The 57187-nt window shown below is 73.8% G+C and carries 49 protein-coding genes (2 of these 49 running past the window's edge); 31 read left to right on the plus strand and 18 right to left on the minus strand.

Going from position 1 to position 57187, the window contains the following annotated elements:
• Nucleotides 1-482, minus strand: partial view of an isocitrate lyase/phosphoenolpyruvate mutase family protein gene (locus AB0D93_RS21135; RefSeq protein ID WP_362121400.1) — the 5' portion only. Its footprint begins 355 nt before the window's first position; the window shows 482 of its 837 coding nt (coding positions 1-482); its start codon is at nt 480-482; its stop codon lies off the left edge, out of view.
• A 368-nt stretch (nt 483-850) separates the two neighbouring features.
• Here AB0D93_RS21135 and AB0D93_RS21140 point away from each other — a divergent pair, with 368 nt between their 5' ends.
• From AB0D93_RS21140 to AB0D93_RS21150, 3 genes are all read left to right on the plus strand, one after another.
• Nucleotides 851-2476: an ABC-F family ATP-binding cassette domain-containing protein gene (locus tag AB0D93_RS21140; protein ID WP_362121401.1), complete on the plus strand. Its 1626-nt coding sequence runs from the start codon at nt 851-853 to the stop codon at nt 2474-2476.
• A 141-nt stretch (nt 2477-2617) separates the two neighbouring features.
• Complete coding sequence (ddaH, locus tag AB0D93_RS21145) at nt 2618-3394, plus strand: dimethylargininase (protein ID WP_362121403.1); 777 nt, start codon at nt 2618-2620, stop codon at nt 3392-3394.
• A gap of 157 nt (nt 3395-3551) precedes the next feature.
• Entirely contained in the window at nt 3552-4526 is a 975-nt protein-coding gene (locus AB0D93_RS21150; RefSeq protein ID WP_362121405.1) for an acyl-ACP desaturase, read from the plus strand.
• Between the two features lie 80 nt (nt 4527-4606).
• Here AB0D93_RS21150 and AB0D93_RS21155 read toward each other — a convergent pair whose 3' ends face one another.
• Nucleotides 4607-4852: a WhiB family transcriptional regulator gene (locus AB0D93_RS21155; RefSeq protein ID WP_362121407.1), complete on the minus strand. Its 246-nt coding sequence runs from the start codon at nt 4850-4852 to the stop codon at nt 4607-4609.
• A 272-nt stretch (nt 4853-5124) separates the two neighbouring features.
• On the opposite strand from AB0D93_RS21155, the gene AB0D93_RS21160 reads away from it, so the two are divergent.
• Nucleotides 5125-5916 carry a VOC family protein gene (locus AB0D93_RS21160; protein ID WP_362121409.1) on the plus strand — a complete coding sequence of 264 codons (792 nt, stop codon included), beginning with the start codon at nt 5125-5127 and terminating at the stop codon, nt 5914-5916.
• 25 nt (nt 5917-5941) lie between these two features.
• Here AB0D93_RS21160 and AB0D93_RS21165 read toward each other — a convergent pair whose 3' ends face one another.
• Nucleotides 5942-7033, minus strand: coding sequence for a LacI family DNA-binding transcriptional regulator (locus AB0D93_RS21165; protein WP_362121411.1), 1092 nt, complete (start codon nt 7031-7033; stop codon nt 5942-5944).
• A gap of 215 nt (nt 7034-7248) precedes the next feature.
• Between AB0D93_RS21165 and AB0D93_RS21170 the strand changes: the two genes are divergently transcribed.
• Nucleotides 7249-8139, plus strand: a complete 891-nt coding sequence (locus AB0D93_RS21170) for a hypothetical protein (RefSeq protein ID WP_362121412.1) — start codon at nt 7249-7251, stop codon at nt 8137-8139.
• An 802-nt stretch (nt 8140-8941) separates the two neighbouring features.
• On the opposite strand, the gene ligD is transcribed toward AB0D93_RS21170, so the two are convergent.
• Entirely contained in the window at nt 8942-9961 is a 1020-nt protein-coding gene (gene ligD / locus AB0D93_RS21175) for a non-homologous end-joining DNA ligase (protein ID WP_362121414.1), read from the minus strand.
• Nucleotides 9962-10035: 74 nt separating this feature from the next.
• Here ligD and AB0D93_RS21180 point away from each other — a divergent pair, with 74 nt between their 5' ends.
• Nucleotides 10036-11112, plus strand: a complete 1077-nt coding sequence (locus tag AB0D93_RS21180; protein ID WP_362121416.1) for an ATP-dependent DNA ligase — start codon at nt 10036-10038, stop codon at nt 11110-11112.
• Nucleotides 11113-11129: 17 nt separating this feature from the next.
• On the opposite strand, the gene AB0D93_RS21185 is transcribed toward AB0D93_RS21180, so the two are convergent.
• Nucleotides 11130-12320 carry a zinc-dependent alcohol dehydrogenase gene (locus AB0D93_RS21185; protein WP_362121418.1) on the minus strand — a complete coding sequence of 397 codons (1191 nt, stop codon included), beginning with the start codon at nt 12318-12320 and terminating at the stop codon, nt 11130-11132.
• Nucleotides 12321-12960: 640 nt separating this feature from the next.
• On the opposite strand from AB0D93_RS21185, the gene AB0D93_RS21190 reads away from it, so the two are divergent.
• On the plus strand, nt 12961-13950 hold the full coding sequence (locus tag AB0D93_RS21190) for a DUF3048 domain-containing protein (RefSeq protein ID WP_362121420.1): 990 nt from the start codon (nt 12961-12963) through the stop codon (nt 13948-13950).
• A gap of 19 nt (nt 13951-13969) precedes the next feature.
• Here AB0D93_RS21190 and AB0D93_RS21195 read toward each other — a convergent pair whose 3' ends face one another.
• Nucleotides 13970-14434 (minus strand): MarR family transcriptional regulator, encoded by a 465-nt coding sequence (locus tag AB0D93_RS21195; protein ID WP_362121422.1) that lies wholly within the window; start codon nt 14432-14434, stop codon nt 13970-13972.
• Between the two features lie 181 nt (nt 14435-14615).
• Here AB0D93_RS21195 and AB0D93_RS21200 point away from each other — a divergent pair, with 181 nt between their 5' ends.
• The 7 genes from AB0D93_RS21200 to AB0D93_RS21230 all read left to right on the plus strand — a co-directional run bounded on the left by AB0D93_RS21200 (nt 14616) and on the right by AB0D93_RS21230 (nt 20903).
• A complete protein-coding gene (locus AB0D93_RS21200) occupies nt 14616-15371 on the plus strand; it encodes a CoA transferase subunit A (protein WP_362121424.1) in 756 nt (251 codons plus the stop codon).
• Complete coding sequence (locus AB0D93_RS21205) at nt 15371-16015, plus strand: 3-oxoacid CoA-transferase subunit B (protein ID WP_362121425.1); 645 nt, start codon at nt 15371-15373, stop codon at nt 16013-16015. The genes AB0D93_RS21200 and AB0D93_RS21205 overlap by 1 nt, the downstream gene beginning before the upstream one ends.
• Before the next feature lie 156 nt (nt 16016-16171).
• Nucleotides 16172-16945: a protocatechuate 3,4-dioxygenase subunit beta gene (pcaH, locus tag AB0D93_RS21210; protein ID WP_362121427.1), complete on the plus strand. Its 774-nt coding sequence runs from the start codon at nt 16172-16174 to the stop codon at nt 16943-16945.
• Nucleotides 16946-16950: 5 nt separating this feature from the next.
• Nucleotides 16951-17553 carry a protocatechuate 3,4-dioxygenase subunit alpha gene (gene pcaG / locus AB0D93_RS21215; protein WP_362121429.1) on the plus strand — a complete coding sequence of 201 codons (603 nt, stop codon included), beginning with the start codon at nt 16951-16953 and terminating at the stop codon, nt 17551-17553.
• Nucleotides 17550-18914 (plus strand): 3-carboxy-cis,cis-muconate cycloisomerase, encoded by a 1365-nt coding sequence (gene pcaB / locus AB0D93_RS21220; RefSeq protein WP_362121431.1) that lies wholly within the window; start codon nt 17550-17552, stop codon nt 18912-18914. Before pcaG ends, pcaB begins: the two co-directional genes overlap by 4 nt.
• On the plus strand, nt 18911-20047 hold the full coding sequence (gene pcaD, locus AB0D93_RS21225) for a 3-oxoadipate enol-lactonase (RefSeq protein ID WP_362121433.1): 1137 nt from the start codon (nt 18911-18913) through the stop codon (nt 20045-20047). Before pcaB ends, pcaD begins: the two co-directional genes overlap by 4 nt.
• A 64-nt stretch (nt 20048-20111) precedes the next feature.
• On the plus strand, nt 20112-20903 hold the full coding sequence (locus AB0D93_RS21230; RefSeq protein ID WP_362121434.1) for an SDR family NAD(P)-dependent oxidoreductase: 792 nt from the start codon (nt 20112-20114) through the stop codon (nt 20901-20903).
• Between the two features lie 8 nt (nt 20904-20911).
• Here the strand turns inward: AB0D93_RS21230 and AB0D93_RS21235 are convergent, their stop codons facing one another.
• Nucleotides 20912-23596 (minus strand): AAA family ATPase, encoded by a 2685-nt coding sequence (locus AB0D93_RS21235; RefSeq protein ID WP_362121436.1) that lies wholly within the window; start codon nt 23594-23596, stop codon nt 20912-20914.
• Nucleotides 23597-24459: 863 nt separating this feature from the next.
• Here AB0D93_RS21235 and AB0D93_RS21240 point away from each other — a divergent pair.
• Complete coding sequence (locus tag AB0D93_RS21240) at nt 24460-25536, plus strand: DUF2510 domain-containing protein (RefSeq protein WP_362121438.1); 1077 nt, start codon at nt 24460-24462, stop codon at nt 25534-25536.
• 151 nt (nt 25537-25687) lie between these two features.
• On the opposite strand, the gene AB0D93_RS21245 is transcribed toward AB0D93_RS21240, so the two are convergent.
• Nucleotides 25688-26302, minus strand: a complete 615-nt coding sequence (locus tag AB0D93_RS21245; RefSeq protein ID WP_362121440.1) for a TetR/AcrR family transcriptional regulator C-terminal ligand-binding domain-containing protein — start codon at nt 26300-26302, stop codon at nt 25688-25690.
• Nucleotides 26303-26543: 241 nt separating this feature from the next.
• Here AB0D93_RS21245 and AB0D93_RS21250 point away from each other — a divergent pair, with 241 nt between their 5' ends.
• From AB0D93_RS21250 to AB0D93_RS21260, 3 genes are all read left to right on the plus strand, one after another.
• Nucleotides 26544-27347 carry a phosphatase PAP2 family protein gene (locus AB0D93_RS21250; RefSeq protein ID WP_362121442.1) on the plus strand — a complete coding sequence of 268 codons (804 nt, stop codon included), beginning with the start codon at nt 26544-26546 and terminating at the stop codon, nt 27345-27347.
• The gene (locus AB0D93_RS21255) at nt 27344-28291 is read left to right on the plus strand and encodes a hypothetical protein (RefSeq protein ID WP_362121444.1); all 948 of its coding nucleotides are present in this window, start codon (nt 27344-27346) and stop codon (nt 28289-28291) included. Before AB0D93_RS21250 ends, AB0D93_RS21255 begins: the two co-directional genes overlap by 4 nt.
• Nucleotides 28292-28400: 109 nt before the next feature.
• Nucleotides 28401-29363, plus strand: a complete 963-nt coding sequence (locus AB0D93_RS21260; RefSeq protein ID WP_362121446.1) for an SDR family NAD(P)-dependent oxidoreductase — start codon at nt 28401-28403, stop codon at nt 29361-29363.
• Between the two features lie 151 nt (nt 29364-29514).
• Here AB0D93_RS21260 and AB0D93_RS21265 read toward each other — a convergent pair whose 3' ends face one another.
• The 8 genes from AB0D93_RS21265 to AB0D93_RS21300 form a co-directional block, all read right to left on the minus strand.
• Nucleotides 29515-30381 (minus strand): phospholipid scramblase-related protein, encoded by an 867-nt coding sequence (locus AB0D93_RS21265; RefSeq protein WP_362121447.1) that lies wholly within the window; start codon nt 30379-30381, stop codon nt 29515-29517.
• 66 nt (nt 30382-30447) lie between these two features.
• Entirely contained in the window at nt 30448-32496 is a 2049-nt protein-coding gene (locus AB0D93_RS21270) for a phosphocholine-specific phospholipase C (RefSeq protein ID WP_362121449.1), read from the minus strand.
• Nucleotides 32497-32686: 190 nt separating this feature from the next.
• The gene (locus AB0D93_RS21275; RefSeq protein WP_362121451.1) at nt 32687-33376 is read right to left on the minus strand and encodes a hypothetical protein; all 690 of its coding nucleotides are present in this window, start codon (nt 33374-33376) and stop codon (nt 32687-32689) included.
• Nucleotides 33373-33540 (minus strand): hypothetical protein, encoded by a 168-nt coding sequence (locus AB0D93_RS21280; RefSeq protein WP_362121453.1) that lies wholly within the window; start codon nt 33538-33540, stop codon nt 33373-33375. The genes AB0D93_RS21275 and AB0D93_RS21280 overlap by 4 nt, the downstream gene beginning before the upstream one ends.
• Before the next feature lie 31 nt (nt 33541-33571).
• The gene (locus AB0D93_RS21285) at nt 33572-34228 is read right to left on the minus strand and encodes a hypothetical protein (RefSeq protein WP_362121455.1); all 657 of its coding nucleotides are present in this window, start codon (nt 34226-34228) and stop codon (nt 33572-33574) included.
• The gene (locus AB0D93_RS21290; RefSeq protein ID WP_362121457.1) at nt 34225-35559 is read right to left on the minus strand and encodes a hypothetical protein; all 1335 of its coding nucleotides are present in this window, start codon (nt 35557-35559) and stop codon (nt 34225-34227) included. The genes AB0D93_RS21285 and AB0D93_RS21290 overlap by 4 nt, the downstream gene beginning before the upstream one ends.
• Nucleotides 35560-35570: 11 nt before the next feature.
• Nucleotides 35571-37436, minus strand: a complete 1866-nt coding sequence (locus tag AB0D93_RS21295) for a hypothetical protein (protein ID WP_362121459.1) — start codon at nt 37434-37436, stop codon at nt 35571-35573.
• Nucleotides 37433-39754 carry a hypothetical protein gene (locus AB0D93_RS21300; protein ID WP_362121461.1) on the minus strand — a complete coding sequence of 774 codons (2322 nt, stop codon included), beginning with the start codon at nt 39752-39754 and terminating at the stop codon, nt 37433-37435. Before AB0D93_RS21300 ends, AB0D93_RS21295 begins: the two co-directional genes overlap by 4 nt.
• A gap of 207 nt (nt 39755-39961) precedes the next feature.
• Between AB0D93_RS21300 and AB0D93_RS21305 the strand changes: the two genes are divergently transcribed.
• Genes AB0D93_RS21305 through AB0D93_RS21365 form a run of 13 tightly spaced genes read left to right on the plus strand, consistent with a single transcriptional unit; the run spans nt 39962 to nt 56291 of the window.
• Complete coding sequence (locus AB0D93_RS21305) at nt 39962-40861, plus strand: effector-associated domain EAD1-containing protein (protein ID WP_362121463.1); 900 nt, start codon at nt 39962-39964, stop codon at nt 40859-40861.
• Nucleotides 40858-41583: a hypothetical protein gene (locus AB0D93_RS21310; RefSeq protein WP_362121465.1), complete on the plus strand. Its 726-nt coding sequence runs from the start codon at nt 40858-40860 to the stop codon at nt 41581-41583. Before AB0D93_RS21305 ends, AB0D93_RS21310 begins: the two co-directional genes overlap by 4 nt.
• Nucleotides 41583-42644, plus strand: coding sequence for a ThiF family adenylyltransferase (locus tag AB0D93_RS21315; RefSeq protein WP_362121467.1), 1062 nt, complete (start codon nt 41583-41585; stop codon nt 42642-42644). Before AB0D93_RS21310 ends, AB0D93_RS21315 begins: the two co-directional genes overlap by 1 nt.
• Complete coding sequence (locus AB0D93_RS21320; protein ID WP_362121469.1) at nt 42641-44425, plus strand: hypothetical protein; 1785 nt, start codon at nt 42641-42643, stop codon at nt 44423-44425. Before AB0D93_RS21315 ends, AB0D93_RS21320 begins: the two co-directional genes overlap by 4 nt.
• Nucleotides 44415-45659: a JAB N-terminal domain-containing protein gene (locus tag AB0D93_RS21325; RefSeq protein ID WP_362121471.1), complete on the plus strand. Its 1245-nt coding sequence runs from the start codon at nt 44415-44417 to the stop codon at nt 45657-45659. The genes AB0D93_RS21320 and AB0D93_RS21325 overlap by 11 nt, the downstream gene beginning before the upstream one ends.
• On the plus strand, nt 45607-46524 hold the full coding sequence (locus tag AB0D93_RS21330; RefSeq protein WP_362121473.1) for a hypothetical protein: 918 nt from the start codon (nt 45607-45609) through the stop codon (nt 46522-46524). Before AB0D93_RS21325 ends, AB0D93_RS21330 begins: the two co-directional genes overlap by 53 nt.
• Nucleotides 46521-48380, plus strand: coding sequence for an ATP-binding protein (locus tag AB0D93_RS21335; protein WP_362121475.1), 1860 nt, complete (start codon nt 46521-46523; stop codon nt 48378-48380). Before AB0D93_RS21330 ends, AB0D93_RS21335 begins: the two co-directional genes overlap by 4 nt.
• Nucleotides 48377-49549 carry an AAA family ATPase gene (locus AB0D93_RS21340; RefSeq protein ID WP_362121477.1) on the plus strand — a complete coding sequence of 391 codons (1173 nt, stop codon included), beginning with the start codon at nt 48377-48379 and terminating at the stop codon, nt 49547-49549. The genes AB0D93_RS21335 and AB0D93_RS21340 overlap by 4 nt, the downstream gene beginning before the upstream one ends.
• A gap of 45 nt (nt 49550-49594) precedes the next feature.
• Nucleotides 49595-50392, plus strand: coding sequence for a hypothetical protein (locus AB0D93_RS21345; RefSeq protein WP_362121479.1), 798 nt, complete (start codon nt 49595-49597; stop codon nt 50390-50392).
• Between the two features lie 3 nt (nt 50393-50395).
• Nucleotides 50396-50701, plus strand: coding sequence for a hypothetical protein (locus AB0D93_RS21350; RefSeq protein WP_362121481.1), 306 nt, complete (start codon nt 50396-50398; stop codon nt 50699-50701).
• Complete coding sequence (locus AB0D93_RS21355; RefSeq protein ID WP_362121483.1) at nt 50698-51396, plus strand: hypothetical protein; 699 nt, start codon at nt 50698-50700, stop codon at nt 51394-51396. Before AB0D93_RS21350 ends, AB0D93_RS21355 begins: the two co-directional genes overlap by 4 nt.
• A gap of 3 nt (nt 51397-51399) precedes the next feature.
• A complete protein-coding gene (locus AB0D93_RS21360) occupies nt 51400-52977 on the plus strand; it encodes a hypothetical protein (protein WP_362121485.1) in 1578 nt (525 codons plus the stop codon).
• Complete coding sequence (locus AB0D93_RS21365; RefSeq protein ID WP_362121487.1) at nt 52974-56291, plus strand: WD40 repeat domain-containing protein; 3318 nt, start codon at nt 52974-52976, stop codon at nt 56289-56291. The genes AB0D93_RS21360 and AB0D93_RS21365 overlap by 4 nt, the downstream gene beginning before the upstream one ends.
• A gap of 21 nt (nt 56292-56312) precedes the next feature.
• Here AB0D93_RS21365 and AB0D93_RS21370 read toward each other — a convergent pair whose 3' ends face one another.
• Nucleotides 56313-56555, minus strand: coding sequence for a radical SAM-modified peptide, FtsH ternary system-associated (locus tag AB0D93_RS21370; RefSeq protein ID WP_362121489.1), 243 nt, complete (start codon nt 56553-56555; stop codon nt 56313-56315).
• A 14-nt stretch (nt 56556-56569) separates the two neighbouring features.
• On the minus strand, nt 56570-57187 hold the 3' portion of the coding sequence (gene amrS, locus AB0D93_RS21375; protein ID WP_362121491.1) for an AmmeMemoRadiSam system radical SAM enzyme. It continues 408 nt past the right edge of the window; the window shows 618 of its 1026 coding nt (coding positions 409-1026); its start codon lies beyond the right edge, outside the window; it ends in the stop codon at nt 56570-56572.

The raw sequence follows: 57187 nt of genomic DNA on the forward strand, positions 1-57187 counted from the left end.
AACGTGTCGATCCGCGCGTTGACGAACAGCGGCACGCCGACGGCGTCGGCGGCCTCACGGGCGGCGGCGATCCGCTCCGCCTGTTCGGCGACGGGCCGCAGCGGCTCCCCCTCCGCGTGGCGGGCGTCCTCGATGTTGACGCCGACCGCACCCGCGGCGAGCACGGCCCGTACGGTGTCGCCGACCCCGGCCGGGTCCGGGGCGTATCCGGCCTCGATGTCCGCGCTGACCGGGACGCTCACGACGGCGGTGATGCGGGCCACGGCCTCCAGCGCGCGGTCGCGGTCGAGCCGGTCGCCGTCGGCGGCGCCGAGCGCCCAGGCCAGCCCGGCGCTGGTGGTCGCGACGGCCGCGGCACCGGCCTGGGCCACGACGGCGGCGCTGACCGCGTCCCAGGCGTTGGGCAGCACGAGCGGCCGGCCGGGTACGTGCAGGGCGTGGAAGGCGAGGGCGGTTTCGCGGAGCGGATGCTGATGCGTCATGGACTCAGCCAAACATGCGGCGCGAACCGGGGCTGGCAGGAATCCGACACGTGCGTGCGACGGCGGCCCACCTGTTCGAGGAGCGCCGATCCAGGCCGGCGATCAATTGCGTTGACAGCCACCGGGCACCCTTCTACGGTCTGTACCGGTCCTGTTGCCGCCGATTGGAGAAGGACGTTGCTCGTCTGAGGTCCTGAGACATCGCGTCGCACCGATGAGGTGTGCGCGGCGTACGACCTCGGCGTCCGAGCCGTCCTCCGGCACAGGCCTTTTTCGTGGCCTCCTCGTGCCCCACGGCCCTTCGGTTCCCGCCTCGCGGTGTCTCGACATGCGCCCACCGACCGCACGAAACCCTTCGCGAGGCCCTCATGTCATCCTCCCTCACCTGTACGTCACTGTCCTTCACCTGGTCCGACGGCACCGCCGTGTTCGACGGCCTGGACATCGCCTTCGGACCCGGCCGGACCGGGCTCGTCGGCATCAACGGATCGGGCAAATCAACCCTGTTGAAGCTGCTCACCGGTGAGCTCACCCCCACCGACGGCACCGTCAAGGTCACCGGCGAGGTCGGTTACCTCCCGCAGAACGTCACCCTCGACACCGCGCTCCGCGTCGACCGGGCTCTCGGTATCGCCGAACGGCGGGCCGCGCTGCACGCCATCGAGGCGGGCGACGCCGCCGAGGAGCACTTCGAGGCGCTCGGCGACGACTGGGACGTGGAGGAGCGCGCCCTCGTCACCCTCGGCGAGCTGGGGCTCGGCCACATCGGCCTGGACCGCACGGTCGGCGAGGTCTCCGGCGGCGAGTCGGTGCTGCTGCGGCTGGCCGCGCTGCTGCTGCGCCGCCCGGACGTGCTGCTGCTGGACGAGCCGACCAACAACCTCGACCTGTACGCGCGCCGCCGGCTCCACCAGGCCGTCGCCGCGTGGCCGGGCGTCCTGGTCGTGGTCAGCCACGACCGGGAACTGCTCGACCTGGTCGACCAGATCGCCGAGCTCCGCTCCGGGGAGGTCGCCTGGTACGGCGGCAACTTCTCGGCGTACGAGGAGGCCCTGGCCGTCGAGCAGGAGGCGGCGGAGCGGATGCTGCGCGTCGCCGAGGCCGATGTGCGCAAGCAGAAGCGCGAACTGGCCGACGCCCAGGTCAAACTGGCCCGCCGCAAGCGGTACGGCCAGAAGATGTGGGACTCCAAGCGCGAACCGAAGATCGTCATGGGTGCCCGCAAACGCGCCGCCCAGGAGTCGGCGGGCAAACACCGCATCATGCACGAGGAGCGGCTCGCGGGGGCCAAGGAGCGCCTGGACGAGGCGGTGGAGGCGGTACGGGACGACGACGAGATCCGCGTCGACCTGCCGTACACGGCCGTACCACCGGGTCGGCAGGTACTCACGCTGGAGAACCTGCGGATGGCTCACCACGCGCGCGCCGAGGGCGTTCTCGATCTGCGCGGCCCGGAGCGGATCGCCCTCGTCGGCCGCAACGGCGCCGGAAAGACGACGCTGCTGCGGACCGTCGCCGGGGAACTGCCTCCGGTGGCCGGCGAGGCGCGTGCGCACGTCCCGCTGCGCTTCCTGCCCCAGCGGCTGGACGTGCTGGACGACGAGCTGACGGTCGCCGAGAACGTGGCCCGGTTCGCGCCGGGAGCCACCAACAACCGCGTCCGGGCACGCCTGGCCCGCTTCCTGTTCCGGGGCGCGCGGGCCGACCAGAAGGCGGCGACCCTGTCGGGCGGCGAGCGGTTCCGGGCGGCCCTGGCCGCGCTGATGCTCGCCGAGCCGGCGCCCCAGCTCCTGCTGCTCGACGAGCCGACCAACAACCTGGACATGGCGAGCGTGCGGCAGCTGACCTCGGCCCTGGAGTCGTACGAGGGCGCGCTGCTCGTGGCCAGCCACGATCTGCCGTTCCTCGAGTCGATCGGCATCACCCGCTGGCTGCTGATGGAGGAGGGAGAACTGAAGGAGATCGCACCGGAGGACGTCGGGGATCCTGTCTAGCTTCGGACGCGATGCGACGTCTCAGGAGGGGCACAGCCTGACAACGAGGGTTTTGTCCTGGCCCGAGCGGACTGCATGATGGCCAACCGGCGCCGCGTTCACCGGCGCCGGCAACCGCACCACCGATTCGAAAGGTCCCTCGTGCCCAGCAAGAAGGCCCTCGTCCGCCGCCCCAGCCCCCGCCTCGCCGAAGGCCTGGTGACGCACATCGAGCGGGAGAAGGCCGATGTGGGGCTCGCCGTCGAGCAGTGGGAGGCCTACGTCGAGGCACTGCGCGCGCACGGCTGGGAGACGATCGAGGTCGATCCGGAGGACGACTGCCCCGACTCGGTGTTCGTCGAGGACACCGTCGTCATGTACAAGAACGTGGCGCTGATCACCCGGCCCGGCGCGCAGTCCCGGCGCGCCGAGACCGCGGGCGTGGAGGAGGCGGTGGCCCGCCTCGGCTGCTCGGTGAACTGGATCTGGGAGCCGGGCACGCTGGACGGCGGCGATGTCCTGAAGGTCGGCGACACGGTGTACGTCGGCCGGGGCGGGCGCACCAACGCGGCCGGGGTGCAGCAGTTGCGGGCGGCGTTCGAACCGCTGGGCGCCCGCGTGGTGGCCGTCCCCGTGAGCAAGGTGCTGCACCTGAAGTCGGCGGTGACCGCGCTGCCCGACGGCACGGTGATCGGGCACATCCCGAAGGTCGACCGGCCGTCGCTGTTCCCCGGTTTCCTGTCGGTGCCGGAGGAGTCGGGCGCGCATGTGGTGCTGCTCGGCGGGCACAAGCTCCTCATGGCGGCGAGCGCCCCCAAGACCGCGGAACTGCTGACCGATCTCGGCCACGACGTGGTCACGGTGGACATCAGCGAGTTCGAGAAGCTCGAGGGCTGTGTGACGTGCCTCTCGGTACGGCTGCGCGAGCTGTACATCTGACGGCCTGTCCGGACGCGGTGAACAGCACTCTTTTACAGCGACCTTAACCTACGGGTTCGTAACCTACGGCTTCGTAGCCTACGATCTCGTAGGTTTCCCGGCACCGCTCGCCGGACAGTCCGCTTGCCCCGTTGTTCGGCGTCCCCCTGGAGTTCCCGTGACGATCACCTCCCCCCACCTCGGCAGCCCGTCCGCCTGGACCGACACGCGGCTGCTGTTCGCACTGGAGGAAGTGGTCGAAAAGGAACTTAACCGGCATCTGACGGTCGCCAAGGACTGGATGCCGCACGAGTACGTGCCGTGGAGCGACGGCCGCAACTTCCCCGGCCTGTTCGAGGACGGCGAGGCCTGGGACAAGGACCAGTCCAAGGTGACCGAGATCGGCCGCACCGCCCTCGTGGTCAACCTGCTCACCGAGGACAACCTGCCGAGCTACCACCACGAGATCGCCACCCTCTTCGGCCGCGACGGCGCCTGGGGCACCTGGGTGCACCGCTGGACCGCGGAGGAGGGCCGGCACGGCATCGTGATGCGCGACTATCTGCTCGCCTCGCGGGCGGTGGACCCGGACAAGCTGGAACGTTTCCGCATGGCACACATGAGCGAAGGCTTCGAGTCCGACAACCGGCACTCGATGCTGCACTCGATCGCCTACGTCGCCTTCCAGGAACTCGCCACCCGGATCTCGCACCGCAACACCGGCCACCAGTCCGGCGATCCGGTCTGCGACCGCATGCTGGGCCGCATCGCGACCGACGAGAACCTGCACATGGTGTTCTACCGCAACCTGCTCAAGGCGGCCTTCGAGCTGGCTCCCGATCTGACGATGCAGGCCGTGCGGGACGTGGTCGTCGACTTCCGGATGCCCGGGCACGGCATCCCCGGCTTCGAGCGGGCCGCCGCGCAGATGGCCATCGGCGAGGTCTACAACCTGCGCATCCACCACGACGACGTGCTGCAGCCCGTGCTGCGCTTCCTGAAGGTCATGGAGATCGACGGCCTCGGCGCCGAGGGACGCCAGGCCCAGGAGGAACTCGGCCTGTTCATGGGCGGTCTGAACGCGGAGGCCACCAAGTTCGACGAGAAGCTGGCCGCCCGCAAGGCCCGCATGGCGGCCCGGGCCGCAGGCTGACGCACACCGGCCCCCCGACGCCCGCCGGACCCGCCCATCGGCAGCTCCGGCGATCGTCGGCGGAAGAGGCCGGGAAGACGTCAGGAGGACGTGCGGCGCAGGGCGAGGCGTTCCTTCTCGGACAGTCCGCCCCAGACGCCGAAGCGCTCGTCGTTGGCGAGCGCGTAGTCCAGACACGCGGGGCGCAGCTCGCACATGGCGCAGATGCGCTTCGCCTCGCGCACCGAACTGCCGGGCTCGGGGAAGAAGAAGTCCGGCCCGGTCTGCGCGCACAGGGCCTGCGCCTGCCAGGTGTCGTGGGCCGGGATGATCGTCTCGGAGTGCATGACCAGGATCGTGCCGCGCGTCGAAAAACGTTCGATCAACGCCGGGTCAACGCCGACGACCGGGGCCTCCGGCCGACCCGATGATGCTCCCCGGCACCGCACCGGCGCACGGCGGCGCGCGGAACGCCGCGAAAACCCGGAGAACGCGCCCGGTGCCCCAGGGTGAGAGCGGTCCGCCCTCCGGCGCGCCGGGCCGCTGCGGCGGCGATTGTCAGTGGGGGGTGCCAGACTCGGCAGTGCACAGGACGGGACCCCTTTCGAGGAGGGCGAAGATGCTCACCACCCGTTTCGTCAACGGCGCTCCGAACTGGATCGACGTCGCTTCCCCCGACATCGACGCCGCCGTCTCCTTCTACGGCGGCCTCTTCGGCTGGCACTTCGAGTCGGCGGGGCCCGACGCCGGAGGCTACGGCTTCTTCCAGCTCGGCGGCAGGACCGTCGCGGGCGGCATGCGGTCCGGCCCCGGTCAGGGCCCGCCGGCCTGGACCGTGTACTTCCGGAGCGCGGACGCGCAGGCCACCGCCAAGGCGGCCGAACAGGCCCACGGCAGCGTGCTGTTCCAGCCGATGGACGTGCTGGGACAGGGGCACATGGCGGTTCTCGCCGACCAGGCGGGCGTGCCCTTCGGGATCTGGCAGCCGGGGCAGACCAAGGGCGTCGACGTGGCGGGCGAGCCGGGCTCACTGTGCTGGGTGGAGCTGTACACGGCGGACGTCGCGGCGGCCGCCGCCTTCTACCACCGGGTGCTCGGCCTGGAGACCTCCGGCGTGCCCTTCCCGGGCGGGACGTACACCTGCGTCAACCCGGCCGACGGCGGGGAGGACGCCATGTTCGGCGGGATCGTGCCGCTGGCCGACGCCCCGGCCGAGGCGGAGGGCGGTCCGTACTGGCTGCCGTACTTCGAGGTCGAGGACACCGACACGGCGGTCGACAAGGTGCGGCGGCTCGGCGGCACGGTGCGCATGCCGGCGACGACCATGGAGGGCGTCGGCCGCATGGCCAAGTTCACCGATCCGAACGGCGCCCGCTTCGCGGTGATCAAGAGCGAGTCGCCGCAAGGGTGAGGCAGGCCCGGGGCGCAAGGGCGGGTCAGGCGGAGGCCCGTCGTATCAGCGTGGTCGGGAGGATCACGCCACCGGCGGGCGGCCCTGCCGTGGTCCCGGTCCGGTCGCGGCCCTCGGCCAGCCCGCGCAGCAGCAGGCGGGCCATCAGGCGGCCCATGTCCTCGATGTCCTGACGGACCGTCGTCAGCGGCGGGTCGGCCTCCATGGCGACGGGCAGCATGTCGTCGAAGCCGATCACGGCCACGTCCTCGGGCACCCGCCTCCCCCTCGCGCGCAGCACGCGCAGGGCACCGAGCGCGGTGAGGTCGTTGGCGGCGAACACGGCGTCCACGTCCGGGCAGCTGTCGAGGAGTCCGCGCATGGCCCGTTCGCCGCCGGCGGGGGTGAAGTCGCTCTCCACGACCAGCCGGGGATCGTCGCCACCGGGCACCTCGCCCATGACGTCCCGGTAGCCGTCGAGCCGGTCCACCGCCGAGGTCTGGTCCAGGGCGCCGGTGATGTGCGCGATGCGGGTGCGGCCGAGGCTCACCAGGTGCCGTACGGCCGCCCGCGCCCCGCCCCGGTTGTCGCAGTCGACGTACACCACGTCCGGGTCACCCCCGATGGGGTGCGGGGAGCGGCCCGCCCGGTCCGCGTCGCCCCAGTCGGGCCGGCCGCCGAACACGGTGGGCACACCGGCGTCATGGATGAGGCCGGGCAGCGGATCGTCGAGGTGCAGGGAGAACACGAGCGCCCCGTCGACATGGCCGCCGGCGAGATACCGGGCCACGCGCGCGTGGTCGTCACGGCCCTCGGTGAGCAGCAGCACCAGCTGGTTGTCGTGGGCGGTGAGTTCCTTGCTGATGCCACGCAGTTGCAGGGCGAAGAAGGGGTCGGCGAAGACGCGGGTCTCGGGCTCGGCGATGACGACCGCGACGGCGTCGTGCCGTCTGGTGACGAGGCTGCGCGCCGCCTGGTTGGGCACGTAACCCAGCTCCGCCACGGCCTGCCGGACCCGCTCGGCCAAGGACTCGCGCACCCCGTCGCCGCCGTTGACCACCCGCGACACGGTGGCCCGGGACACACCGGCCCGCGCGGCCACGGCCTCCAGCGTCGGACGCGACACTCCCTCGGTCACTTCGGGACTCCTCATCGGCGGCTGCCGGCCAGGATAACCGCGTGACGGGGACACCGCCGGTGCGCCGGCAACGCCTTCGGCCAGGCCGGGCGACGGACCCGCGGTGCTCCCCGGCCGGCCGTACCGGAGCGGGCGCCCCACGGCCCGCGCAAACGGCTTGCGCCCGACCGGCGGGCCAGGCGACGATCACCGTATGACGACCACGAGAAAGGCCCATGGCGGCTGACCGGCCCGAGACGCGGCTCGCGCCGTACACGCGGCTGCCGCGCGCCTACCACGACCACCACATCCTGCACAGCTCGGTCGACGCCCAAGGCCGGGCTCACTGGCTGCTCACCGAACACGCTCCTGGGCCCGGCAGCTCGGACGCGCCCAGCGACGTCCTGGTGGTGAGCGTGGGCGACGGCGCCCCGCAGGAGACGCAGCTGACCGCGGTGCTGCCCCGCCATCCGCGGATCGAGGCACTGCCCGACGGGGGCTTCCTGCTTCTGGCCCTCCGATCGCGTCCGGGCGACGAGCGACAGGTGCAGGTCTTCGACGCCTTCGGCCGTCCCACCCACGCCTTCCGGGTAGGGGACGGGGTCGAGCACCTCCTGGCGGACGAGACCGACGCGTTGTGGGTCGGCCACTTCGACGAGGGGGTCTACGGCAACGACGAGCTGAGCACGCCCGGCCTCAACCGCTGGAGCGCCACCGGCGAACGCCTGTGGTCGTACCGGCCGGTGCCCGGAGCGGACGCGATCTCCGACTGCTATGCGCTGAACGTGACCGGCCGGACGGCCTGGGCCTGCCCCTACACCGGCTTCCCGCTGCTGCGGATCGATCCGGCCGGTGCGGTCCGGGTGTGGCGGAATCCGGTGCGCGGTGCGGTCGGTCTCGCGGTGCGCGGTGGCCGGGTGGTGTTCTTCGGCGGGTACCGCGACGACCACGACCGGATCGCCGACTGCCGCCTGACCGGTGAGACCGTGGAGCTGGTGGCCCGGCAGCGGCTGTTGCGCCCCGACGGGGCCCCGCTCGGCCGCCGCAACCGGATCGTCTCCCGCGGTTCCCGGCTCTACGTCCAGGACGAGGCGGCCACCGAGTGGTGGGTCCTCGACCTCGTGTGAGCCACGGTCGGCCCGGAGCCGAAGGGCGGAGGGGAGGCCGCGGGTCGGTCCAGCAGGTCGATCGTCGCTCGCGGAAGCCGTCGCGCAGGGCGGTGAGACAGGCCGCGGGCTCGAGCACGGCCTCCAGCTGACCGCGGGTCAGCACACGGGTCGTCCCCGCATGATCCTCCGGTCACGGGCCGCGGTCAGGGGCGGGGTGCGTGCCCCCGCCCGCCGCAGCCGGCCCCGCGCCGGGGCGGTGGCCCCGGGCGGCCCGAACGCACCGCCCGGCCGCAGCCGGACGCGTGCCGCACGCTCAGCCGACCGCCGGGGTCGTCCGTGGCAGGGCGGGCAGGTCGTCCGCGTTGCCGGGGGCGGCGAGCCACGCGGCCAGGGGTAGTCGGGTGCCCTGCCGGTGGTCGTCGTGTGGGCGTGGACGGCCCGGACCAGTTCCGGTCGGTGGGTGAGCGCCTGGGCCGCGGACGACCCGGTCCGGGTCCGTCGCCGCGCCGCCGTCGCACTCGGCCAGCAGTGCCCGCGGAGCCGCGCCGTGGGGTGCGAGCCCGCGTCACCGGGGCCGGTGCGGGGAGGGGGACGCCCGCTGTCCACGCCGCGCTGCGGCACGGCCGGTGGGACGGCGGCACGCGTCTGGGGCAGCGTGGGGTACGGCGCGCCGGGGAATCCGTCGAACTCGTCGAGCACGCCCGCCTCCCTCGCGTCGCGAAGCCACGCCAAGTGCCCATCTGGCGAGGGCACTTGCTCCCGGCATCCCATCATCTCCCCCGCTCCGGCAGGCTTCGCGGCCCGGCACCGAGCGGCGCCCTCAGGTCGCCTCCTCCCGCCGGGCCCGGCTCGGCTGGACCCGTTTCGGTTCGCCGGGCATCTTCGGGTACTCCGGCGGGTACGGCAGATCGCCCAGGCCGTGGTCGTGTTCGTCGCGGCGGGCCAGCTCCAGCAGGGCGTCCAGGGAGTACGCGTGGTCGTCCATGTCGGCGTGCACGTCGCCGAGTTCGGCGAAGCGGGCCGGCATGGTGGCGAGGTCGAAGTCGGCCGGGCGCGCCACCCCGACCTCCTCCCAGCGCAGGGGCGCCGAGACGGGGGCGTTCGGGCGGGGGCGCACGGAGTAGGCGGAGGCGATGGTGCGGTCGCGGGCCGTCTGGTTGTAGTCGAGGAAGATGCGCCGGCCCCGCTCCTCCTTCCACCACTTGATGGTCACGTGGTCGGGCATCCGGCGTTCCATCTCCCGCCCGACGGCGATCGCGGCGCGGCGCACCTGGGTGAAGGTCCAGCGCGGTTCGATCGGGACGAAGACGTGCAGGCCGCGGCCGCCGGAGGTCTTCGGCCAGCCGCGCAGCCCACCGAACTCGTCCAGGACGGCGCGCAGTTCGTGGGCGGCGCGGACGGCGTCCGCGTAGTCGGTGCCGGGCTGCGGGTCGAGGTCGATGCGGAGCTCGTCGGGGCTGTCGACGTCCGTGGCGCGCACCGGCCACGGGTGGAAGGTGAGCGTGCCGTACTGGGCGGCCCAGACGACGGCGGCCTGCTCGGTGGGGCACATCTCGTCGGCGCTGCGGCCGCTGGGGAAGGTGATGTGGGCGGTGGGGATCCAGTCGGGCATGCCCTTCGGGGCCCGCTTCTGGAAGAACCACTCCCCGCCGACGCCGTCCGGGTAGCGCTCCAGGGTGGTGGGGCGGTTGCGCAGTGCGCGCAGGATGCCGGGGCCGACGGCGACGTAGTACCGCGCGAGGTCCAGCTTGGTGAAACCCCGTTCAGGGAAGAAGACCTTGTCCGGGCTGGACAGCCGTACGGTACGGCCGCCGGCCTCCAGTTCCACCGCAGCACCCATGCGGCCACGGTAGGCGCACCCCGCACGGCTCGCACACCGGGCGGCAGGGGAGGTGTGCGAGCAGAATCGGAGGCATGGATCTGCCGGTGATGCCGCCCGTGAAGCCCATGCTCGCCAAGTCCGTGGCGAAGATCCCGCCGGGCATGCACTACGAGGCCAAGTGGGACGGGTTCCGGGCGATCGTCTTCCGGGACGGGGCCGAGGTCGAGCTGGGCAGCCGTACCGGAAAGCCGTTGACCAGGTACTTTCCCGAGCTGGTGGCGGCGCTGAAGGAGCGGGTGCCCGAGCGGTGCGTGCTGGACGGGGAGATCGTGATCGCGCGGGAGGGACATCTGGACTTCGACGCGCTGACCGAGCGGATCCACCCGGCCGACTCCCGGGTGCGGATGCTGGCGGAGAGGACCCCGGCCTCCTTCGTCGCCTTCGATCTGCTCGCCCTGGACGACGAGTCACTGCTCGACGTGGAACTGACCGACCGCCGCGCCCTGCTGGAAAGGGCGCTCGCCGACGCGCCGCCGCCGGTGCACGTGGCACCCGCGACGACGGATCTCGACGTGGCGCACGAGTGGTTCGAGCAGTACGAGGGTGCCGGGCTCGACGGGGTCGTCGCCAAGCCGCTCACCCTGCGCTATCTCCAGGACGAGCGCGCCATGTTCAAGATCAAGCACGAGCGGACGGCGGACGTGGTGGTGGCCGGGTACCGCTTCCACAAGAGCGGTCCGGTGGTCGGCTCGCTGCTGCTGGGGCTGTACGACGACCGGGGCGGGCTCCAGCACGTGGGCGTGTCCGCCGCCTTCGCCATGAAGAAGCGGGCCGAACTGGTCGAGGAGCTGGAGCCGCTGCGCATGGACGACGTGGCCGGGCACCCGTGGGCGGCCTGGTCGGACGAGACCGCCCATGAGACGGCCCGGCTGCCGGGTGCGCCGAGCCGCTGGTCCGGCAAGAAGGACCTGTCCTGGGTGCCGCTGCGTCCGGAGCGGGTCGCCGAGGTGGCCTACGACCACATGGAGAACGGGCAGCGCTTCCGGCACACCGCCCGCTTCCGCCGCTGGCGTCCGGACCGCACGCCGGAGAGCTGCACGTACGCCCAGCTGGAGGAGCCGGTGCGCTACGACCTGGCGGAGATCCTCGGCGAGAAGGACCGCGGCTGAGGCCGGCCGGCCCGGTCCTACGGCTGCATGATGATCTTGATGGCGCCGTCCTGCTTGTGCTGGAACATGTCGTAGGCGTGCGCTGCCTCGGCGAGCGGCATCCGGTGGGTGGCGAAGTCCTCGACGCCCAGCGGGTCCTCGTCGGTCAGGTACGGCATGATCTCGTCGCTCCAGCGGCGGACGTTGGCCTGGCCCATGCGCAGCTGGATCTGCTTGTCGAACAGGGTGAGCATCGGCATCGGGTCGGCCATGCCGCCGTACACACCGCTCAGCGAGATGGTGCCGCCGCGCCGGACCAGGTCGATCGCCATGTGGAGCGCGGCGAGCCGGTCGACGCTGAAGCGTTCGGCGAGGGGCCCGCTGAGCTTGCGGGGCAGCATCCCGGTGGCCGTCTGGGCGAGCTTGGCGGCGGCGCTGCCGTGGGCCTCGGTGCCGACGGCGTCGATCACGGCGTCCGGGCCGCGGCCGCCGGTCGCGTCGTGGATGGCGTGGACCAGCGCCTTCTCGTCGTCGAAGGCCCTGAGGTCGTAGGTCTCCACGCCGTCCCGGTCGGCACGGGCGAGCCGTTCGGGCACCAGGTCGATGCCGAACACGCGCTCGGCGCCGCGGGCCTTGGCGATCCGGCACGCCATGTCACCGATCGGGCCGAGGCCGAGGACGGCGAGGGTGCCGCCGGGCGGGACGCCCGCGTACTCGACGGCCTGCCAGGCGGTGGGCAGTACGTCGGAGAGGTAGACGAAACGGTCGTCCGGCGGGCCCTCGGGCACCTTCATCGGCCCGAACTGCGCCTGGGGCACCCGCAGATACTCGGCCTGGGCACCGGGCACGGCGCCGTACAGGCGGGTGTAGCCGAACAGGGCGGCACCCATGCCCTCGCCGGTGACCTGGGTGGTCTCGCACTGGGTCGGCAGTCCGGTGAGACACATCCAGCAGGTGCCGCACGCGATCTGGAACGGCACCACGACCCGGTCCCCGGCCTTGAGGTCCGGCACTCCGGGGCCGACCTCCTCGACGATGCCCATCGGTTCGTGCCCGAGGATGTCGCCCGGTGTCATGAACGGGGTGAGGACCTCGTACAGGTGCAGGTCCGAGCCGCACAGCCCGGTGGACGTGATGCGGATGACGGCGTCGGTGGGCTCCTCGATCCGCGGGTCGGGCACGTCCTCGACGCGGACGTCCCGCCTGCCGTGCCAGGTGACTGCCTTCATGGGTCCCGCTCCCTCGGTCGCGTGGGCGTTTCGCGGTGGCGCCCGGGTACCCCCGCCCACCTGCACCGAACCCCTCACTCCGACCCGGCCGCCGACTTCCCGGCGCCGCGCCCCGCCAGCGAGTCCGGCCCGTGGAAGGCGGCGCCGAGCGGCCACGATCCACCGGGGGATCCGGCCCGGCGAGGGGCCGATCCGGCGGAGACTCCGGGCCGCCGGCGCCCCGGCCGGCCGGAGGCCCCGACCCGCGGGAGGCCGTGGCCCGGCACGCCCTCATCCGCCGAAGGCCACCGAAGGCCACCGAAGGCCACCGAAGGCCACCGACCAGGCAAAGGCAACACCCCGCCGAGGTCCTCGATCCGCGCCGGGCCGCGCCCCGCCGGGACCCCGGTTCGGGTTCGGCCCCCGTTGACGGCTCGACTCCGGCGGCAGGCGGGGGGCTGCCCGTCCGCGGGCGGGCTGCCGGTCTTCGCCCGTAGCCGCACGCGCCCGGTCTCGCCGCTCCCCGGTCTCGCCGCTCCCCGGAGTCGTCCCGGGCACCCGTTCGGCCCACGGAACGCGCATGGCCGTAAACGTTCGGGTATGGCCAGCGATGAGCCGATGAGCGCACAATCAGACAAAAGAACGGGGTGCCAGGGTGGGCATGGGACACAGAGCGCGCACGCGACGCGCGGTACTGACGGCGGCCGTACTGGCCACCACGCTGACCGTCTCCCTCACGGCCGGCTGTAGCCACCGCGGCCGGGACGACGACCGCGCCCCGCAGCACACCCCCACCCCGACGCCCACGGCACCTCCGGCGCCGGCGCCCGCGGTCGCCGGTTCGCCGCTCGCCGTGAAGATCGACAACGTGCCGGCGGCCCGCCCGCAGACCGGGCTCGGCGCGGCGGACGTGGTGTACGCCGAGCAGGTGGAGGGCGGTCTGAGCCGGCTGATGGCGGTGTACGCGACCCGGCTCCCGGCAACCGTCGGACCGGTCCGCAGCGCCCGCGAGTCCGATCTGGAGCTGCTGCACCAGTTCCATCGGCCGACGCTCGCCTTCTCCGGTGCCCAGCACAAGCTGCTGCCGCTGATCGGCAGGGCTCCGCTGCGGGCCGAGTCCCCCGACCGGGCCCCGGCCGCCTACTACCGGGGCGCGGGCAGGGCCGCCCCGCACAACCTCTATCTCCACCCCGCCCGGTTGCTGCCGTCACCCCCCGGCAAGGCGGCGCTGACGACCGGCTTCAGCTACGGCCCGGCCCCGTCCGGCGGTACCCCCACGACCTCGCGCACCGTCCGCTACCCGGCCGCCCGCTTCACCTTCACCTGGTCCGCCGGGCGGCACGGCTGGCTGGTCGCGATGGACGGCACGCCCACCGTGACGACGGACAGCGGGCGGGTGGTGGCGGCGACGGTCGTCGTGCAGCACGTGCGGATCCACAGCTCCCGGTACCACGACGCGCTCGGCAATCACACGCCGTACACCGAGACGGTCGGCTCGGGCAAGGCCGAGGTGCTGCGCGACGGCCGGTCGTTCGCGGCCTCCTGGTCGCGGCCGGCCGCGACGGGCGGGACGACGTTCACGGCGGCGGACGGCAGCCGCATGAACTTCGCCGACGGACCGGTGTGGGTGGTGTTCGCACCGGCGCCGTGATCCGCCGTACAGGCCCGGTTCAGCCCCGCGCCGCCAGCGGTTCGGCCGGGTTGCGCAGGCCCTCGGCCGCGTCCGCGACCCGGCGGATCAGGTCGAGGAACACGGTCTGCTCCTCGGCGGACAGCGGCGCGAGGAAGACCTGGTTCATCCGGGCGGTGCGCACCGTCAGCTTGCGGTGGGTGCGCAGGCCGTCGTCGGTCAGGCGGAGCAGGAAACGCCGGCCGTCCTGCGGGTCGCGCACCTTGGTGAGCAGCCCGCGGCGGCCGAGCCGGCTGATGACCTCGGCGATGGTGGAGCGGTCCAGGCCCACCCGCTCCCCCACGGTCCGCTGATCGAGGCCCGGCTCGGCGACGAGCGCGTTCATGACCGCGAACTGCGGCGAGGTGATCTCCTCGGAGACCATCGTGTTCCACAGCAGGTAGTGCGCCTGCTGGAGCCGCCGGGCCAGGTGCCCGGGGTGGGTGGTGAGGTCCACCGCGGCCATGTGCACCCCCTGATCACTTCGTTGGTGCACTGAACGATACCCGCCCGGCGGACCTCATGTCTTCCGCGGAAATCGCAAAGAGTCCATGCCTTGACGGGCATCCCCTGCGGTGGCAGCGTGTGAAACGTCTCGCTGAAATACTCAGTGCGCTGATTAACTGCGCGGAGATGGGGCTTCACGGATGGACAAGGTGGTCGCCACGGCCCTGGAGGCGGTGGCCGATGTCCCGGACGGCGCGTCCCTCGCGGTGGGCGGGTTCGGGCTGAGCGGTGTGCCGAACGTGCTGATCGAGGCGCTGTACGAGCGCGGGGTCGGCGCGCTGAGCGTGGTGTCGAACAACTGCGGGGCGATGGAGTCGGGTCTCGCGGTGCTGCTGGCGGCGGGGCGGATCGCCCGGGTGACCGGTTCCTACATCGGTGGGAACAAGGAGTTCGCCCGCCAGTATCTGGGGGGCGAGCTGGAGCTGGAGCTGATCCCCCAGGGCACGCTGGCCGAGCGGCTGCGGGCGGGCGGTGCCGGTATCCCCGCCTTCTACACACCGGCCGGAGTGGGCACCCAGGTCGCCGAGGGCGGGCTGCCGTGGCGTTACGACGGCGAGGGCGGGGTCGCGCTGGCCTCGCCCCCGAAGGAGGTACGCGAGTTCGACGGCGCCGAGTACGTACTGGAGCGGGCCATCCGTACCGACTTCGCGCTGGTCAGGGCCGCACGGGGCGACCGGCACGGCAATCTGGTGTTCAACAGGTCCTCGCGGAACTTCAACCCGCTGGCGGCGATGGCCGGGAGGGTCACGATCGCCGAGGTGGAGGAGTTGGTCGAGCCGGGAGCGATCGACCCGGACGCGGTGCACCTGCCGGGCGTCTTCGTGCAGCGGGTCGTGGCACTGACCCCGCGGCAGGCGGCGGACAAGCGGATCGAGCGTCGGACGGTGAGCAGCTGATGGCCTGGGCGCGTGAGGAGATCGCCGCCCGCGCGGCGCGTGAACTGCGCGACGGGCAGTACGTCAATCTCGGCATCGGCCTGCCCACGCTGATCCCGAACCACCTGCCGCCGGGTGTGGAGGTGGTCCTGGAGTCGGAGAACGGGATCCTGGGCACCGGGCCGTACCCGACGGACGACCAGGTCGACCCGGATCTGATCAACGCCGGCAAGGAGACGGTGACGGTGCTGCCGGGCGCGTCCTTCTTCGACTCGGCGCTGTCGTTCGCGATGATCCGCGGGGGGCACATCGACGTCGCCGTCCTCGGCGCGATGCAGGTGTCCGCCGGCGGCGACCTGGCCAACTGGGCGGTGCCGGGGAAGCTGGTGACGGGGATCGGCGGGGCGATGGACCTGGTGCACGGGGCCCGTCGGGTGATCGTGGTGATGACGCACACCGCGAAGGACGGCTCGGCGAAGATCGTCAAGGAGTGCACGCTGCCGCTCACCGGCAAGACGTGTGTGAACCGGATCATCACCGACCTTGCGGTGCTGGACGTCACCGAGCGGGGTCTCGCCCTGGTGGAGACCGCGCCCGGCGTGACTGTCGACGACGTCGTCGCCCGCACCGACGCGGAACTGACCATCCCGGCGAAGCTGCTGTGAACCCGGTCAACAAGGTGAACGCGGACTACGCCGTCGACACCGCCCGCCACGACACCGATCCGGCCGGCGCCGGCGTCCGCCGAGGCCTCGCCCTCGCCCTCGTCCCGGACCGCTAGGACTCCGTCCTCGAACGCCAAGGAAGCATCAGGTACCCCCATGGCTCTCACCCAGCAGGACATCGACCTCGAGATCGCCGCCCAGCACGCCGCGTACGAGAAGCGCGTCGCCGACGGCGCCCCCGTCGAGCACCACCCGAGCCGCGACTACGCGCCCTACCGCTCCTCGCTGCTCCGCCACCCCAAGCAGCCCCTGGTCGCCATCGACACGGTTCAGGACCCCGAACTCGTCGAGCTGCACTCCCCCGCCTTCGGGGAGCGCGACGTCACCGGGATCGACAACGATCTCACCCGGCACCACCGGGGCGAGCCGATCGGTGAGCGCATCACCGTCTCCGGCCGGCTGCTGGACCGCGACGGGCGCCCGGTGCGCGGCCAGCTGATCGAGATCTGGCAGGCCAACTCCGCCGGCCGCTACGCCCATCGGCGCGAGCAGCACGACGCCCCGCTCGACCCGAACTTCACCGGCGTCGGCCGCACCCTCACCGACGCCGAGGGGCGCTACCACTTCACCACCATCCAGCCCGGCCCCTACCCGTGGCGCAACCACGTGAACGCGTGGCGCCCCGCCCACATCCACTTCTCGGTGTTCGGCACGGCGTTCACCCAGCGGCTGGTGACGCAGATGTACTTCCCGAACGACCCGCTCTTCCCGTACGACCCGATCCTGCAGTCGGTGACGGACGACGCGGCCCGGCAGCGGCTGATCGCCACCTACGACCACAATCTGTCGGTGCCGGAGTTCTCGCTCGGCTACCAGTGGGACATCGTGCTGGACGGCCCGGCCGCCACCTGGACCGAGGAAGGACACTGACCGCCATGACGACGACCGACACGAGCATCCCGGAGCAGGTGCTGCCCACCCCGTCCCACACGGTCGGGCCCTTCTACGGTTACGCCCTGCCCTTCCGCGGCGGCGAGGAGATCGCGCCGCTCGGCCATCCGGACACGATCACCGTCCACGGGTACGTCCTGGACGGCGAGGGCAGGCCGCTGCCGGACGCACTCGTCGAGCTGTGGGGCCCGCACCCCGACGGTACCGTCCCACAGGTGGACGGCTCCCTCCGGCGCGATCCGGCCACCGGCGGGTATCTCGGCCGCAACGGCGTGGAGTTCACCGGCTGGGGCCGGATCCAGACCGACGCCGACGGCCACTGGTACGCCCGTACGCTCCGCCCGGGCGCCCGCGGGGACAACGCCCCCTACCTCAGCGTCTGTGTCTTCGCGCGCGGTCTGCTCGTGCACCTGTTCACCCGGATCTATCTGCCGGGCGACGAGGCCGTGCTCGCCGCCGATCCACTGCTCGCCCGGGTGGGCGACCGGCGCGACACCCTGATCGCGGGCGACGAGGGCGCGGGCACCTACCGTTTCGACATCCGCCTCCAGGGCGAAGGCGAGACGGTCTTCCTGGAGTACCGGTGACCCGGCCGCCCTTCGGACGGGAGGCGCCCCCGGACGACGGCGACACCGGCCTGCTCGCCCCCGGGTGGGCCGGCTCCCCGGCCGCTCGGGCGACCGGTGACAGCGCCTACCTGCGGGCCCTGCTGGACGCCGAGGCCGCGCTGACGCGCGCGCAGGCCGCGCTGGGCCTCGCCCCGGCCGGGGCCGCCGAGGCGGTGACCGGGGCGGCCGACGCCGCCCGGTTCGACGTGCGTTCCCTCGCCGAACGCGCCCGCGCGGGCGGCAACCCGGTCATCCCGCTCGTCGCCGACCTCACCGCGGCGGTGGGTGAGCCGTACGGCCCCTATGTGCACCGGGGAGCGACCAGCCAGGACATCCTGGACACCGCCACCATGCTGGTCGCCGCGCGCACCCTGGACCTGGTCCGCGCCGGTCTCGACCGCACCGAGCGCGCGCTGGCCCGGCTGGCCGCCGCGCACCGGGACACACCGATGCCGGGCCGTACGCTCACCCAGCACGCGGTGCCGACGACGTTCGGCCTGAAGGCGGCCGGCTGGCGTTCGCTGGTCCTGGACGCCCGGGACCGCAGCACCCGGGTGCGTGCCACACTGCCCGTCCAACTCGGCGGCGCCGCCGGGACGTTGGCCGCCTTCGAGGCGTACGGCGCCCGGGACGCGGCCGAGCTGACCACGGCGTACGCCCGTGAGGTCGGGCTGGCCGCACCGACCTTGCCCTGGCACGCCCTACGCACTCCCGTCGCCGACCTGGCCGGCTGTCTGGCCTTCACGGCCGGAGCCCTGGGCAGGATCGGGGAGGACGTGCTGGCGCTGTCGCGCACGGAGACCGGCGAGGTGACCGAGGGCAGCGGCGGCGGTTCGTCCGCCATGCCGCACAAGGCCAACCCCGTGCGCGCCACCCTCCTTTCGGCCGCCGCGCGCCGCGCCCCGCAGCTCGCGGCCACGCTCTACGGCTGCCTCGCCGCCCCGGACGAACGGCCGGCGGGCGCCTGGCACGCCGAATGGGAACCGCTGCGCGACCTGCTCCGGCTGACCGGCGGCGCGGCCCGGGACGCGGCCGACCTCGCCGAGGGGCTGCGCGTGCACGCCGAGGCCATGCGCCGCGACCTGGACCTCACCCGGGGACTGGTCGTCTCCGAGCGGCTGTCCGCCGCCCTGGCACCCCGTCTCGGCCGCGCCCGGGCCAGGGAGCTGCTCACCGAAATCGCCCGGCGCACCCACACCGAGGGCCGGCAGCTGGCCGAAATTCTGGCCGAGCAGCCGGAGTTGAAGGATCTCGACCTGGACCTGACCGACCTCGCCGACCCGGCCCACTACACCGGTTTCGCCGGTTTCCTCACCGACCGTGCCCTGGAGCGACGTTGACCGCACCACTTCTCAACCGTCTGGAAGAAGGCCCGGCCTCCGCTCCCCCGCTGCTGCTGGGTCCGTCGCTGGGCACCTCGTACGCCCTGTGGGACGCGGTCGCGCCCGAACTGTCGGCCGGTCACCGCGTGGTGCGCTGGGACCTGCCGGGCCACGGGGGGTCGGCGCCGGACCTCATCGGGCCGGGCGCGACCGTCGGCGACCTCGCCGCGCTGGTGCTGGCCCTCGCCGACGCGCTCGGCATCGACCGGTTCGCCTACGCGGGCGTCTCCCTCGGCGGCGCCGTCGGCCTCCATCTGGCCGTGCACCACCCCGACCGGCTGACCTCCCTGGCGGTGCTGTGCTCCTCCGCCCACTTCGGCGGCGGCACGGCCTGGCGGGAACGGGCCGAACGGGTGCGCCGGGAGGGCGTGGAGTGGCTGGTGGAGAGCGCCGACGCACGCTGGTTCACCCCCGGGTTCACCGTGCCCGGGCTGGTCCGGGACCAGCGGGAGGCCGACCCGGCGGCGTACGCCGCCTGCTGCGACGCGCTCGCCGCGTTCGACCTGCGCGAACGGCTCGGCGAGATCGCCGTACCGACGCTCCTCGTGGCGGGCAGGCAGGATCCCGCGACACCGCCCCCGCATCTGCGGGAGATCGCCGACGCCGTGCCCGGTTCGACGCTGGTGGAGCTGCCGGGCGCCTCCCATCTGGCGCCCGCCGAGTGCCCGCGGGCCGTGCTGACCGCGCTGCGCACCCAGCTCGACGGTCCGCCGGCGAGCGGGATGGCGGTGCGCCGGGAGGTGCTGGGTGACGCGCACGTGGACCGGGCCCAGGCCCGGCAGACCCCGTTCACCGCCCGGTTCCAGGACTTCATCTCCCGCTACGCCTGGGGCGAGATCTGGACCGATCCGACGCTGTCCCGGCGCGAGCGCAGCATGATCACCCTGACCGCGCTGGTCGCCCACGGCCACGACGAGGAGCTGGCGATGCACGTCCGGGCGGCGCGCCGCAACGGGCTGACGCAGGAGGAGATCGGCGCGGTGCTGCTGCAGACCGCCGTGTACTGCGGGGTGCCGGCCGCCAACTCCGCCTTCGCGACGGCCCGGCGGGTCCTTGCCGAGGAGGACGGGGAAGTCCAGGGCCGAGGGTGACCCCCTTGGTCGTAGCGTCAACAGCACCCCCCTTCCGGCGCCGGGCCGTGCCTAGGGTGGAAGCATGTCCACGATTCTGATCACCGGTGCCACCTCCGGGCTCGGCCGGTACGTCGCCTTCGAGTTGGTCCGCTCCGGCCATGTCGTCCTCGCCCACGGCCGCGACCAGGCGCGCACCGAGCGGCTGGTCGCGGAGCTGCGGACCGAGGGCGAGGCGGAGGGCTTCGTCGCCGACCTGGCCCGCCTCGCCGAGGTGCGCGAGCTGGGCGCCCGGGTCGCCGAGGCGCATCCCGGCCTCGCCGTGCTGATCAACAACGCGGGGGTCGGCGGCGGCACGCCCGGTTCCGGGCGGGAGCTGAGCGCCGACGGCCACGAACTGCGGCTCGCCGTGAACTATCTCGCGCCCGTCGTCCTCACCCGGTCCCTGCTGCCGGTCCTGCGGGCCCATGCGTCCGCCCGGATCGTGAACGTCGGCTCGGCCGGCCAGGAACCCCTCGACGTCGCCGACCCGGAGCTCACCCGCGGCTACAGCGGCATGTCGGCGTACTGCCGCAGCAAGTTCGCCCTCGCCGCGCACACGTTCACGCTCGCCGGGGAACTCGCGGACAGCGGGGTGGCGGTCAACGTCCTGCACCCGGCCACCTTCATGGACACGGCGATGGTCCGGGAGAGCGCCATCGCCCCGTGGAACTCGGTCGCCGACGGCGCACCGGGTGTCCTCGCGCTGGCCACACAGGAGCTGGGCAGCGGGGGCTACTACGACGGCACCCGGCCGGCCAGGGCGCACGAGGAGACGTACGACCCGGAGGTGCGCAAGCGGCTCGCGGCCGTCACGGAGCAGTTGCTCACGGTGTGAGGCACCCCCTACCGCAGTCCCCGCCCGGTCTCCAGCACCTCCCTCGCCTGGGCCACGAGCCCCTCCGCGCCGCAGGCCCGGGCGAGGTCCAGGCCCCGGCCCAGTTCCGCGACGGAGCGGGCGGCGATGCCGTACTCGACGCGGGCCGCCGCGTGTTCGTACTGGCAGGGCGAGGCCTCCAGGTAGGTGACGGCCTGCGCGGCGAGCTGTGCGGCACGGCCGCCCGTCTCCAGGGCGGCGGCACAGCGCAGGGCCTCGCCGATGGCGGTGTCCGTGCCGAAGCGCTCGGCCTGGCGGCGGGCGTCGGCGGCGAGCTGCGCGGCACGGGCCGGGTCCTGGTCGGCGAGGGCCTTGGCGAGGTCGATGGACCAGGGCGAGAGGACCGGGTTGTGGCCGCCGCGCGAGGCGGCCGTCTTCTCGGCGGCCTCCAGCTCGTTGACGCCCTCCTCGGTGCGGCCGACGGCGAGCAGCAGCCGGCCGCGCACGCAGCGGATGTCGGGCAGCACGATCGTGGAGGGGTAGGGCGGCGCGAAGCCGTACTGCTCGGCGATCGACCAGGCCTCGTCGACGCGGCCACGGGCCAGCAGGGTGTCCACCAGTCCGCAGGTAGCCGACCAGTACAACGGCAGCCGGCGGCCCACGCGTTCGGCGAGGACCAGGGCCTCGCGCAGGGTGGACTCGGCGTCGCGCAGCCGGCCCTGCCTGCGGTAGGCCAGCCCGAGGAAGGCGTTGGCGAGGGAGAGGTGGCCGCCGCGCCAGCCGACGGTGGTGTAGGCGCGCAGGGCCTCGGCGAAGAGGCTCTCGGCGCGGTCGAGCCGGTCGGCGTAGGCGTACGCGCTGCCGAGCATCATCAGCAGCTCCATGCCCCACTCCTGGTCGGTCCAGCCGAGGCCGGGTGCCAGCCGGCCGTTGACCAGGGCGCGGTCGCACAGTTGGAGGACCTCGTCGGCGCTCTCGCCGTGCGTCATGGCGTCGAAGCCGCGCAGGATGAGCAGGGCGCGTTCGGCGTTGTCACGGCCGGTGCAGATGCTCGCGAGTTCGGCCAGGCGCCGAGAGCGGGCCGGGGAGACGGTCTCGCCGTGGATGCCCTCCCACATGAACTGCACGGCCTGCAGCCGCATCCTGACGGGTCCGGGTTCGTGCCGGGCGGCCTCCGCCTCGACCGTGCGGACGGCCTCCTCCAGCTGGTCGTTGTGGAGCAGGGCCTGGGAGAGCCGGACCACCGCGTCCACCCGCCGCTCGCCGTCGAGCCCGGGGATGCCGAGGGCGTACTGGAGGTGGTCGATGGTGACGGCGGGTGCCGTGAGCAGGGTGGCACAGCCGAGTTCGAACAGCACGTGGGCGTGGACCTCGGGGAGCGGCGGCTCCTGCAGGGCGCGTTCGAGGCAGGTCCGGGCCGCGTCGGGGGCGCCGACGGCGAGGTGCTCGCGGGCGGCCTCGCGCAGCTGCTCGACGAGTTCCTCGTCGCCGTCCGGGTGCACCTTCAGCAGGTGCCGGGCGGCCTGGACGGCACCGCGACCCAGCTCGGTGATGAGCTGGGCGGCGACGCCGTGCATGGCGGTGCACACGCCGGACGGGATGGAGTTGTAGACGTCGGTGGCGATGAGCGGATGGACGAACTCCAGCTCGCCCTCCTCGCGTTCGACGCCGGACGCGGGGTCGGGTTCGGTGAGGATGCGGGCGGCGCACAGCAGTTCGGCGCAATGCCGGGCGACGGCTTCGTCCATGGTGGCGAGGCGGGCGACCATGTCGACGGTGATGCCGGTGCCGAGGATGGCGGCCGCCCAGGCGAACTGGGTGGCCTCCAGGCCGAGCCCCTTGAGCCGGTCGACCAGTCCGCCGCCGCGGGCGGCACGGTTCAGGGCGCGCAGTTCGCCGGCCCGGGACTCCACCGGCGGCAGTTCGCTGTCCTGCACCTTGGCGAGGAGCTCGGTGGTCTCGTAGGGGTTGCCCGCGGTGACGGCCCAGACCTCGCGGCAGAACGCGTCGTCGGCCTGCCGGCCGAGGGCGGCGCGGGTGAGGCCGGCGGCCGCGTCGGGGGTGAGGGCCCGCAGGGTGCTGACGGGGCTGCCCGCGGCTGCGGCCACCGCGTCGAGGTGGCGGGCGCTGTCGCCGCTGACCTCGCCGGGGCGGCGGGCGACCACGACCAGGACGGAGAGGTCGTCCAGGCGTTCGGCGAACGCGGCGAGCCAGCGCAGGGTCTCCTGGTCGGCCCAGTGCGCGTCGTCGATCAGCAGCACGAGCGGCCACTCGCGGCGGGCTAGCCGGCGTACGGCGGCGACGAGTCCGTCGCACACGTACTGCGGGTCGGCGCTGCCCTCCTGCGGGTCGGCTATGCCGAGGGCGGGGCCGGCGATGTCGTACCAGTCGCCGAGGTACTCGCGGGCCTCCTCGGGCAGTAAGGACAGCAGCCCGGGCTGGAGCAGTTGCCGCACCACGTTGAACGGGACGGACCTCAGGGTCTCCGCGCCGCGCGCGGACCACACGGTGCAGCCGCGGCGTTCCGCGATGCGGCGCGTCTCGGCCAGCAGCGCGGTCTTGCCGAGCCCCGCCTCGCCGCGGATGACCAGCAGGCTGCCCGCGGAGGACTGGTCGGCGCACAGGAGGTCGAGTGCCTGCGCGACGGCGGCGATCTCCGCGTCCCGCTCCCACAGGGCAGCCGAGCCGGCCGTCGGCGGCCGTACCTCCGTCATCCCGATACCTCCCCAGGTCGCCCGAATGACGTACTGAACACGAGCGTAGCCGTCCGGTGCGACGTCCGGTGGCCGGTCGGGGCAGCTGTTGCCCCGCCGGGTGAAAGTGGGTGCGGTCAGGCGACGCACACGCGCCCAGAGCAGCCGGTCAGCAGCGGACGGAGCGTCAACCACCACGACTTCGCCGAGTGGTACGCCGTCGGGGCGGATGGCGAATCATGGGGCAGGATGAGGCAGTTGACGGTTCGTCAGGGGTGGATCCGACGACCAGCGCGGCCGACCTGTTGTCGCCCGCCGACCGGGCATGGCGACTGCCCCGAACCGCGCGGCCCCGCCCCTGCGGTCACGCCGGACGGCACTACGGCCAAGGGCACCGGGCCGGGCCGTGCGATTCGGAGCTCGGTGGCGGGCGTACCGGGCGACCGGCTGGACCCGGAGCCGCACCGGGCGCGGCCGGAGCCGGAGCCGACAGGCGGGCGGGCCGCCGCTGCACGCCGGGTGCCCGCGGCCGACCTGGCCGTCCGCGGCGAAGGGCGGGCGTCGGCGAGCCCCGGCCCGGCGGTGGCCGGGTGGTGACGGAGGCGGTGTGGTCCGCCGGCGGGACCAGGGCGACCGCGTCCGGCCGGGGACGTCCGTATTCCGGAGCCGGCCAGGAGCCTTGGGAGCCGCTCGCGCCCGCCGGTGCGCGCCGCACACCGCCGATGCCGTTCCCGGCGGAGAGGGCGGACCGAGGACGCAGGAGCGTGGTGCCCGGCAGCCGTGACAGGGCCGCGGGAAAAAACCCGGTGCCGAAATGCCCGGTCCGGCCGTTTGGCGCCGGATCCTCTCATCACACTTTCACGGTCGCCTCATACGGTGGGGGCATGACGCAGGTGACTCCCCCCGGGTGGTACCCCGACCCCGGGCAGACGAACGACGGTCCGCCCACCGAGCGCTGGTGGGACGGCAAGGCCTGGACGGACCAGACCCGCCCCGCCGGGACGGCCGCCGCATGGGGTCCCCCGACGCAGCCGCCGGCGGCCGGCGGCCCGCAGCCGGCACATCCGGCGGCGCCCTCGGCTCCCCCCGCGTACGGCGGGCAGCCCGGCTACCCGGCGTATCCGGGCTACCCCGTCCCGCCGCGGTCCGGGGCCCGGCGCGGCGTGCGCACGGGCGTGGCCGTCACGGCGGCGGCCGCGGTACTGGCCTGCATCGGCGTCGGCGTGTGGGCTCTCACCAAGGACACCGGTGGCCACGCCGGCCGTGCCGGGTCACAGCAGGGTGCCACGGGCGGGCAGAACGGCGGGCCGGGCGGCGGCTTCGGCGGCCAGGGCGGGTCCGGGGGCTCGGGGAGCTCCGGCGGTTCCGGCGGCCCGGGCGGTTCCGGCGGGGCCTCGCCGTCGCCGAACCAGTCCGAGGCGCCCAAGGTCGCGGGCGGCGGCGACGTGCCGGACCCGGTCAACGGCATCAGCCTGCCGGTGCCGAACGGCTGGACGGGGCAGACGATCAGCGTCGGAGCGCAGGTGACCTCCGACGACTCCTACAAGTGCCCGGGCAACTCCGCCCAGACCTGCACCTCCGGCGGCGCCTACAGCGCTCCGGCGGAGGCGCTGGGCACCAAGGGCGACACGGCCGAGCAGGTCGCCCGCGCGGACGTCGCGGCCAACGCGAAGGAGTCCTACGGCGGCACCACCTACGGGAGCATCACCTCGCACCGGGTACTGGGCTCCGGGGCGGTGACGGTGGCCGGGCAGAAGGGCTACATGGTGCGCTGGAAGGCGGTCACCAGCAAGGGCGCGGACGGCTATGTGGAGTCCGTCGCCTTCCCCTCGCCCGACGACGCCAAGCGGATCGTGGTGGTGCGCTTCGGCATCGACGTCGGGCAGAAGACGTCGGTCATCGACGAGATACTGAAGGGGATCAAGGTCTCGTCCGGCGGCGGGAACGGCCAGGACGTCTGATCGCCGGCCCCGGCGGCATGGTGCGGCCGGGTGGGACTCCCCTCCGCTCAAGAGGAGCCCCACCCGGCCGGGGGGTGCGCGCCGCCCCCGTCCCCACGGTGCGGCGCGGGCAGGTCACCGTTCAGTCATCCCGTGAACGGCGGCCTGGGTCTCATGTCAGCCCGAGTGCGGGCAGCACGGTGGCCTCCACGAACCGGGTCAGATAGTCGGCGTCGGCGTACTGGCCGCTGAGCACCGGCCGGACGCGCAGGACGCCGAACATCATGGCCGGGATGTACTCCAGCGCCGGATGGTCCGCCGGGATCTCGCCCCGCTCCGCGCCCCGCGCGAGCATCGCCCTCAGCGCGGCGATCTCCGGATACACCAGCGCCTCGCGCAGCGCCTCGGCCAGTTCCTTGTCGGCCGTCCAGGCGTGCCCCAGCGCCTGCAGCAGCTTGGTGTCCTTGTCGGACCAGGTCCCAGCGGTCCGTGCGGCCTGGCGCAGGTCCTCGGCGAGCGATCCGGTGTCGATGCCGGCGAAGCGCACCCGGTGGCTGGCCCGCAGTGCGGCCGCGACGAACTGGGGCTTGGTCTTCCACTGCCGGTAGAGCGTGGACTTGCTGCACCGGGTGGTGGCGGCGACGCCCTCCATGGTGACCGACTCGTAACCGCACTCGCGGATCTGCTCCAGCACGGCGTCGAAGAACTCCCGCTCACGCTCCGGCGTGATCTTGGAGCGGCGCGAGGCGACGACCGTCTCCGGTTCGTCATCGGCCTGCGACGTCATGCGGTGCTTCCCCTCACTCGTGTCCGGCGGTCGTTCCTGCGCGGCTCGCTCGAACTCGGCGCAAGCCGGGCCGCCGACCCTTTCTCCAGTGTGTCGCACATCAATCGATACGCCAGTGTACCGGTACTCCGCCGTATCGGTACACTGACGTATCGGTACGGGGACGTATCGATGAGTTCCGGCCCAGAACCGGGGGCTCATGCACCACCACACGCACCACCGTCAGCGAAGGGGCCGGGGGATGAATGCCCGAACCGAGCCTGCAGAGGCAGAAGCGGAACCGCCGGACGCGATAGCGCGCCCGGCGCTGCTGCGCGAGTTCCTGCTCGTCGCGGGGCTCTTCCTCGTCTACAAGCTCGGCCGGCAACTGGCCACGGGGCACACCGCGAACGCCTTCCACAACGCCCACCGCGTGTGGGACCTGGAGCGCGCGCTGCACCTCCCGCACGAGAACGCCGTGCAGTCCGCACTGCTGCACGGCGACGCCCTCGTCCACCTGGCGAACACCTACTACGCCACCGTTCATTTCCCTGCGACGCTCGCCTTCCTGGTCTGGCTGTACCTCAGACGGCCCGCGCACTATGTGTGGGCCCGCCGGGTCCTGGCCGTCGTCACCACGGCCGCGCTGGTGCTGCCGTTCACGTTCCCGCTGGCCCCGCCGCGGATGCTGACCGGCACCGGACTGCTCGACACCGCCCGCCGGTACGGCCCGTCCGTGTACGGCCCGCCGTCCAGCGACCACCTGTCCAACCAGTTCGCCGCGATGCCGTCGCTGCACTTCGGCTGGGCGCTGATGGTGGCCGTCGGCCTGATCGTGGCCACCCGGTCCCGGTGGCGCTGGCTGTGGCTGCTGCACCCGCTGGTCACCCTGCTGGTGATCGTGGGCACGGCGAACCACTACTGGCTCGACGCGATCGTCGCGACGGCCATGCTCGGCGTCGCCCTCGCCGTCATCCATCCGCCGCACCGGACGGCCACCACGGCGGCACGCGGCGCCGGCCGGCTCGCGCCGCGCGAGAGCGTCCTGGCGGGAGCGGGCCGATGAGCGCCGCCGCCCTGGTCGCCGTCGCCCTCTCCCTCGTCTCGGCGGTCGCCTACGCGCTGGCCGCCGTCGCCCAGGAACGCCTCGCCTCCCGCAGCCAGGGCACCGGCCTGCTGCGGTTGCTCGGCACCGGCGCCTGGTGGTCGGCGGTCGGCCTGAACGCGGCCGCCGCCCTGCTGCACGTCGTGGCCCTCAAGTACGGCCCGCTCACCCTCGTCCAGCCGCTGGGCGCGCTCACCCTGGTCGCGGCCGTACCGCTCGGCGCCCGGGCGGCCGGGCGCCGGGTCAGCACGGCGGAGTGGCGCGGTACGGCGCTGACCCTGCTCGGGCTCGGCGCACTGCTCGTCACCGCCTCCGGTCCGGCGCCCGCCCGGGTGCTGTCGCTGACGCAGGCGCTGACCGTCGCGGGGACGACCGCGGCCGCGATCGGCATGCTCTCCTGGCCCGGCGCCCGCCCGGGCCTGAGGCACGCGACGGCGTCCGGTTTCGCCTCCGGTGTCGCCTCGGCGCTGACCCAGACGGTGACCGTGGCGGCCACGGACCGCACGGGCCCGGCCCTGAGCACCGAGGTGATCGTGGTCGCCGTGCTCGTCGCCGCGTTCGCCGTCGGCGGGCTGCTGCTGTCCCAGACCGCCTACCGCGGCGGGCTCGGCGCGCCGCTGGCCGTGGTCACCCTCGCCAACCCGGTGGCCGCCGCGGTCATCGGCCTGACCCTGCTCGGCCAGGGCCTCCAGGGCGGCCCCGCCGGTGTGCTGCTGGCCCTGTCCGGCGCGGCCCTGGCCTCCTGGGGTGTGGTGCTGCTCACCCGGGTCACGCCGGAACCGGTGCACGAGACCGACGACCACCCCGTGGCCGCGGTTCTGGCCCTGGAACCGGGCACGGCGGCCACCGAACCGGCACTGGTGCCCCGGCAGCCGGAACAGCCCGGCCATCTGACGGCCCTCTGAGCCGACCGGGGCCGTTGCGCCATGACCGGTCCCGCACCCGAGTACGGCCACCCGGACGCCCGCTCGGCCGCTTGACTTCGAGAGCACTCGAATTCGTAGCGTTCCCGGCATGAGTACTGCACAGCACAAGATCGGGTCGGGTTTCGGCGCCACCAGCACCGCCGACGACGTCCTACGGGGCATCGACCTGACCGGGAAGCTCGCCCTCGTCACGGGTGGTTACTCGGGCATCGGCCTGGAGACCACCCGCTCGCTGGTGAAGGCCGGCGCCCACGTGGTCGTGCCCGCCCGCCGCCCGGCCACCGCCGAACAGGCGCTGGCCGGCGTCTCGGGAGTCGAGCTGGACGAGCTGGACCTCGGCGACCTGGAGAGCGTGCGCCGTTTCTCCGAGCGGTTCCTGGCCTCCGGACGCACCATCGACATCGTGATCGGCAGCGCCGGGATCATGGCCTGCCCGGAGACCAGGGTGGGGCCCGGCTGGGAGGCCCAGTTCGCCACCAACCACCTCGGTCACTTCGCCCTCGTCAACCGCCTGTGGCCCGCGATCGCACCGGGCGGTGCCCGGGTCGTCTCCGTCTCCTCGCGCGGCCACCACTTCTCCGGCATCCGCTGGGACGACGTCCACTGGCGGCAGGGCTACGACAAGTGGGAGGCCTACGGCCAGGCCAAGACCGCCAACGTCCTGTTCGCCGTCCAGCTCGACAAGCTCGGCCGGGACGCCGGCGTCCGCGCCTTCGCCCTGCACCCGGGCGGCATCATCACCCCGCTCCAACGGCACCTGCCCAAGGAGGAGATGATCGAGCGCGGCTGGATCGACGAGGACGGCAACGTGCTCAATCCCGAGGGCTTCAAGACCCCGCAGCAGGGTGCGGCCACCCAGGTGTGGGCGGCGACCTCGCCGCAGCTGGACGGGCTCGGTGGCGTCTATCTGGAGGACTGCGACGTCGCCGAGCGCGCGCCGGAGGGCGAGGAGCGACTCGGCGTCAAGGACTGGGCGACCGACCCCGAACAGGCGGCCCGGCTGTGGGACCTGTCGGCGGAACTGACGGGCGTCGACGCGTTCGCCGCCTAGCCGTGGAGCGGGGCCGTGTGCTGGAGACGTCCGGGAGCGCCCGGACGCCCGGTCACGACACACGGCGGCGGCCGGTGCGCACGTGCTCCGTGTGCGCCGGCCGCCGCCGTACCGTGCTTCTCCTGTCCTGTCCTCCCCCGTCGGGGCCCGCTCAGTTCCAGCCCCGCGAGTCCTGCTTGAGGGCGGTGTCGACGGTCAGGGCCGTCGCCACCACGAGGCTCAGCAGCGGCTCGGGCAGCTGGTAGTGGATCTGCAGGACGTAGTTGTCCGCGCTCGTGAAGAGCGTCTTGGCGAGACCTTCCCAGGTCTTGGTGATCCGGGCGACCTCGTTGTCCGCGTGGTCGACGATCGCGAAGTTCCAGGCCCGCCAGTTCTCCGCCTTGATCGCGCCGACCTGCTGGCCGTTCGCGTTCATCGCGAAGTTGATCTTCCCGATCATGTTCTGCTGGACGATCTCACCGACCTGCGAGCCGTCCGGGCGCGTCACGATGACCCGGGACTTGAAGATCTTCGCGGGCCGGGTCAGCAGCAGCTGCGGCTGGCCGTAGGCGTCCCGGATCTCCAGCTTGTGGGTCAGGAACTGGTCCCAGCTGGAGACGAAACGGAAGATCTTCCTCAGTACGCCCTGGCCGACCTCGGTGACCGAGCCGATGTCGCGGCCGTTCTGATCCATGACCTTGTACTCGTTGGTCACCTCGATCAGCTTGGCCTTCTGGTTCACGACCAGGACGGGCTCGGTGAAGAGGGTGCCGCCGCCGGGGCCGCCGGCCGCGACCCCGGCCTGCTGCTGCACCTGGCGCTGCACCTTGGGGTCGGCGGTCTGCGCCTGCGGGGCGCCGTACTGCTGGGGGACTGCCTGCTGCTGGGGAGCCGCCTGCTGCGGCGGAACCTGACCGGCGGGTGCCTGCGCCGGGTTGGTGTGCTGGGTCCACTGCGCGCCGTCCCAGTAGCGGAGCGTCTGCGGCGCTCCGTGCGGATCCGGGTACCAGCCTGCCGGAGTGTTCGATTGCGTGGTCACCGGGGCACACTACCCTGATGTGACCGGTACCTGACCAGTCCGCACGGAGCGGTCTTCATCGCCCGTTCACTCCGCGGCGATCGCCGGGTCGCTGACGCCGGGCCGGCCGTTCTCCACATGGCCGGCGAAGCCGCGCAGGAAGCCCGGGTCGGCGTCACAGGTGACCGTCACGTCGTACCAGCGCCTGCTCGCCGTGAGGTCGACGGTGTGCTCGACGGTCGCGCCGGGCCGCACGGTCACGGTGACCGGGCCGCCGCCGTAACCGTTCACGATCTTCAGCTTCACCGTGCCGGGACCCTTGTTGGTGAAGGTGAGCACGAGGTCCTCGCCCCTGTGCCGGGCGGTCGCCTCCGGTCCGGCGGCCTTGGCCCTGCCCTTGAAGACGCGCAGGAAACCGTTCGGGCCGTGGACGGCGAGGTCGTGCACGCCACCGGAGTAGGCCGCGTTCCACGTGTCGGAGAGGGACTTGCCGGCCTCGGTGGTGTAGGTCCAGGGGCCGTCGCTGCGGTTGCCGGAGGTGACGAGGAAGGCGGCGCCCGCGTGCGCCCCCGAGGCGAACGTGAGCGTCAGGGTGCCGGCCGCGGTGTCCGCGGAACCGTCCACCACCGGGGCGTACTTCAGCGGGCGGGTGGGCCGGTGACCGCGCTCCTGCCTGGGCAGGGAGGGGTTGGCGGGCGGCTTGGGCACGTAGTCGGGGTGGCGGTCGTGGTCCGGCGGCTCGTAGCCTGCCGTGGACGGCAGCGCGACCGGCCGGGTGTCCTTGCGGGAGAAGTCGAAGGCGCTGGTCAGGTCCCCGACGACGGCGCGGCGCCATGGCGAGACGTTCGGCTCGTGCACGCCGAAACGGCGCTCGATGAACCGGATGATCGAGGTGTGGTCGAAGGTCTCGGAGCACACGTAACCGCCCTTGCTCCACGGGGAGACCACCAGCATCGGCACGCGCTGGCCGAGCCCGTAGGGGCCGGCGACATGGCTGGCGTCACCCTTGTACAGGTCGAGGGAGGCGTCCACGGTCGACTTGCCCCGGTCGCCGGAGGCGGGCGGGAAGGGCGGTACGACGTGGTCGAAGAAGCCGTCGTTCTCGTCGTAGGTGATGAACAGCGCGGTCTTGCCCCAGACCTCGGGGTTGGAGGTGAGTGCGTCCAGGACCTGGGCGACGTACCAGGCGCCGTAGTTGGCGGGCCAGTTGGGGTGCTCGGTGAAGGCCTCGGGGGCGACGACCCAGGAGACCTGCGGCAGTTCGCCGGCCTTCACGTCGGCCTTCAGCCGGTCGAAGAAGCCCTCGCCCTTGCGTGCGTCGGTGCCGGTGCGGGCCTTGTCGTACAGCGGGTCGCCGGGCACCGCGTTGCGGTACTGGTCGAAGTAGAGCAGGGAGTTGTCGCCGTAGTTGCCGCGGTAGGCGTCGTCGATCCAGCCCCAGCCGCCGGCGGCGTCCAGGCCGTCGCCGACGTCCTGGTAGATCTTCCAGGAGACCCCGGCCTTCTCCAGCCGCTCGGGATACGTCGTCCAGCCGTAGCCCTTCTCGTCGTTGCCGAGCACTGGGCCGCCGCCCCGGCCGTCGTTGCCGACGTAACCGGTCCACATGTAGTAGCGGTTGGGGTCGGTCGAGCCCATGAACGAGCAGTGGTAGGCGTCGCAGATGGTGAAGGCGTCGGCGAGCGCGTAGTGGAACGGTATGTCGTCGCGGGTCAGGTGTGCCATCGTCGTGGTGCCCTTGGCCGGCACCCACTTGTCGTACTTGCCGCCGTTGAAGGCGGCATGGGTGTCCTGCCAGCCGTGCGGCAGGTCCTGGATGAAGGCCAGGCCCAGGTCGTCGGCGTCCGGATGGAAGGGCAGGATGTCCTTCGTGCCGTCGGACTGCTTCCAGACGGACTTCCCGTTCTGCGAGACGGGACGGGGGTCGCCGAAGCCGCGGACGCCTCGCAGCGTGCCGAAGTAGTGGTCGAAGGATCGGTTCTCCTGCATGAGGACGACGATGTGCTCGACGTCCTGGACCGTCCCGGTGCGGTGGTGCGCGGGCAGCGCGGCGGCGCGCTGGATGCTGCTGGACAGCGCGGTGAACGCCGCGGTGGCGCCCGCGAGTTGGAGGAAGCGGCGCCGGTTTGCTTCGGGCATGGGTCTGAGGGTCCTCTCGTCCTGACGTCCGTGAAGCCGTTCAAATGACGGAATCTGCGCGGAGCGAGTGTTCCAAGAGCAACAAACGTCAGGGAAGGGCCTGGTGGCGCCTGTGTGAAACTCGGCGGTCCGTGCGGTGCCGCCGTCGAACGCGTGGGAGCGCTTTCCTCCCGCGGGAGCCGTCAGCCGTTCACTTGCCACCGCCTGTCGCCACCAGGAACATGACCGCCCCCGCCGCGACGACGATCGCGGCGAGCAGGGTGTGGATCCTGGCCCGGCGCAGCGCCCGCCGCACCTGCCACGCGTGGATCAACTCCAGCAGGGCCCGGCGGCGGGCGGTCGCCCGGGCCGCGTTGGCCCGGGCATCCGCGAGTCCCCGGGCGAGTCCGGCGCGACGCGCCTCGTCAGGCTCCCGGTCGTGCAGTGCGGCGAGCCGGACGGCCATCGTGGTGTGGGTACGGCAGGCCTCCTCCAGGTCGGCGGCGGTGCGGCCGAACGGTCCGAAGAAGGCCGTGGGGGTGGCCTGCATCTCCGCGCGCAGGTCGCCGAGGCCGGGCTCCGCCAGCGACCGCAGCGTGGTGAAGCGCGGCGTCAGGACCTCGCCCGTGGACCACAGGGCCCAGCACACGCCCGCCATGCCCAGGGCCAGACCGCACACGGCCAGCGCGATGTGGACGCCGCCGTGGACCTTCCCGACCGCCGTCAGGGGGAAGCCGCCCAGGAGCAGTCCGCCGACGGCTCCGGTGGTCGCGATGGACCAGCGGGCGGTCGCCCGCATGTCGGCGACGGCGGCCCGGGCGGCGCCGGGGGCGGCGGGGACGAGGGGCTGTTCGGCGGTGCCGGGCTCCCGCGACTCGGAGAGGGTCGACGGCCCGCTCATGCCCGGTCCTGTTCCCCGGACTCGTCCTCGCCCCGGAAGAGGGTTTCGTGCCCGTCGTCGGGGAGTTGCGCGTACGGCCGCCAGTCCTCGCCGTCGAATCGTTCGACCTCGTTGTCGGCGGTGAGACGGATGCTGCCGGGTTCCGGCCGCTCTTCGGGGTTCATGCGGGGCTCTCCGATCCGCTGGTGCGGGCTGTCATTTCTTGTCGCAGGAGTTGGTGTAGTAGATCTCGACGCGCACCGCGTCGTCGGGCCTGCTGTGGTGGTGGTCCGAGAAGGGGTCACCGTCCCAGAACTTGCGGGTGCCGACGTTCTTGCCGCAGAAGAGCCCGGGCCTGCGCGTCACCAGGGCGGCGTTGGTCTGGCCGGCCAGGGTACGGGCGTTCTCCTCGAACTGCGGGGCTCCGCCGAACGTGAGTAGCATGCCGATCCTGCGGCCGCGGCTGCTCCTGGCCACCTCCCTGGCCACGGCGTCCGCGACCTTGGCGGCGTCGGCCGCGGTGAGGCCCTTGCGCTGCCCCGCGTTCGCGGTGGCGCCGGCGGAGAGCCGCACGGCGACCTGGTGGTAGCGCGGGTCGATGCCACCCACCTCGCTCTTCTTCCTGCCGCCGCCGGACTTGCCGCCGGCCGCCGGGTGGGAGGCTTCGGGCCTGCCCGGGCCCCCGTCCTTCGGGTGGGCCGGCAACAGGCCGAGCACGAGGACGAACAGCACCAGGAAGAGATCGGCGAAGAGCCAGCCGGCGAGGTGGCGCGGTGCGATCGAGGTGCGTTCGGCCTGGCCGGAACCCTCGCCGGTGGGCCATTCCGCTTCCTCGAAGACCCCCGTGTCGAGGGGCCCGGTCCCGGTGCTCACCGGCGTTCTCCGTCGCCGTACCAGTCGTCGGTGTCCGGGCCGTCGTCCCCGGCGTCCGGCCGGGGATCGTCGTCCGCGCCGAAGAGGGGTCCGCCCGCCGGGGGTTGACCGGGGGCGCGGCCCGGTTCCTGCGCCGGCGAACGGTCCCGGTCGGCGGACGGCGGACGGCCGCTGTCGTCGTCGCCGAGCAGCCGGGCGAACCCGTCGTCGCGCATCGGGTCGTAGAACTCGGCGGGTCCCGCGGTGGGTCCCGCCGGGGGCGCGTCGGCCCAGCTCTGGTCGAGGCGGTCCAGGGTGCGCATCATCGCTTCCATGTACATGTCGAGGAGCTGGGTGCGCTCGACGAACCGCTCCATGGCCTCGCGTACCTGACGGGTTCCCTCCAGCACCACCTCGGCCACCCGGACGTGCGCCTGGTCGGAGACCCGGGAGGTCTCGGTCGCCTCGTTCAGTTCCTCCAGGAGCCCCGTCAGCGAACGCCGCGTGGCCTCCTCGTCCTTGCGCAGGGCCTCGCGCATCTGGGCGAAGTCCTTGATGAGCTGGTGCGGGACCGTCAACGACTCGCCCATCTTCTTCAGCGCGTCGGCGGAAGCAGTCCAGCCCCGCAGCGCCTTGGTGAAGCCGGTCTCCGGGCCGGGGTCGAAGATCTTCGACAGCCGCTTGGTGGTGTCGGCGAGGGTCCGGGTCAGCCGGTCGGTGGCGCCGGTGATCTCCGTGGCCGCCCGGATGAGCTGCCCGCTCGGCACGCCTGCCGCCTGCCGGGACGAGGACACCGACAACTCCAGTGTGATCAGCGCCAGTTGTTCGCCGACCGCACTGCGCACCTGCGCGCGCGAGGCGGTCCGCCCGCCCTGCAGACGCAGTACGTGCAGCCCGAGGGTGATGGCGATCACCAGGCCTATCAGCACCACGACGCCCACCACGGCCGCCGTGCCGTAGTCGCCGGCCCATAACTGCAGGAAGTTGGCGTCGCCGTCGTACTTCACGAGCGCCGAGCCGAGGGAGAGCCAGGTCAGCAGGATCGGCGCGAAGACCAGGACGTCCCGTACGACCGCCAGCCAGCCCACGGTCTGCTGCCGGGGCAGCGGCGCGTCCGGCACCAGCAGGTGCGGCGGATACACGCGCACGAGGTCGAGGCCGACGAGGGCCCGGCCGCCCTGGGCGGCGTCGGCGGCCACCCGGCCCAGCACCTTGCGCCCGGCCTCGCTGGGTGACTGGCGGGCCAGCCGCGCCAGTTCCTGTGCCGCACGGCCCAACTCGGGGGTGACCGCCGGCGGGTCGGGCGGCTGGGGTGGCCCCGGACGGGGCGTGTTGCTGGTCTCGGCGGTCACCGATGTGCCTTTCACCTGGGACGGGCGCCGGGTTCGTCGGTCTCCCGGCGCGGGGGTGCGGAATGCTCCGCGGGGTACTGGGGTCCGCGGCGCGGGCTCAGGTTCCGGCGGAAGAACTCGTTGCTCGCGATGTCGGTGACCGCCTGCACGGCAGACCTGTTTCCGAGGTCCCTGAGGGCCTGCAGCAGGGCGGCCAGCATCTGGTCCGAGAGACCGGGCCCGGCCATGTGCACCGCCTCGTGCACGTCCCTGCGCGTGACGGACTCATCACCGGTCAGACAGTGCAGGAGCCACTTGAAGTACTGGACGGCCAGGTGCGGCTGCCCCTCCGCCATGACCTCGACCGCCCGGGCCAGAAAGCGGTGCTCGGCGAGCACGTGCGCGATCGGGGCCCTCCTGTCACGCCGTGTACGGCGCTGGACGCAGGCCCGCAGCAGCTCGCGGGCGAGCGTGCGGTGAGCCATGGCGACCTGGTCGACCTGCGCCAGCAGCACGTGCACGGGCGTGTCGGAGCGGGTCAGCCGGCGCTGTGCCAGCACGAGGTCGGCGGCGGGCAGCCCGGCGCTGTGCGCCACCAGCAGCACCCTCAGCACGTCGACGGGCAGCGCCCGGCGCCGGGCGAGTTCGATCTCCTCGTCGAGGCACTCCTGGACCAGTGCCGCGTCCGGCCGGGCGGCCTTCAGCGCGGGCGCCAGGTCCGGCTCGGTCCGGGCGGCCGTGTGGGCGCCCGGGTCGGTCGCGGCGCGCAGGACCCGGTGCAGCGCCTCGGCGTGCAGCGCGTCCCGGACGGGGGCCAGTTCGCTCAGGCCCGGTCTCAGCGGAGACCAGCCCTTCACCAGGGCCGTCAGTTCCTCCGGCTTCGTCCGGCGCAGGTGGAGTTCCACCTGGGGGATGCTCGCGCGGGCCCGCAGGAACGCCCTCTCGTCGGGTTCGAGAACCCCGTACACGGCGTCCGTCAGCATCCCGGCGACGTCCATGACCATCCCGGACGGCGAGCAGGTCCGCTCCCGCCAGACCCGGACCTCCTCCGCGGTGCTCAGGGGCCGCTCCGGCCGCAGCCGGTCAATGCCCTGGGAGCCACGCCTGCGGTACTGCCGCAGCAGTCCCCTGGCCGCCGTGAGGTCGCTCTCCTCCCCGGTCTCGTCGGCCCGCACCACCTGCCGTGCGGCGCCGAGGTGCGGTGTGTCGCGCTCGCGTTCCAGGAAGACGAACCGGGGGATGCCGGTGCCCGCGTCGCTCTCCTCCCGGGTCGCGAACGTCCACTCGCCCGCGGTCAGCCGGCCCAGCCAGCCGCTGAGCGCCTTGATCAGCACCTCTGCCGGGACGGGCGATCCGACGATCGTGAGGGGTCGGCCGGGCGCGTCCATGATCGCGGCGGTCACCGGGGCCAGCAGCGCGTCCGGCACCTCGGCCGCCAGGCGCTCCAACTCGGCCGTGTCCTCGGCCAGATGGGGCCGCAGCCGGTCCAGCGGCACCGGCGGCAGCCGTTCCTGCGTGCCCTCGGCGCCGCCGGGCGGCAGCCAGTTCCAGGCGCTGCGGCACAGGGTCAGCGCCAGCCCGAGGTCGAGCTCGGCGGCCGGCCCGATGAGCACATGGGTGAGGGTCGATCCGCCGCGGCCGTTGGCGTCCCGCACGGAGAGCTTGCGCAGCACGGCCGCCTCGTCGCCGTAGGTCAGGTACATGTGTCCCGGCAGGGTGCTGCCCTGCGCGGCCCAGACCAGCCGGGTGAGCCGGGCGTCCCAGCGGACCAGGTCGTCACGGTCCAGTGACGTGGACACCGGACCCACTCCGTTGCCGCCGGTCAGCGACAGCTGCGACCAGCGGTAGACGACGAGGTCGGCGTAGGCCCTCGAGTCGTCGGCGGTGGCCTGGCTCATGTCCGGCCCTCCGGCGGCGGGTCGTCCCGGTGCAGGCCGAGGCGGGCGGCCGGCCCGGTCAGTACGCCCTTCATCACCAGCAGGGACAGCAGGGGCGCCAGCACCCGGTGCTGGCCGAAGCCGTCACCGAAGCGGGGCTCGCCGTTGTCGTCCGGCTCCGAGTGGGTGCCGGTGGCGGAGGCGAGGTGCAAGGTGGCGTCCTCGCACTCGCGGACCAGGTCCAGGGCCCGCCGGCCGCCCCGGGCCCACAGCATCGCGTACACGTCCTCGCTCTCCCGCTCGACGCTGGTGAGGTCGGCGTCGGAACCGGTGCCGCCGGGCAGCCACGGCTCGGCCTCGGTCAGCCGCAGGTGTCGCAGGAGGTCCGACTTGGTGACCACCAGCGCGCACGGCAGGGGCAGCAGGTGCCCGTCGGTGGGGCGCTTCTGTGCCTTGAGCCGGGTGCGTACGGCCGCCACGGCCCGGTCCTCGCCCTGCCCGGACGCGGGCCTGCCGAGCTTGCGCAGCCCCGGTACGGTCCTCGGGTCGACCACGCACAGCAGGGCGTTGAGGCCGCCGAGGAAGTCGACCTCGGGGCCGGACCGCTGCAGCCGCTCACCGGCGATGTCGAAGAAGACGACCGTGTGGCGCAGGCCGGAGGCCAGGTCGGTGACGATGAGTCCCACGGCGAAGTGCACGGAGGCCGTCTCGGAGGTGACCGCCAGCTCCCGGCGCTCCTTCATCAGCCGGTCGACGGTCGCGGCCCGGTACTCGTTGTACTGCCGCAGATCCAGGGGCTGCACCTCCAGGCCGTACTGGTGGGCCACCCCCGCGTCCATCACCTGGTGGATCATCACGGCGAGCAGATGGGACTTGCCGGTGTCGGTGGCCCCGATCAGCCCGATGCGCACCGGGGTGCCGTAGGAGGGGTAGCGCTCGGGGATGGCGTGGGGGGTGATGTGGTCGTTTCCGGGACAGGTGCGGAAGGAGCGCGCCTCCTGGGCCATCCGGGCGCGTTCGCCCGCCGCGGCGGGCGGCCGCCGTGGCTCCTCGTCCGGGTCCTCGCGCTGCGCGGGCAGGTGCAGCTTGTCGTACTCGCCGCGCGGCAGGCTGTCCCAGTCGAGGTCGTTCAGGCAGACCGGGCACTCGACCCGGCTGGGCCGCGGGGGCGGCGGCTTGCTCTCGGGCGCCCTGCGCGGTCGTGGCGGCGGGGGGACGACGGGCTCGGGCGGCGGGGCGAGCAGCCGGGACAACAGGCCGCGTAAGCCCCGGGTTCGCACGGGGGGCGCCGGGCTCGGGCCGGGCGGCGGGGCGGCCGCTGCCTCCTCGGCCCGGGCTGCCGCCTCCGCGGCCCGCCGCAGGCGTTCGGTCCGTTCCCACTCGGCCGCCTGCTCGCGCCGGCGCCGCTGTTCCCGCAGCGCCCGCTGACGGTCGCGGAGCTGGGCGAAGTCCTTGCGGGCGTCCAGCATCAGGCGCTCCAGCTCGTGGTCCCGCCGCTGCAGCAACAGCCTCTGCCCGCGCAGCGGTTGGGGGTCGAGCCACTCCCTGACCTCGGCCGCGCCGGGCAGCCGGGGCGGGTTCTGTGCCGGGCCGGTGTCCGAGAAGATCCGCAGCATCAGGTCGCGGATCCACGCTTCGTGCGGGTCCACCAGGTCCCGCAGCTGTCCTCGCGTGGTGCCCTGCGGGACGGTCTCGCCGGTGGCCATCCAGAAGGCGAGCAGCGCGGCGCTGTGCACGTCGTCCTGCTCGTCCGCGGCGCGGCCGTGCCCGAAGTCCGGCGGGTCCCAGACGGTGCGCGCCCGCGCGGGCGGCGTCTCGCCGCGCCGCACGCTCGTGTCGAGGCCGGAGAGCTGGAGGCCGTCGCCGTCCCACCACAGGTGCTCCAGGTCGAGCCGGCCGTGCACCAGGCCACAGAGGTGCAGCGTCGAGACGGCGGCGAACAGGTCGCGGACCGCGCCCTCCAGCTTGCTGTGCAGCGGGTCCGGCGAGGGCCAGCCGGAGAGCCTGCGTCCGCGCCAGTCCAGCAGCAGCCGGGGGCCGTTGGGGGCGGAGTCGTCCCGGGCGAGCACATGGGCCAGCTGGCGCGGCACGTGGTCGCGGCCGAGCAGCCGGACCAGGGCGGCCGTGTTGTCGAACTCCTGGCGCAGGCCCGCGGGATCGGTTCCGGCACGGGCGGACTTGACCATCAGCTGACGTCCGGTCAGGTGGTGGCGATAACGTGTCATGCGCCAGCCGTCGCAGGTGAACTCCGCGCCCTTCCCGGTCTCCCGGGCTATGCGGAAGGGCACCCGCTGACCCCGTGGCCCGGCGGGCCGTTCCCCGCGGAACTCCTCGGTCAAGAGCCGCGACCTCCCCCCAAGTCGACATGCCCGCAGCACATGCAGGGGCATAGCTCTACCACATTCCGGACCTCGAGCGTGCGCTTTGCGCAGGTTCCATTACGTCGAGTGAAGGGATGTGCCAAGCTGTTCCGAACCGGACCAGTCGGGCGCAGCGTGCCAGTAGAGTCCGGACGCCGTCATGCCGGTCCAAGGGGGGAGTGGCGCGTGGAGGAGCTCACGGCTGCTCAGCTGCAACGGGCGGGCATCGTCCAGGTCCTGGCCGATCTCTACCCCGGCCCGGCGGAGACCCGGATGCTGCTGGAGAGCCTCGGCGGCAACCTGTCCCGCGTCGACCACCACGCGTCGCCGCTCGTCCGCTGGTTCGAGATCTGCCGGCTCACCGAGTTCGGCGCCTTCCACTTCACCCTGGACAAGCTGCTCGACGCGGTCGCCGCGGAGTATCCGGGTGTGCGCCGCCTGACGGAGTTCGTCGCCGCGTACCGCGGGCGGGCCCCGGCCGCCGGTCCGGCCGGGGCGGGACTGCCCGATCCGACCCGGGTGCTGTTCCTGATGTCGGGGCCGCGTACCGAGCAACGGCTGCCGCTGGGCGAGGAGTTCGACACCATCCAGGACGCCGTCGCCGTGCCCGGAGACCGGCGGATCGAGCTGACGCTGCGGGCCGCCGCCCGCAACACCGACGTGGTGTCGGCCCTGGACGCCACCCGGCCCGACATCCTGCACTTCGCCGGCCACGGCTCGCCCAACAAATACCTGCTGATGGAAGGCCCCGAGGGGCGCATGGCGCCGGTGCGGACACACTGGCTGGCCGAGGCGCTGGCCGCCGTCGGCGGGGTGCACTGCCTGTTGCTGACGAGCTGTCATCTCGGGCGCGACCTCGAGGACTTCGGGGACTGCGCGGACCTGTCGATCGGGGCCGCGGACCGACTGCGTGACAGCGACGGGCGCGCCTTCAGCCGGGGCTTCTACGAGTCCCTGCGCCGGGGCGCCGAGGTCCCGGCCGCGTTCGGGGTCGGCAAGGCCCACGTCACGGTCGCCGCCGGGGACGCGCAGGGGTTACGGCTCGTGACGGGCGACCGGCGGGCGGCCGGGCGGGGGACGACGTGAGCGCGGCCGCGGACCACCCGGGCGCGGGCGGCTGGGCGATCGGGGACCTGAGCGGTTTCGACTGGGCCGCGCACCAAAGGGAGTTCGACGCCCGCGCCGCGCAGACCGAGAGCGCGCGCAGCGCGGTGGCCACCGACTTCGAACTGGGCCTGGCGGGCGGCCTGAGCGAGGCCGACGAGACCGCGGAGGCCGGCGGACCGGCGACCGGGGTCACGGTGGTGACGGAACGGCTGCTGGACCAGCTGGGCCGGCCCGGGCAGATCTGCCGGGAGTGCCACCACACCTTCCGGCCCGGCGAGGAGGTGACGGTGGGCCGGGACCCCGCGACCGGCTCGTTCACCCTGCGGCACCGGCGCAGGCTGCTGGGCTGCGGCGAGGGCGGCGCCCCGGATCCGCACACGGCACGGCTGGCCGCCGACTTCCACCGCGGGCTGGACGAGACCAACCCGCCCTCGCGCGACATGAGCCCGAGACGGCTGGCGCCGGGCGACGAACTGCTCACCGTGTACGAGAACCCCGGCGGACCGCCCTTCCGGTTCCGCTGCTGGGCCTGTGACATGACACTGCGCCCGGGCGACCTCGTCATCCGCTGCACCTGCTCCCCCGACCGGCCCGGCTGCCTCGGCGCCATCCACCGCGACCCGGAGCGGGGAAACCTCTGCTACGACAACTGGCGGGCGCACAACTCCACGAACCCGTGCGTGGGGGGCGGCAGCGGCTGATGACCGGCACCTCCGCCCCCCGGGCACTCCCCGACCGCTACGCCCGCCACTTGCTGGTCCCCGGCTGGGACCAGGACCGGCTGGGCTCGGCGACCGTGGCCGTGATCGGCGTGGGCGCCCTCGGCAACGTCGTGGCCCAGACCCTGGCCCTGGCCGGCGTCGGCCGGCTGCTGCTGTGCGACCCGGACGCGGTGGACGCCAGCAACCTCAGCCGCTGCCCGCTCTTCCGCCCCGACGACATCGGCCGCTCCAAGGCGCGCACGGCCGCCGCGGCACTCGCCCGCCTGGCACCCGGCATCCGGGCCGAGGCCCGCCCGGCCCCGCTGGTGTCCGGTGTGGGCCTGGCCGAACTGCGCGCCGCCGCCCTGGTGGTGGGCTGCCTCGACAGCCGCGCCGCCCGCATCGAACTCGCCGCCCGCTGCAACCTCGTCGGGGCCGGCATGCTCGACGGCGGCACCCACGACTGGGGCGGCCAGGTCGCCTACTTCCCGCCCGGCGGACGCTGCTGGGCCTGCGGCACCCCGGCGGCCGAGCTGGCCGTGGCGGACAGCCGCTGGTCGTGCGCCGCGCCGCTCGGCGCCGGGCTGCCCGTCGGAGCGAACGCGCCGGTGGCGTACCTGGTCGGGTCCTGGCTGGCCGGTCACGCCGTACGGCTGCTGCTCGGACTGCCGGTGGAGCCGCATCCGCTGCGGATCGACGCCTACGGCTCCACCGTCCCCGTGGCCACCCCGGGTCCCATGGACACGGCGGCCGACGACTGCCCGCTGCACGAACGCATCGACGCCAACGCCGTACGGCGGCTGCCGCTGGGCGCCGGAGCCCGGGTGCGGGAGCTGCTCGGCCACACGGACCCGGACGAGGAACCTCTCGGCTGGGCGGGCTTCCGGGCGGCCGACGCGCCACCGGACGCGCCGCCGGCGGCGTTCCGCCTGCGCGCCGCGCCCGCGGAGGCCACCCTGCGGGAGATCGGGGTGGCGCCCGGGGAGGTGCTGGCGGTGACGCGGCGGGACGGCGGCGGGTTGCGGTACCTGGAACTGGCCGGGGACGAGGGGATCCCATGAACGACGAGTTGAGAGACCGGCTCTACGCGGAGCTGGCACGCATCCTGACACCGCAGGAGTCGGGGGTCTACCTCTATGAGATCGGGTTCCCCAATCACCGGCTCGACTTCCGGCAGACCGGGCAGGCCTTCTGGGCGGCGGTGCGGAAGATCCTGGACGACGGCTCGATGGTCGGCGGCGAGGACAAGCTGATCAGTCACATCGCTCCGGTGTACCCGGCCAACGAGGTGCTGCAGGAGGCGTGGTGGGCGATGACGGCCGCGACGGCGCGTGGCAGCGGCCGTCCGCAGCCGGGAGCGCAGTTCCACCCGCCCGGCGGCTTCCCGCCGTACGGCCCGTCGCACATGCCTCCGCCCACGTACCCGGAGTACCAGGCGCAGGCCCAGCATTGGCAGGCTGCCCCCGGCTACTACGGCGCGCCGGCCGCCCATCCGGGCCCGGCGGCCCCGCCTCCCGGCCCGGGTGTGCCGCCCTACGCCGCCCCGCCGTGGCACGCGGTACGGCAGCACCCCCAGGACACCCCTCAGGCACCCCCGGCACCCCAGGCACCGCAGGCGCCCCGGGAGCCACGGGATCCCGGGCCCGCGGACCCGCCGCCCGCCGAGTACCACACCCTCGTGTTCGTCGCGGAGACGCACCTCAACGAGTTCATGCAGGTCGTCCGGCGCGCGCAGCCCTCGGCGGACGTGCTGTTCGTCAACGCCGGCGTCCGCCCGGTCAGCCAGGTCGCGATGCTGTTGCCGCAGCCGCTGACGCAGGAGCAGTTCGAGCACCTGCAGGACACCCTGCGCGGCATGGGCGCCCCCGGCACCATGGAGATCCACCAGCAGGTCCACCGGCACCGGCCGCACATGTTCCAGCGGCTGCACGCCCAGGGCCCCGACAAACAGCCCTACGAGTTCGACTTCGTCCCCTCCACCACCACCGGCCACGACATCGCCGCCGCCGTCCTCGGCTACGGCGGGGAGGAACTGCAGCACCGGGTGGCGCGCCGGCGCCGTACCGTCGTCGACCGGGTGCTGCCCGACGGCAGCTTCCAGCGGCTGCCCGACCTGTCCCGGACGCTGTACGACTCCGGGGTGCGCGACGGCGACACGCTGTACGTCTTCCCCGAGAGCACGGCGGGCGCGAGCGCGCCGCACGAGCGGAACCGGGCGATCCTGCGGGTGCGGCGGGAGATCCGGCAGTACGCCGACCGGCACCGGCAGACTTTCCGGATCGCCACCATGGACGATCCCGAGTTCCCCACCCGCTACGACATCTCCTTCGACGCGCCCGGTTTCCGCCCCCCGCCCGCGGACGCGCCCCCCGGTTCACCCCCGATGCCCCAGAACGAGCACAGCGTGACCATCTGGCTCGGTCCGCAGTTTCCCTATGCGGCGCCGGTCGTGGTCTGGAGGTCGCCCGTGTTCCACCCGAACATCCTGGGACCCGAACGACCACCCGAGTTTCCGGCGGATGCTCCCGACGGACTGGTCTGTCTGGGACCGTTGCAGCGGGCGTACCGGCCGACGATGGATTTCGGGAGGCTGTGCCAGATGCTGGTCGACATCGCGGGCTACCAAACCTATGACGTCCGCCCTCAAGATGAGGGTGGTGAGGGGTGGTTCAACGCGCGCGCGGCGCGCTGGGCCGCCTCCGAGGAGGGGGAGGCGATGATCAGGTCGATCGGTGGTGTGCCGTCGGCACCGCCGCAGGAGAACCCGGACGGCGACGTTTCGAGCCTGCGGGTGAGGGCCCTGCGGCTCCGGAAAGCGCGCGTGGTCGGCGATGACACCTGACACCGGTCCGCGCGGGTGGCCGGGCGTCGGCCTGGAGATGGGCAGCGAGCCCGAGGTCGAGCTGTACCGTGGCGACACCACGCACGTCACGCGGCGGCTTCCCCTGGTGCCCCTGCTGGACGCGGTCCTGACCAGCGAGCTGGGCGAGTACGCGCACGAGCCGGACTTCGGTTTCGTCCTGGTCTTCCACCAGTTCACCGGGCGCACGCTGTACGAGGGGCCGCCCGAAGTGGTCAACCTGCGCCCCGACTTCGGCCATGTGACCGTGCTGGCGCACGTCGGGGACACGGTGGTCTACCGGCAGCGGCACACGGTGACCGGGCTGCTCGGCCCGATGCTGGCCGCCGTGGGCCACGCGCTCGACCCCGGGCAGCCGCGCTGGTCGTTCCGCGTCGACTCGGCCCTGCTGCGGGAACTGCCGCAGCGCCGTGGCTACGGCCGGCGCGGCGACTACGAGGGCTTCGGCGTCCTCGACGGGCCGGCCGACCGCTACGACCGCTACGACGGCCAGGACCCCGCAGACCGGCGCCGGCGCCACCGCCGGTTCGCCGACCGCGACCCCTCGCGGCTGCCGCCGATCGTGACGGGCACGACGGACGTGGACGTCACCCGCTCCTCACGGCTCTCCTTCGGCGTGCGCCGCGCGGACGAACCGGAGGTGCCGCGCATCAGCTCCGCCGACACCCACGGCGCGGCGCTGCCCAGCAATCTCGAGGTGCGTCCGGTGACCGTGCTGCTGCCCCCGCACGTCGAACGGCTCCTCGAGCGTGATCTGCCCCTCTCGCACGAGATCGAGGAGGGCGGCTTCCTGCTGGGCAAGGTGTACCGCAGGCCGGACGGCGCGGACGGCCATGTAGTGATCGTCGAACACGTGCTGCCGGCCGAGCACTCCGGGGCCTCGCAGATGCACTTCACCTTCACCGGGGACTCGTTCCGCGCCATGAGCCGGATCATGGAGGAGCGCCACCCCGACGACCAGCTGGTCGGCTGGTACCACACCCACCTCTTCTCCGCCGTCGGCACCATGGGCCTGTCCGGTACCGACATCGAACTGCACCGGGCCACCTTCCGCCGCCCCTGGCAGGTCGCCGCCCTGATCAACATCTCGGGCGGCAGGCGCGTCGTGCGCTGCTACAGCCGCTCCGAGACCTCCATGGAAGCGTGCCCCCTGTGGAGCCGAGATGACGACACTGAGCCGTACCGTCTTACCCGTCCTTCACTGGGCCGCCTCTGACACCGCGCTCCCCCTGGATGCCGTACCGCCGTCCGACGGCGACGATCCGGCGGCGGCGGTGGAGCGGCTGGCGTCCGTCACGGCCGCCCGGCTGCGGCTGTCCGATCCGCCGCTCGGCGATGCCCGGCCCGCCGAGCTCGGCGCGCTGCTGCTGGCCACCGCCGTGGCCCTGCGGCACCGGCCGGAGACGGCCGTCCTCCCGCTGGACGCGGTGTCCCCGCCGGTTTCCGCGCGTGATCTGCTGGCCCGGCACGGACTGGTCGGGCGGGCGCTATCGGCCGGCGACCCGGTGCTCGCGCCCGATGAGCGTCTGGGCGCGGAGCTGCTGCGCCGCTCGCCGCTGACCGGCCTGCTGCTGAGCCCTGCCGCCGCGCCCGGCGCCGAGGCGGCGGAGGAACAGGTGCTGGAGCTGCTGCTCGCCCATCCCGAGGGCCGTACGACCGCCACCACCGCCCTCGCCGAACCCCCCGTCGGCCCCCGGGCCGCGCTGCGGCGTGCCGGGCTGTTCAGCCGCCGGCGGTTCACCGCCGAGGACCGGCGGTGGGTCTACGACGTCTACGAGACGGCGCTGCTGCACCACCGGCCGCACCTGCGCGCCCGTATCGCCCACGCGGCCGCCGTCCTCCTGGCCGTCGGCCCGCTGCCGCCCGGACCCGGCGCGCGGGACACCGAGGAGGGCCGGGCGCTGGACGCCGCCGAGGCGTTCGCCGAGTGGTGGCGTCCGCTGGCCGTGCTGACCCATCGGCACGGCCAGGAGGTGCGCGCCCGGCCGATGCTGCGGGACTACGACGACGCGCTGGAGCTGTGCCGACTGCACCGGGGTGTGCGGGAGCGGGCCGAGCTGCGCGGATTGGCGGCCCGGTGAGCCAGGTCCCACACCGGCTGAGAGTGCTGGTCCGTTCCGCGCAGGAGCGCGCCGAGCTGCTGGCGGCGCCGCCGACGCTGCCGCTGCGCGATGTGCTCGCCTCGGGCGCCTACACGCTCCTCGACCCGGTGGCCGATCCGCTGATGGACCTGCCGTGGCACCGGTTCGCGGTGGATCCCGTGCTCGCGCGCCCGGCGGAACCCGAGCCCACGGCCGGCGAACCGCCCCGGGCCCAGGAGGAGGCCCGGCATCCCGAGAAACTGACGGACAGCCAGGCGGTGCGCCTCGCGTACTGGGGACACATCGAGGAGGTGGCGTCCCTGCTCCGCGCCAACCTCCCCGTCCTCGTCGTCACCGAGAAGCTGGTCGTCGGGCACCTCTGGCCGCAGATGACCACGCTCGCCCTGCTGCAGCCGGTGCTGCTGGACGGGCCGCGGGACACGGCCGCCGCCGCGGTCGGACAGACCACGCCCGAACAGGCGGAGGCCGACGCGGCGGCCCTCCTGGCGGGCGGCCTGGAGCGCGACGCGGACCAGGGCTCCCGACGGCGCCGGCTGTCGCAGCTGCGCGACCACCTGGCGCACCTCAAGGACCACGACGTCGTCGTCCTGCCGCACCTCGACCTGCTGTGCGGCGGGGAGGACCTGGGCCGGCACGCCGAGGCCAGGGAACTCGTGGAGCTGCTCTACGAGTACCCGGACCGGCCGGTGCTCGCCTTCGCCGACACCTCCCTCCCGCTGCCGCAGGTGCTCGCCGAACGGTTCAGCGTCCGGCTCTCCATCACGGGCGTGCCGCCCACGGTGTCCGTCCCGCACGAGCCCGACCGGCCCCGGATCCCCCTGGGCACCGCGCTCGTGACGGCCCCGGAGGCGGCCTGCTTCCAGGGGTTCAGACCCCGGGACTTCCACAAACACGTGGCCGGCCTCAACCCCGTCCGGCTGCGCCAGGCCATGCGGTACGCCCACCGGATGCACACGGACCGGGCGCCGGACGAACGGCAGCCCACCGTCAAGGACCTGCGCGCCACCCTGCGCTCCTTCAAGGCGCAGCAGTCCACCAGCTTCGACGTGCCCGACGTCACCCTCGGCGACATCGGCGGCTACGAGGACGTCAAGAAGGAGATCACCCAGGCCCTGTCCATCATCACCGGGGCCCGCGCCCTGCCCGAGTCGATGGAGGGGGTCCGCGGTGAGCTGGTCCCCCGCGGCTTCATCCTGCACGGCGAGCCGGGCACCGGGAAGACGCTCTTCGCCAAGGCGATCGCCAACGTGATGGAGGCGACCATCCAGGTGATCTCCGGCCCGGAGGTGCTGAACATGTACGTCGGTGAGAGCGAGCGGATGGTGCGCGAGGTCTTCGCCAACGGCCGCCGCAGCGCCCCCTCGGTCATCGTCTTCGACGAGTTCGACGCCATCGCCTCCGAGCGCACCACCCGTCAGGACGGCGGCGCCCGGGTCGGCAACAGTGTGGTGGCGCAGATCCTCACCGAGATGGACGGCTTCCGCCCGGAGGTGCAGATGCTGGTCATCGGCACCACCAACCGCATCGACATCATCGACCCCGCGCTGCTGCGGCCCAGCCGCTTCCGCAGCATCCACATCGACCTGCCCGACCTGGCCGCCCGGCGCCAGATCCTGCGCCACCACGCCGGCCGGTACGGCGTACACCTGGAGGACGAACTGTTGGAACTGATCAGCGACGCGACCGCCGCGTGGAACGGCGACGAACTGCGTTCCCTGATGCGCGACGCCGCGGTCGAGGACCATCTGCACGGCATCGCGCCCACCGCGCTGCAGCTGGGCCGGCTGGTGGGGCGGCTGCAGCACGAGCGCCGGCAGCGCAAGGCACAGCAGTGACGGCACCCACGACGAGCGGGGCCGGCCGGGCGGCACCCGGCTGGAGCCCGGAGGACATCACCGCCATCCGCACGCTGCGCGCCCTCGGCCGCAGTGTCGAGCTGCACTTCACGGGGCGCAGACAGGCCCTGGACCTGCTGGAGATCGCCGTCGTCGCGCAGGAGCACGTCCTGCTGCTCGGACCGCCCGGCACCGGCAAGACCGACCTGGTCTCCCGGTTCGCGGCCGGGCTGGGCACCCGGCCGTTCGTCCGGCTGCTGACCCGGTTCACCGAACCCGCCGAGCTGTTCGGCCCGATGGACGTGGCCGCCTTCCGGGAGGGCCGGATCGAGACGCGCACCGAAGGCATGTTGCCGAAGGCGTCGATCGCTTTCCTGGACGAGGTGTTCCAGGCCGGCAGCCCGATCCTCAACACCCTGCTGACGGTGATGAACGAGCGGCTGTTCCACGACGGTCCCGGCCCCGTCGAGCTGCCGTTGATCACCCTGATCGGTGCCGCGAACGCGCTGCCCCGGGATCCGTCCCTGCTGGCCTTCGCGGACCGCTTCCTGCTGCGGCTGCACATCGCCCCGGTGGCCGACAGCCGTCTGGAGGACCTGCTGGCGGGACACTTCGCCCCGCCGGCCGGCGATCCGGCCGGCGACCAGCAGTGGCTCACCGAGAAGGCCCTGAGACGGCTGGGCGGCCAGGTGGACCGGGTCGACCTGAGCCCCGCCGCCGCGGCCTACCACGCGCTGATCCGCGACCTCCTCGGGCAGGGCGTGACCCTGTCGGACCGCAGGATCGTGCGCGGCACCCGGCTGGTCGCCGCGGCGGCGCTGCGCGACGAACGGGTGCGGGCCGAGCCCCGCGACCTGTGGCCGCTGCGCCACTTCTGGTCGGACCCGGTGCACGAGACGGTCGTCGCGGAGACGGTGGGCCGGTACGCCGGGGCCGCGGACCTACAGGAGGCAGCAGTGGAGGAACAGCCGTCATGGCAACTGATCGCGGAGGCACAGCAGTTGGTCCACCGTCTGGGGCCCGCCCCGACCGCGGCCGCCACCGAGGCGACGCTGCGCGCGCTCAACGTGCTCCGGCTGCGGCTGGAGCGACGGCACCCGCGGGACGAGGCGGCGTGCGCCGAACTGAGCACCATCATCACCACAACGCTCGAATTCCTGCCCCGTTGAGTGCGGGACAGGACGACGGCCCGGTACAGGGGGAGCCGAACGGACATGTGCAATCCGCGCCGAGTCAGGGTCACCGCGACACGTGAGGTGGCCGAGGCCTGGCAGACCGACCTGGAGCGGCGGGTCGCGATGAGCGACACCGTCGTCAGCGAACTGGAGATCTCCTATCCCTTCGGGGGCACCCTCGGGGCCCGTACCCGCGGGGTCTTCGAGAACGCGCTCGCCCGGGACCCGCAGTGGCGGCAGACCGCCGACGGCAGCCTCGAACTGCCACTCGCGGACGGGATGGTGACCTATCGTCCGGCCACCGGCGACCTGGTCGTGCGGGTCCGGCTGACGGACACCGCGAACGTCGAGGGGAGGGCGGCCGAGTCCCTGAGCGGCACGGTCTCCGACGTGGCGCACGGCGAGGGCGAGGGCAGCTACTTCGACGACAACTACTTCGGCCGGACCGAGCAGAGGGCCCGTGACAAGGCCCGCCGGCGGGCCGAGAGCGACGCGGAACGCAACGCGCGGGCGCTCCTGGACAGCGTGCGCCGACGCGCCCAGGAGGCCTCCGCCGCCGCGCGCCGGGACGCCGAGGAGCGGGTGCGGCAGGCGGCGGCCGCCGATGCCGCGGCCCGTCTGGAGGCGGAGCGGGCCCGGGTCCGGGACGAACTCGACGCGGCCAACCGGGTCCGTGTCCAACGGCTCGGACAGGACGTGCTGCGGGCGGTCAACTCCGTGCTGGCGACCGCGTACCGGGAGGCGCTGGTCGCGTACGCCCGGGAGCACGGGGCGCGGGACGTGCGCGTCGACGAGTCGGACGGCCGCGTCGACATCGAGTTCGAGATGGGGACGTGAGCCATGCGGGTCAGAGTGCGGTTCCGTTTCAACGCGGCCTCCGGGGAAGTGGAGTTGTTCCAGGTCGAGGACGTCGACGCCGGCCGGGCGGGCGGTGCGCGCACGCCGGGGGCCGAGCACGACGCCGAGCACGACCGGATCAGCGCGGAGATCGGCGCGGTCGCCGCGAGCCGGCCCGAGGTCGAGGAAGTACTGCCGGCCGGGGCGGCGTTCCCGCTCGACGCCTCGCTCTGGTCGGGCGTCAGGCGCGTCGAGGAGGACGAACGCCAGGACTGGGAGGCCGAGGACGGGGAGCGGGGAGCGCAGTGAGCCGTCGCACCGACCTGCTGCTGCGCGCCGCCCGCGCCTACGCCGAGGCGGGTGCCCACGCCGACGCGGCCCGTTGCTACGACGGGCTGGGCCGGCGGTGGAACGCGGCGGACTCCTACCACCGCGCGGGCGACCTGGAGCACGCGGCCGAGACCTACCGCAAGGCCGGTCATCCGGACCGGGCCGCCGACTGCTACCGGCTGCTCGGCCGGCCCGACCGGGCCGCCCGCTGCTGGCAGGACGCGGGCAGGCCGCTGGAGGCGGGCTGGGAACTGCTGCTGGCCGGCCGGCCCGGCGAGGCCGGTCCGCTGCTGGCGACGGCGGCCCGCAACCCGGCCGGCGGACCGGCGCCGCTGCTGCGCCTGCGGCTCGCGGGGGCACTGCACCGCCGCCTCGCGGAGCCCGGAGGGCCGGGCCGGGTGCGGGACGCTTCTCCGCTGCTCGCCCTGCTGACGGAGTGCGAGGAGCTGATTCCCGCCCTGTCCGCCCGCGCCGAGCGGATGCGGCTGCTCGACTGGGGTGTGGCGGCCGCCGACCGGATCGAGCGGTTCGACCGGGCCGCCGCGCTGTTCGAGGCCGCCTACCGGCCGCGTCCGGACCAGGCGGCGGGGCGGGCCGAGGTATTGGCCAGGTGGCAGGAGTGGGCGGCCATGCGACTCGGCGACACGGCCTGGCTGCCCGCCGCCGGAGGGTGAGCCGTGTCGGAGTTCCTGGACCCCGGCAGCGGCCGGGCGGGGCGCGATCCCGGCGAGGAGTACGCCAGGCGGCCCCGGCACGCCGGTGTCCGCTGGCGCTGCGCGGGCCGTTTCGCCACCGCCCGGCAGACGCTGGCCGCGCTGGGCTCGCTGTACGGGGCGGGAGCGGCGGAGTGGGCCTGCCACCGGCAGCCCGGACCGGGCACGGGGGGACGCCCGGCCTACTGGCTGCTGACCACGCTGCCCGGCCCGGCCGCCGCCGATGTCATCGCCCTGCACGGCGGGCGCCCCGTGCCGCTGGACAGCCCGCACTCCCAGGGCGCCGAGGAGTTGCGGTCCTGGCCGGAGGTGACGGCGGTCGAACTGCTGGCCGCCTTCCCCACCCACGACCCGCCCTCCACCGGCCACGCCCTGCTGTACGTGCTGACGGCACCTGCCCTGCTGGCGACCGTCGTGCGGCTCGCCCAGTCCGCGCGGGCCGACGTGACGTTCGTACGGACCCGGTCGCGCCCTCTGTTCCCGGACACCCGGCCGGCGCCTGCGGAGGACCGGCTGCTGGTGCTGCTGCGCGCCTTCGCCGTCCCGGACGCCCCCGAGGCGGAGCGTGCGATACCCGGCGGCCTCGTGCACTCGCTGCTCTCCCTGCCCCGCACCTCCGTCTGCCGCCCGGCCGCCCACTGCGCCCGGCTGCTGCTGGAGGTGCGGCTCGACGCGCCGCTCGACGAGGAGTTGCTGCGGCCGGCGGTGGACGAGGGGGAGCTGTGGCTGCTCGGTGACTCCGGCGAGCAGCCGCCCGTCGCTCTGCGGCTCCTGAGCGCCCCGGCGCCGCTCGACGTCCAGGGCCCGCCGGACACGCCCGCGCCCCTCGCCCCGCCGGCGGGTCCACCGGCCGTCCCGCCCGAGGTACGTCTACGGGTGGTACCGCACCTCGACGCGGCCACGGGCGTGGACGCGGTGCTGCTCACGGACGCCGAACTGCCGCTGCTGCGCCGCCTGTTGCCCGGCCGGCCGCTGGCCGAGCGGGCCTTCCTGGCCGTGGGGGACGGCGTCCAGCTGCTGGTCGACGCGACGGGCCTGGTGGCGTCCGTGCCCTTCGGCGTCCCGCTGCGCCGGGTGGGGCCGGGGGCCTGCTACGTGCAGTCCGGGTTCGAGCTGGTGCCTGCGCTGCCCGCGGGGGCGCGGATCCGTGCGCTGGGGCTGCGGGCGGGCCTGGCGGTGGTGTGCTGGCAGGGCGGGCGGTCCGTCTTCGCCCTCGACCCGCTCGTCCCGGTCTGGACCCTGTGGAGCCCACCGGAGCCGCCGCCCGCGGACCCGGGCCTGTCCGAGGTGGCGCTGGAACTCCTCACGGCCTTCGAGCAGTTGACGGCCCACCAACCGGACGCGCCGACGGTGTCCGACGGCCCGCCGCTGCCACCCGACCCGGCCGGGGAGGACGTCGCCCCGGCGTTGGGGCGGGCGGCCCGGCTGCGTGCCGAGGGGCATCTGCTGGAAGCCGCCGAGGCGTACCGCAGCGCCGGCGACCCGATGGAGGCCGGCCGCCTGTTCGAGCAGGCGGCCCAGCGGCTGGAGGACGCGGAGTGACTCCGACGCCGGGCGACCTGCCGCGCCGCCTCTGGTTCCGGGAGGAGGCGGGCGACTGCGGCGGCCTCTCCCCCGACGGCACGGTGTTCCTGCGCTCCGGTGCGGGGACCGTGGACGCGGTGGACGACGGCGGCCGTACGATCTGGTCGGCGGCCGCGGGCGGGCCGGGACCGGTGTCGGCGGTCTGGGCGGCGGACGCCGACGAGGTGCTGGTGTTCCCGGGCGGCTCGCTGGGCCGGGCCCTGGACGCCCTCACCGGTGCCGAGCGGTTCCGGTTCCGGGCGGTCCCGGGAACGGCCGGCCGGGCGGTCGCCGTCGCCCCGGACGGGCTGCGCACAGCTGTGCTCTCCGACCCCGCGACCGTGACGATACGTCACCGCCGCACCGGCGCGACCGTCCACCTGTCCGTCGGCGACCGGGTGGCCGACCTGGTGTGGGACCCGGGCGGCCGGCTGCTGGGCGTGGCCACCACGACCGCGCTGCAGCTGTGGAACCCGGCGACCCGCAGCCCGCACTCCACGCCCTGTTCCGGGCGCACCGGCCTGCGCGCGGTCGCGTGGTCTCCGGACCGCAGGACCCTCGCCCTGGCCGACGCCGAGGGCGTGCACCTGGCGGACGCTCAGGGCACGGCGGTCCCGGACTCCAGCGCCATCGCCGGGGTGTACGGCCTCGGGTTCAGCCGTACCGGCCGTTTCCTGGCCGTCGCCACGGCCCGCGGTGTCCTGGTCGTCGACCGCACACTGAAGAAGGTCGCCGACATCCCGGCGGCGCCGCGCACGGGGGCGGACTTCGGCGTCTGTGCGGCGGGCCGGCTGCTGGTGCGGACCGAGCACGAGGGCAGGGTGGGGTACGCGTTGTGGGAGCTGCCCGACGCCGGTGAGCCCTCGCCCGGCCGGCGCGCCGACGCGGCCGTGCGCCGCTGGGTCGCCGCGATGTGCGGTTCGGTGGGACGCCGGGTCCCCGTGGAGGGCGGGACGGCCGCGCTCACCGCAGGACCGGCGCGCCCGTTCGGTACCGGGGCGAGCGCGGAGGAGGACGCGGAGGAGCACGCCCAGCAGGGCGATCAGGAGAACGCCGACGACGGCCGGGACGCGGGCGGGCAGGACGCGGCCCGGCAGGACGCGGCTCGGCAGGACGCGGCTCGGCAGGACGCGGAGGAGGGCGGCGTCCACCGGCCCCTGGCTCCCGGCTTCGCATGGCTGGGCGTGGACGCCACCGTCGCCGAGTCACGGCCGGGACTGCTCGCGCTCACCCGCCCCGGTGTGCCGCAGCCGGTGTGGACGGCGGCCGTGCCCACCGCGCCGTGGGGGGCGGTCGACATCGAGCCGTCCGCCGAGGCGCTCGACCCCGTCGGCGCCTCCGTCTTCCCCGCCGCGCTTGCCGTCGCGACCCGGCAGGGCGCGACGCCGCTCACCGTGCTGGACGCTGTCACGGGCAGCGTCCTGAACCGCTGCCCCGGCGGTCAGGCACCGGTGTGGTGCCCCACCGGGGGCGGCCGGCTGGTCGTGCCCGAGCCCGGCCGCCGCCCGGCCCATCTGTACCTGTACGACTTCTCGGAACCGTCGTCCCCGGCGCGCCCGGTGAGCCGCCCGGTGCCACGGGGCGTGGGGCGCCCCGCCTGGTCGCCGGACGGCTCCCGGCTGGCGGCGGGCACCCTGGGCGAGGTTCTGCTGTGGCGCATGCCGGAGTTCACCCGGAGCAGCCCGCGGCTGACGCTGCCGTCCGGGGCGTTCGCGACCCGGGTCGCCTGGTCCCCCGACGGTTCGTGGCTCGCCGCCACCCCGGAGGCCGGCCGGGGGCCGATCGTGGTGTGGGACACCGTCGACTGGCAGATCCACCGCGAACTGGGCGCCCCGGGCGGCGTCGGCTGGGCACCCGCCCTGGCCTGGTCGCCGGACGGCAGGCTGCTGGCGGCGCCGGGCCCCGGCAGGTCACCGTGGGCGCTGCAGATCTGGGACGTGGCGGAGGGCTCGGTGCTGCTCACCCTCGAACCGGCGCCGGTTCCGGGCCCGTTGTGGGCGGTGCGCTGGTCGCCGGACGGCCGTCGGCTCGTCACCACGTACGGCGGTGGCACGGTGCTCGTCTGGGAGTTGCGGTCCGCCCGTGCCGCCTCCGCCGCCGTACCGCTGCCCCTGCCCCCGCCCCGGCTCGCCGAACTGGGGGGCGCGGCGGCAGCCGCCGAGGCGGCGGTCCCGCTGTCGGTGCTCGCCGAACTGACCGCCCTGCTGGGCCCGTCGGCCGGCGACCGGCTCACCGGAGCGGCCGGACTGCTGTACGGGGCCCGGGCGGCCGAGGCGCTGCGCGCCCTGAGCTGGCCGCCCGCGGCGCACCCCGCCCTGGCCGCCGTCACCGCCTCGCAGCTCCCACCGGACGTCCGGTTCGCGGCCCCGTCGGGCGTCCCGGCCGCCGAACTGCGCACGGCGCTGCGCCGCGGGCTGGCCGGCGCCGACCAGGAGGTGCCGGAACTGGGTCCTTCCGTGGGTGAGTTGGCGGCCGCTCTGGAGCGGACCCGTACCGGCCTGCTGCCCGCGCTCCGGCTGCTCGGCCCCGACGCCGTACGGCAGGACCCGGGTCTGGTGCACCGGGTGGCCCGGGGGCTGGGCCGGCCCGGGCCGGCCCTGGACGGGCGTCACCCCGTGGCCGGGCTGCGGCTGACCATGTCCCCCGTGGGTGACGAGATCACCGGTCCGACCACGGCCGGGGACCCCGCGGAACTGGTGCGGCACGGCCCGCCGGACCGCATGGTGCCCAGCCAGCTCGCCCTTCCCGACGACGTGCTGGCCGCCCTCTACGCCCAGGACGCGCTGCTCTACCGGACCCGCAGCGGTGCGGCGCCACCCGCGACGCGCAATGCGGTCCTGGTCCTGGACACGGGCCCGGCGGCGCATGGGCGGGTCGGCACCTGTCTGCGGGTGTGCGCGCACGCCCTGGCCGATGCGCTGGCCGGCGCGGGGCGCCAGGTGGAACTGGTCCGGCTCGACGGGCGCACCGGCCCGGTGCCGCTGACCGGGCCCACCGGCCTGCGCCGGCTGTGGCAGGCGGTGCCGCCCGCCCCGCCGGACCCGGTGCGGGCGGCGGAGCTGACGACCGGCGCCCTGACGAGGCTGGCGGCGGGCACCGCCGGTGCTCCGCGCGCGGTGCTGCTCACCCATCCGCACCAGCCACGGCTCGGCGTTCCCGGACTGCTCACGATCCGCGTCCACTATCCGGGTGTGCCCGCGCCGACCACGGAGGCCGGCTGCTGGACGCTGGCGCCCGATCCCGCCCCGGACCGGCTGACGGACGTGCTGGCGTCCGTTCTCGCCGAGTTGTAGTCCACTCTCGCGGCCGCGGGTTCAGCCGCACATCATCTGCTCGATCTCGTCCGGGCCGAGCCCTTCGAGAAGTCGCTCCAGCAGGTCCGGCCGGAAGGCGTCGCCCAGGATGTCCAGACCGGCACTGCTCCAGGTCAGCCGGATCCGGATCAGCCGGCCCTCCGGGTGCCGGGCGTACTCGTCGGCGTCGATGAGGTCGGGCAGCGAGTCCACCACCCGGTACACCGGAGCGGAGGGCCCCCCGGCGTCGTCGTCCTCCGTCATTTCCGCCTCCTCCTTCATGTCCAGATCCCCGTGATCCGGGTACGGCACTCCTGGCACCGCCCTTGCGCGTCCAGGCCCAGGTGCCCCAGGGCCCAGATGTCCCGGCGCACGGCGGCGGCCCCGCAGCCGGGGCAGTAGGTGGTACGGCCGTCGGCGCCCAGGGCCCGTTCGACGTACACGTGGCGCAGCCCGGCGGCCCGGCCGATGTCGCGGGCCCGCTCCAGCGCGTCCGGGCCGGTCGGCGGGTACTCGTCCATGCGGAAGGTCGGTGTGAACCGCAGCAGATGCCAGGGGATGTCCCGGTCGACGGAGGCCAGGAAGCCGGCGATGGCGGCCAGTTGGGCCTCGTCGGCGCTGGTGCCGGGAATCAGCGGGGTGGTCGCCTCCACCCAGACACCGGCGGCGTGCATGCGGCGCAGTGTGTCCAGCACGGGTCCGAGCGGCGCCCCGGTCAGTCTGCGGTGCGGTTCTTCCTCGGCGGCCTTGATGTCGATGTTGACGGCCGAGAGAGCGGGCGCGAGTCGGGCGGTGGCCTCGGGGGTGAGGAATCCGTTGCTCTTCCACACCACGGGGACTCCCGCGGGCCGTGCCTCGGCCGCGAGCGCGAGGGTGAGTTCGGGCGCGAGGGAGGG

Origin of the sequence: Streptomyces sp. NPDC048191 (assembly GCF_040652655.1) — a bacterium.
GTDB lineage: Bacteria > Actinomycetota > Actinomycetes > Streptomycetales > Streptomycetaceae > Streptomyces.

What these genes read in the sequence shown, in the direction of transcription:
- AB0D93_RS21140 (WP_362121401.1), top strand. Translation starts at nt 851, where the DNA reads ATGTCATCCTCCCTCACCTGTACGTCACTGTCCTTCACCTGGTCCGAC.
- AB0D93_RS21155 (WP_362121407.1), bottom strand. Translation starts at nt 4,852, where the DNA reads ATGCACTCCGAGACGATCATCCCGGCCCACGACACCTGGCAGGCGCAG.
- AB0D93_RS21160 (WP_362121409.1), top strand. Translation starts at nt 5,125, where the DNA reads ATGCTCACCACCCGTTTCGTCAACGGCGCTCCGAACTGGATCGACGTC.
- AB0D93_RS21170 (WP_362121412.1), top strand. Translation starts at nt 7,249, where the DNA reads ATGGCGGCTGACCGGCCCGAGACGCGGCTCGCGCCGTACACGCGGCTG.
- ligD (WP_362121414.1), bottom strand. Translation starts at nt 9,961, where the DNA reads ATGGGTGCTGCGGTGGAACTGGAGGCCGGCGGCCGTACCGTACGGCTG.
- AB0D93_RS21180 (WP_362121416.1), top strand. Translation starts at nt 10,036, where the DNA reads ATGGATCTGCCGGTGATGCCGCCCGTGAAGCCCATGCTCGCCAAGTCC.
- AB0D93_RS21185 (WP_362121418.1), bottom strand. Translation starts at nt 12,320, where the DNA reads ATGAAGGCAGTCACCTGGCACGGCAGGCGGGACGTCCGCGTCGAGGAC.
- AB0D93_RS21190 (WP_362121420.1), top strand. Translation starts at nt 12,961, where the DNA reads ATGGGACACAGAGCGCGCACGCGACGCGCGGTACTGACGGCGGCCGTA.
- AB0D93_RS21195 (WP_362121422.1), bottom strand. Translation starts at nt 14,434, where the DNA reads ATGGCCGCGGTGGACCTCACCACCCACCCCGGGCACCTGGCCCGGCGG.
- AB0D93_RS21200 (WP_362121424.1), top strand. Translation starts at nt 14,616, where the DNA reads ATGGACAAGGTGGTCGCCACGGCCCTGGAGGCGGTGGCCGATGTCCCG.
- AB0D93_RS21205 (WP_362121425.1), top strand. Translation starts at nt 15,371, where the DNA reads ATGGCCTGGGCGCGTGAGGAGATCGCCGCCCGCGCGGCGCGTGAACTG.
- pcaH (WP_362121427.1), top strand. Translation starts at nt 16,172, where the DNA reads ATGGCTCTCACCCAGCAGGACATCGACCTCGAGATCGCCGCCCAGCAC.
- pcaG (WP_362121429.1), top strand. Translation starts at nt 16,951, where the DNA reads ATGACGACGACCGACACGAGCATCCCGGAGCAGGTGCTGCCCACCCCG.
- AB0D93_RS21230 (WP_362121434.1), top strand. Translation starts at nt 20,112, where the DNA reads ATGTCCACGATTCTGATCACCGGTGCCACCTCCGGGCTCGGCCGGTAC.
- AB0D93_RS21235 (WP_362121436.1), bottom strand. Translation starts at nt 23,596, where the DNA reads ATGACGGAGGTACGGCCGCCGACGGCCGGCTCGGCTGCCCTGTGGGAG.
- AB0D93_RS21240 (WP_362121438.1), top strand. Translation starts at nt 24,460, where the DNA reads ATGACGCAGGTGACTCCCCCCGGGTGGTACCCCGACCCCGGGCAGACG.
- AB0D93_RS21245 (WP_362121440.1), bottom strand. Translation starts at nt 26,302, where the DNA reads ATGACGTCGCAGGCCGATGACGAACCGGAGACGGTCGTCGCCTCGCGC.
- AB0D93_RS21250 (WP_362121442.1), top strand. Translation starts at nt 26,544, where the DNA reads ATGAATGCCCGAACCGAGCCTGCAGAGGCAGAAGCGGAACCGCCGGAC.
- AB0D93_RS21255 (WP_362121444.1), top strand. Translation starts at nt 27,344, where the DNA reads ATGAGCGCCGCCGCCCTGGTCGCCGTCGCCCTCTCCCTCGTCTCGGCG.
- AB0D93_RS21260 (WP_362121446.1), top strand. Translation starts at nt 28,401, where the DNA reads ATGAGTACTGCACAGCACAAGATCGGGTCGGGTTTCGGCGCCACCAGC.
- AB0D93_RS21270 (WP_362121449.1), bottom strand. Translation starts at nt 32,496, where the DNA reads ATGCCCGAAGCAAACCGGCGCCGCTTCCTCCAACTCGCGGGCGCCACC.
- AB0D93_RS21275 (WP_362121451.1), bottom strand. Translation starts at nt 33,376, where the DNA reads ATGAGCGGGCCGTCGACCCTCTCCGAGTCGCGGGAGCCCGGCACCGCC.
- AB0D93_RS21280 (WP_362121453.1), bottom strand. Translation starts at nt 33,540, where the DNA reads ATGAACCCCGAAGAGCGGCCGGAACCCGGCAGCATCCGTCTCACCGCC.
- AB0D93_RS21295 (WP_362121459.1), bottom strand. Translation starts at nt 37,436, where the DNA reads ATGAGCCAGGCCACCGCCGACGACTCGAGGGCCTACGCCGACCTCGTC.
- AB0D93_RS21315 (WP_362121467.1), top strand. Translation starts at nt 41,583, where the DNA reads ATGACCGGCACCTCCGCCCCCCGGGCACTCCCCGACCGCTACGCCCGC.
- AB0D93_RS21320 (WP_362121469.1), top strand. Translation starts at nt 42,641, where the DNA reads ATGAACGACGAGTTGAGAGACCGGCTCTACGCGGAGCTGGCACGCATC.
- AB0D93_RS21325 (WP_362121471.1), top strand. Translation starts at nt 44,415, where the DNA reads ATGACACCTGACACCGGTCCGCGCGGGTGGCCGGGCGTCGGCCTGGAG.
- AB0D93_RS21330 (WP_362121473.1), top strand. Translation starts at nt 45,607, where the DNA reads ATGACGACACTGAGCCGTACCGTCTTACCCGTCCTTCACTGGGCCGCC.
- AB0D93_RS21345 (WP_362121479.1), top strand. Translation starts at nt 49,595, where the DNA reads ATGTGCAATCCGCGCCGAGTCAGGGTCACCGCGACACGTGAGGTGGCC.
- AB0D93_RS21350 (WP_362121481.1), top strand. Translation starts at nt 50,396, where the DNA reads ATGCGGGTCAGAGTGCGGTTCCGTTTCAACGCGGCCTCCGGGGAAGTG.
- AB0D93_RS21370 (WP_362121489.1), bottom strand. Translation starts at nt 56,555, where the DNA reads ATGACGGAGGACGACGACGCCGGGGGGCCCTCCGCTCCGGTGTACCGG.